Genomic DNA, 57,671 nt, shown 5'->3' with positions numbered 1-57,671 from the left:
CCACCGCATGATCCTCTGCAAAGACGACCCCGCCGTGTCGATCCTACAAGAGATGGGCGAGCCGCTCTACCTGTTGGACGTAAACCCCACGGCCGAGAACATCGCCCGGGTGATCTACGAGAAGACCAAGAGCGCCGGCTTCCCGATCGTCGAAGCCCGACTGTGGGAAACGCCGAAGTGCTTTGCGACCTATCGGGAGAGCTAGGTACCACCTCAACAAGGCACTCTCACCCTCCACACGTACAACTCGCCCCCGATCTTCCTGCTGCCGACTTGTAATGCATGGCGCGCGCTGTCGTTTTGGTCGGCGAGCGGGTTCGGTGGGCCGTTTTGCGTCTCTGCAATCACTCCAGCCAGGAGCAGTAGCCAATATCGCGGTCGTAGCGACGAATGGCCCAGATGTGCGGGGGCGTCGGTGTCTCCGTGGGGCCGCGACCACAAACTTTGCGGAAACGGGAACCATTTCGCAGGAGGATATCCAATGTGGGGTTGGAAGACTGCAGACCGAACCATCGAACCAAGCGTTAGCTTCGATGAAGCAAAGCAGATCGTACAGCAAGCGGGATTCGAGCTCGTGGTATCGAATCCCAGCCATGCCGTACTCAAGCGAGCGGGAACGGAGAGCGGCTGGACGCAGTTCGCACCCGAAGGCGAAAACTTGCCTCTAGAACTCGCCATCGCCCAGTCAGAACGCGGCCTGTTCGTACAACTTCGCTACGAGCATTTCGTCCTCTTCGACACCGGCGATCTAGACCGTGTTGCGGACGAGGTCGCAGCTGCGTTCCGACGCGCCGAGTAGGCCCCCGATTTGATTGCCACGTTGGGAGCGACGCAGAACAAGCGGTCTGGAGCATGGCGGCCACCATCACCGTTGTTGCATGCATCAAATCGCCTGGCCAGTAGGGCTGTGGCGTCGCTCGTGTGACTGTCGACAAGTTTTTATCTTGGCTTGATGCGCAATTGCGCACCATGCAGCTGGCTGTTACCACAAACAAGTTTTGCTGCAACACCATCGGCAAATTCTCCCGCGTTTACCCAAAGGCGGTCACCCTATCTGCGCTTACGCGCAACTTTGCTTGCAGGCTTTCCGCTGGTCGCCTCCGCCTCATGTTGGGTTGTGAACTAGACTTTCGATTAGCACGACAGAGTGGCAGTCATTGCCCGCTCTCAGGTGCTACCGCGATGGTGCGGTCTTTTCATTCATCTGGCATGGTAGTTGGCCGAGAACGGGAGACAGTGATGTACCTGATAGCTACGAAGTCGAGGCATTCCGCAAACTCACGTCGGGGTGCAATTACCATCCTGTCGGCGGTGCTCGCCATTGTTGTGGTGGGCATGGTCGCTTTCGCGGTCGACATCGGCTACATCCTATCGTCGCGTGAAGAGGTACAGCGCACTGCCGATGCCGCGGCACTGGCCGCTACCTGGGAGTTCGTCGACAAACTGAACGACAAATACGATTCGGCCGATTGCCAGGCCTTTGCCCGCACCGAGGCGAACGACTACTCGACGGCCAACAAAGTCGGGAACATCGGACCGGTTGTGGACACGAACGCGACCAACTCGCCAACGGGCGACATGGTGTTCGGATACATCAACGACTTCGAAGACCCGAATGCCCCCTTCGATACAACGGCCACCGACAGATTCAACGCCATTCGCGTCAAAGTGCGACGCGATTCAGGGCTGAATGGTGAGTTACCACTTTTCTTCGCCCGGATCTTCGGCGTCGACAGCCAGGCACTCCAGGCACAGGCCACCGCCGCTCTGATCCGCGATGTCAAAGGATTTGAGATTCCCAGCGACGGCACCAACGTCATGATCCTGCCCATCACACTGGATGTCGAAACATGGTGCGATTGGCTGGACGATTCGGTGTCCGCTGGTTGGGCGGACAATTGGACCTACATCAAGGAAACTCAGCGCGTGGTTGCCGGCGACGACGGATTTGTAGAGATCGACCTGTACCCACGCGGCATGACCAATGCCGGAAACCGTGGCATGGTCGATATCGGCAGTCCCAACAACAGCACCAGCGACATCGTCCGCCAGGTGCTGTATGGTGTCTCGCCGGAAGACTTAGCGTATCACGGTGACACTCTCGAACTCGATAGCTCAGGACATCTCGACCTGAGTGGCGACACCGGCATTAGCGCTGGCGTGGAAGACGCGCTCATCTCCATTATTGGCGAGCCCCGCGTCATTCCCATTTTCGAGTCGTGTGTCGGGCCAGGCGAGAACTGCGTCTACACAATCTGCGCCTGGCAGGGCATCCGCATCATGTCGGTTAACCTGGCTGGTCCGATGAGCAAGAAGCATGTCACCATCCAAGTCGGCCCCTGCTGGGGACACGGCACCATCCCTTCGACGACTGTCGGCACGAGTAAATACGTCTACTCACCGGTGATCCTGATCGAATGACAAAAAGGTCCGCGCTATCGAGGCGTTCGAGGCTCGTCACGCCATAGACCGGTCGCGGCGCCACATCGCCCTGCCCCGAGGCGGGAGAAATCGCACCCCCCCATTGAGGATGTAACCATGCCGAATACTGCCCATCACTTCACCAATTGGCGTCTGAACTTGCTGCTTGTGGCCGCTACGGCCGGAGGCTGTTTGATGGCGACTGCGACGCAGGCTGCCCCCGCGCCGAAGGAAGTGGTCATTGTCGAGATACGATTCGCCTTGACGCTGAACGACACCGACGTGATGAAGAGCTCGCCGCAGTTCTACACCTGTGTGCCGCTTGGGAACGACAAGTGTTTCGTCATTACCTGGAACTACTTTGACCAACCCAGTTTTTGCCCCGGCGGTGTGCAGTGTCAGGTGTGGGACAACGGCACGCTGCTCAGCGTGCAGGAGATCCCGGCCAGTGAATTGTACGTCAACGGCGATGTCATACGCTGGACGCAAAAGATATGGGTCAGCCAAGGCGATTGCTACATGTCGCTGAATGGTCTCAGCAGTAGTACATGGGGTTCCAGCCTGAGTACCGCTGAAACGCTCGTGTGCCCCAACACTGGCATGATCAATCTGAACAGTTTTAGTGTCGCCGAAGTTGTTAAGGAGTCAGGCATTCAGCATGGACACAATCGGGTCGTCTCGTTCACTGTAACAGACGTCCAAAGCAAGGACTCCGAAGACGACAAGAAACCCATCGTCGATTCCGCGACGCACATGATCTATCAGTCCCCGCTGTGATGCCGCGCTGGCAACGGACCGCTACTGAGACGGTAGCTGTCCCACCCAGCAAGGCTTCCCCGTGACTCACGCGCTAGGTTGTAGTGGCCAAGGACGTAGGCCGGAACGAGCGCTTCGCACTTCCGGCCTACGAGCCTTACAAAAAAGCACCACCGGCATGCAGCGGATGTGGTCGTGAATTCGCCGACCTGGTCCCACAAAACGACTTTTCGCTGGCAAGGCGAGGGCTATCGATGATGAGCTTGCAGGCGTGCGTCACTCAAGCCGCCTGCGAATTGGGGCCGTGCAGTTCGCTGCTATCGGCCAGCGTGCCATCTTGCCAGTGCCAGTAGGCAGTGTCTCCGCCGACCAGTTGTTGCAGGCCATCGCTCGCGTAGCAGCCAGCGTTCTTCTGCTGGTTGAAGTACCTCTCGTTGGCCGTGTTCTTGGCATCCGGCACGAACGACTCGTCGCGGGGATGCCACAGGTGGTAGCCCTTGGTTTCGGACAGGACGCTGCGGCACCGAATACCGGCCTTCTGCAAGCGACGCTGCAGATCGCAATCTTCCAGGCCCCACCCCAAATAGTTCAGGTCGAAGCCATTGACCAACTCGAAGTCGCTACGCCACAGGCTGAAATGATTCGACGTCATCCGCGGACGCATTGAGACGTTGAACATCGAGTACAACCGGTCGCGGAAGCTTTTCTTCCGCAGGTGCCATCGCTGGTTCGAAGTCAGGTTGGGCGGCTCCGCCCACCGCTGGATCACCTCGTCGGTGAGCCGGTCCGATTCGTGCGGATCCAGGCGGGCCGATTCGCCGCATAGCACCACGCCCTCTCGGCGCCGCGCCAGGTGGGTCACCAGAAAGTTGGGGGGCATCACGCAGTCGCCATCAATGAAAGCCAGGTAGGGAGCGCAGGAGTAGAGCACCGCCTCGTTGCGGGATCGGCCCGGCTGGAAGCCGCGGTGGGGGTGCGTGGTGAAGGTAGTGGTGAGACCGGTTTGCTTGGCGAACGACTCGACCACCGACCAGGTGTGATCGCATGATCCGTCGTCGGCCACGACTATTTCCACCAACCTCTGCAGGCCTGCTTGCATTGATAGCGACAGTAGCGAACGTCGCAGGTTATTGGGCCTCTCGAAGGAGGTCACAATGATCACAGTATCTGCTTCGCTGGACATGATGCAGCTCGCCTCTGGAACGGGAAAACTTGCCGAATCCTCGTAGAAAACGGCAAACGGTTCGGTTGTCCGAGCAGGCGATATTGACGCCCACAGTAGGGTTTGCGAGAGTCCGTCCCGCAAGGTTCTCCACCGCGCGCTGTCCGCCACGCGCCAATGGCAGGTGAGCTTTACCAACATTCCCAACGGATGTCCACACTGAGAGTCAAAATGGCCGTAAAATATCTCGTGGTCGGAGCCGGGCTCTTCGGCAGTGTCGCCGCGCGACAACTGGCCGAGCGTGGGCACTCGGTCCTGATGGTCGATCGCCGAGGGCACCTGGGGGGCAACTGCTACTCGGAGAAGGTGCAGGGCATCGACGTCCATCGTTACGGGCCACACATCTTTCACACCAACAATCTGCGGGTGTGGAAGTTCGTCAACCAGTTTGTCGAATTCAACAATTACCGCCATCGTGGCGTGGTGCAGTCGGGCGATCGGCTGTTTTCGTTCCCCATCAATCTCCAGACATTGCACGATCTGTGGGGAGTTCGCACACCGGCCGAAGCACAGCAGAAACTGGCCGCCCAGCGCGTGGTGTGTCCGGACCCTCAGAACCTGGAGGAATGGGCGCTCAGCCAGGTTGGGCCCGAGCTGTACGAAACCTTTATCCGCGGATACACCATGAAGCAGTGGGGACGCGACCCCCGCGAGCTATCGGCGGCCGTGCTGCGGCGCATTCCCATCCGCCTGACCTGGGACGATAGCTACTTCGACGACACCTACCAGGGAATTCCGGTTGGCGGCTACACGCGCATGTTCGAGAACATGCTCGATCACCCCCGCATCGAGCTGGAACTGGGCGTTGATTTCCTCGAACACCGCCAGGAACTGGAGTCCCAGGCTCCGCGAATTCTGTACAGCGGAATGATCGACCAGTTCTTCGACTTCCGCTTCGGCGCGCTGGAATATCGCTCGCTGCGATTCGAAACAGAGACGCTGGCTGGCGACTACCAGGGGGCGGCCATCGTCAACTCGGCCGACGCCCAGGTTCCCTACACCCGGATTGTCGAACACAAGCACTTCGCGCGGACCAAGAGCGATAGCACCGTCATTACGCGCGAGTACCCACTGGCCTACCGGCCCGGCGGGGAGGCCTTCTATCCGATCTCCACCGAGCGAAACGAGAAATTGCTCGAGCGTTACAAGACGCTCGCGGCCCACCAGGCTCCCCACGTGATGTTTGGAGGCCGATTAGGAGCTTATCGCTACTTCGACATGCACCAGGTCATCGCGCAGGCACTCAGCTGCGTCGATCGCGAACTCGGTCTGACTCGAAGGGCCGCCTGACGACATGCACTCCGCCGCGAAAAACCTGGTGATCGGCGTGGTGGGCGACAACTCGCAGCACCACACCTGGCTCGATGGCCGCTCGCCAGGAGCGTACGACGTCGCCCTGGTGTACTATGGCAACACTCCCGATACGTTGGCCGGTCAGGCGGAGTACTTTCTCGCCCGCCGGGGCTGCAAGTTTCCGCTGATTGCCGAGTTTATCGAATCGCACCGCGAGGCCGTGTCGCAGTACGACTACATCTGGTTGCCAGACGATGATATTGCGACGTCGCCTAAGGATCTTCAGCGGCTGTTCGAAATTGCCCGGCAATATCGACTAATGCTCGCCCAGCCGGCGATCCGCTCGGGCGACGTCACATTTCGGGCCTTGCAGCAGGCGGCGGAGTTTCGCCTGCGATACTCGCGCTACGTCGAAGTGATGTGCCCGCTCATGTCGCAGGCGGCCCTGCAAGCCACGCTGCCGACGTTCCACCAAACGGCCTCAGGCTGGGGCATCGACTGGGCCTGGACCCGGCTGGTCGATCGACGGCGAATCGCGGTAATCGACGCGGTGGGGGTCGACCATACTCGTCCCATCGGCTCGGGCGATGCCTACCGCCGCTTCGAAGCCATGGGGGTTCGTCCCGCCGACGAACTGCGGCAAATGCTCCGCGAGTACCGCTTGAACCACTGGCCCCACCGCCTGCATCGCCGGCAGATGAAGTACGGCACCGCCCGCACCCGGGCCATCGACCGGCACGGCAATCTCACAACAGCCGGCCCGCCATGGTGGAAAACTCTGGCACGCACCGCATAGTTCAAACTACCCTGATTACGCGGCCCGCGATCAAGCCATGCGTTTGGCAAGGCTGCGGTGCAGCTTGCGGGCAGGCTTCGAGAGTCGCCACGTAAGGTCGCGACCCATGTATCCCAAGTTCGATATGGTCGGAATTGGCTGCAACTGGGCAGCGGCCCGGTACTGCTCGAGCAGATCGGACGAAGTCCAGTCCAGGTAGGGACGCTGGGGCCAGAATGCAAAGTGGGCGAACAGCGCCTCGCTGCAAACCGTGTTGGGGCGGTTCAAGCGTTGGGGCAACTCCTGCGTGAGGAACGGCTCTTCGTCGATCTCGTCGTCGGGAAGCTCCGGTATCTGAGCCATCGTCTCGCCGAGCCAGCTAATCACATTGATCGAAAAACGTTGCCCCAGGCCGAGCGGAATCTCGACCTCCGTCCACCGCTGCTGCTGGCCCAAGGTCAGGTCCGACAGAAAAGCCTGATGGACCTTGCGGGCGGTGATGGGATTCTTCCAGCCAACTTCGTCGCTGCATTCGCTGTTCACCGTTTGCGTGACACTGGGAATCAACCCCGCGCGTTGATGGGCTGCGGTGCAAATGGAGTTGTTGACGATGTTGCCCAGCACTAACAGCGACTCGCGGTCGTCGATTCGTGCTTGCACGATGCGTTCCACAGCATCTGGTGCCATCCACACAATGTCGTCGTCGAATCGCACGTAAACGGTGTCGGGCTGGGCGAAGTCGCGAAAGAACTTCCAAATGTTGTCGCCGTGCGGCTTGCTGGCATCGAACGGCTTTTCGCACACGCGAAAGAAGTCGGGGTGCTGACGGCAAGTCTCGTGCACAAACGCAATATCTGCGGGCACATCGGTGTTGAGCCACCAATGGTGCTCCGCAATGAGCGGCCGCTGACGCAGCAGATGCGTCACCAACAGTTCCATGTACCGCCGCCGACCCGCCGGTGTGACGCTGACAACACGCATGACAACCACCCATGGTTTAAGAGCTAGCAACTTCCGCCTGGAATGAGGAGAACCGTAATGGCATATTGCCATTGTGGCAAGACCACTCGCCGGAGTGGACTCACAGCAAGACGAGTTGCCTGCCAGCTTGCGGCGTAGCGCGAACACCAGTTCCACGACTCGATCACGCCCCCCAGTCCAAGATCCTACGGTGCAGCCCGTGGGCCGCTGCGCGTGGGGATGACTTGCTTTACAGCGGGCAATTCGACGCTCAATCTCTGGACACAGGACTTCGAATACTGAATATTCAGTTCCGATCTACTCCTCTCTTTCGCTCCAATGTTCGCCAATCCCCAGCGAATAGGCTCTCATGACAGAATCCCCTTCCCCGCCTCAAGGCGCGTTGGCCCGTTGGAATGCGATTCCGCTCTACTTGCGAATCGTTATCGCCCTCGTGTTGGGAGTGGTTGCAGGATTATTACTGGGCGAGCGTGCACGGGTACTGGAGATACCCAGCCAAGTGATCCTGCAACTATTGGGCGCGCTGGCGCCGCCACTCATCCTGGTGGCCGTCACACACGTACTCATGACCAGCGAAGTTCGCGGCAAACAGGCCGCGCGGCTGTTCTTCCTGTTGATCCTCAATACGTGCGTCGCGATTGCCATCGGCCTGACCGTGGCCAACCTGATGAAGCCGGGCACATGGGTCGAGGTTCAACCCGAGCAGGTGGCGGAACTCGATCCCGACGCCGGACCTAACCCGCTGGCACTGCTGATCGACAAGGTACCCAAGAGCATCCTCGGACCGCTGGCCGGTAAGCAGAACATCATCGGCGTGATCCTCATCGCCGTGGCGTTTGGCGTCGCCATGCGGGGCGTGAAGTCGCGCGAAGTTGCCACCGTGCAAGACCTGGTCGAAGTTGCTTACGACACCCTGCTGGTGGTGCTGCACTGGATCATCCAACTGGTGCCGATCGGCGTGTTTGCCATCGTGGCCAAGGTGGTCGGTGTCGAGGGTTTCGGGCGTTTCTACGCCATGGGGGCGTTCGTGCTGGCCGTGTGCATCGCCCTGGCACTGCAGGCGGTGTGGTACATGGTGCGGATCAAGTACTTCTCGTGGGCCAGGCCGATGGATGTGCTCCGCGGTGTGCGCGACGCATTGGTCATGGCGTTCAGCACCGACAGCTCCACGGCCACCATGCCAGTGACCTACGCCTGCCTGACCGAGAAAGTCGGCGTACGCGAAGAGTCGGCCAGCATGGGCGCACTGGTCGGGGCCAATTTCAACAACGATGGCACCGCCCTGTACGAAGCCATGGCCGCACTGTTCGTAGCGCAACTGCTGGGGATGGACCTCGATATCACCCAGCAACTGATCATCGTGCTCACGTCCATCATCGCCAGCGTCGGCGCGGCCGGCATTCCCGAAGCGGGCATCGTCACTATGACCCTGGTGTTTACGGCCGTCGGCCTGCCCATCGAGCAGATTCCCATCCTGCTGACCGTCGACTGGTTCCTCGACCGCTGCCGCACCACGATCAACGTGCTGGGCGACGTGAACGTAAGCTGCATCCTGGACGGGCGAACGAAGCCCGAGGCGAATGAATCCGGCTAATCGTGTTCGGCTTTCTTTAGCTGCAGCAGTTCCATCACCTGCACCAGTTTCCCATTCTCGTAGTCGTAGGCCTCCTCTTTAACGATGCCTACGCCAGGCGAAACAAACAGCGTCATCAGCTTCTTCTTCGAATCGATCTCCTCGAAGCGGTACTCGAGGCAACGGTAAGTACCGGCAGGAACCTTCACCTCGGTATCGATGCTCACGACGGTTGCCCGTTCTTCTGCTACCCCTTCCGGACTCGCCATCGAAATGTAGGTTTCATTCAGCTTGGCGGGATACTTGATGAAGAGGCTGGGACGTACAGGGGCAATCGGCCGTTCCAGCCCTTCGTCCCAGGCGACGCCAACGTCTTCGACTCCCAGCTCGGCATTGCGTAGCCACAAGTTATAGGTCGCCTCCGGAGAGGCCGACGCCTTGCACGAGAACTGTCCGCTGCGAAAGTCGAAAACTCCCACAATGGTGTCGGTTTGTTGATAACTCGTCTTCTTATCAAGCTCTTCGTCGTTGGCGGTGACCCGATACACCCAGCGAGTGCCAATCTTAAGCGGATACACAGAAGCTTCCGCAGCGGGCGGATCCTGCGCCGCAGCCCATCCCATCATCGACAAGACCACCAAACATGCCAACCCAAGTTGGTAGTGCGTCATCTTCACGTCCCCTGGTGCTCCCCTAGTTTTCAGTTGCCCCTGCGGCGGTTCGGCACACAGTATAGCCGTTGCCGGCTCAGCGCACCAAACGCCTTCGACCTCGGCCAGCCGTGAAGAATCGGTGAAGTATGTATCATGGCGGGCCAGGTTGTAGTAGACTCTCGATTGAGCCGGGCGCCGCGGCCAGACGGTTGCTGCGTGACTTGCATCCATCGTTACTCTTCCCTGGAGGCCGTCGAGCATTATGATCACGCCATCCTTCCAGCGACTAGCTTCGTTGTTGCTAATCACTCCGCTGGTGCTTTGTCCCGCAGCGGCGTTGGCCGCGCCGGCCGCCGATCGCCTGGCTACGGACGAGCCCGTGGGCCACCAGCAGGATGGTCGGGTGGTCACGCCGGTTAACCAGGTGCTCACTCCGTACGGGCAGCAGTTGGACCTGCCAGGCCTGCGACCGCAGGCGGTAGCGCTCGCGCCAAGTGGACGCTTCCTGGTGACCGCGGGGAAGACAAACGAACTGCTGGTCATCGATCCCGACGAGGTGACCGTCCGCCAGCGTGTATCGCTTCCTGGCGTGCTGCCGGAAGATCGCTCGCAGCCGGAGTCGAAGCAAGCGGCGCCGCCCAAGGACACGCAGGGACAGCTCAGCTATACGGGCCTTGTGTTTTCGCCCGCCGGCGATCGCATTTACATGAGCGACGTGAACGGCTCGATCAAAGTGTTTCGCGTCGACGCGGACGACAAAGTTGAGCCCGCGTTTGCCTGGAAGCTACCGGCGGCCAAGGCGCCGCGTCGCAATGCAGAGATCCCCAGCGGACTGGCCGTGTCGAGCGACGGAGCGCGGCTCTATGTTTGCGGCAACCTCTCCAACCAACTGCTTGAGTTGGACACCCAATCGGGCGACGTGTTGCGAACCTTCGCCGTGGGCGTGGCGCCGTTCGACGTGGTGCTGGTGGGCGAGCAAGCTTACGTAAGCAACTGGGGCGGCCGCCGTCCTGAAGAAGGCGACCTGACCGGCCCAGCGGGACGTGGTACCGTTGTGCGTGTCGACCCCCAGCGGCACATCGCCAGCGAGGGCTCAGTTAGCGTGATCGATCTCGAGGCCGGCGAAGTGATCAGCGAGATCCTCACCGGCCTGCACGCCAGCGGCCTGGCGGCGTCCGCGGCGCATCCTTACCTGGTGTGCTGCAACGCGGCCAGCGACAACCTGAGCGTGATCGACACCCGCACCAACACCAAGGCACGAACCCTGTGGGCCAAGTCGACTCCGGCCGACCTGCTGGGTGCCGGACCTAACGCCGCGGCGTTCAACGCCAGCGGCAACCGACTGTACGTCGCCAACGGGTCGCAAAACGCCATTGCCGTGTTCGACTTCGATGCCGACGAGCTGGAAGAAACCACGCTGCTGGGCATGGTTCCCGTCGGTTGGTACCCGGGCGCATTGAGTATCGACGACGCCCGCGGCCGCGTCGTGGCGGCCAACATCAAGGGCGTCGCCAAAGAACCCAAGTCCTATGGCGGCGCAACTCCGGGCGCCAAGGGATTCAACACCCACCACTATTTCGGTTCGCTCTCCTCGTTCGAAGTCCCGTCCGACGACCAGTTGCCGGCGTTGTCGGAACGCGTATCGCGGAACCTGCGCGCGCCGCGCATCGCCGACGCACTGCTGCCCGCGCGGCCCGATCAGCCGCCCCGCGCCGTGCCCGAGCGAATCGGCGAGCCCAGCCTCATCAAGCACGTGGTGTACATCATCAAAGAGAATCGCACGTACGATCAGGTGCTCGGCTCACTCGGCCGTGGCAACGGCGATCCGTCGCTCTGCATCTTCGGGCCGAACGTAACGCCGAACCACCATAAAATGGCCAACGAGTTCGTGCTGCTCGACAACACCTACTGCTGCGGCATCCTGAGTGCCGATGGCCACCAGTGGAGCACCACCGCCTACTCGACCGACTACATGGAAAAAAGCTTCGCTGGCTTTCCGCGCAGCTATCCCGATGGCATGGGCGTGGACGAGGACGACGCGCTCGCCTACGCACCGTCCGGCTTCATCTGGGATGCGGCCTTGGAGCGTGGCGTTTCGATTCGCAACTATGGCGAGTTCATGGGACCATCGGTCCGCTGGCGCGACAAATCGAAGTCGGGCTCGCCCGGCTTCATGCCCTGTTACCTGGCGTGGAAGAACAAGACGGACGATGTCGTGTTTGGCTGCTGGCCCAGTGTGGAGTCGCTGCGGGCGATTTCGCCACTCGACTACGTGGGCTGGGACATGTCGGTACCCGATCAGTACCGCGCCGACTTCGTACTCCGCGAACTGGCCGAGTTCGAGAAGCGGGGCGAGTACCCTCAGTTGGTCATCATCTGCCTACCGAACGACCACACCAGCGGCACCTCACCAGGGTGCCCGACGCCCGCGGCCTGCATGGCTGACAACGACCTGGCGTTCGGCCGCATCGTGGAAGGGCTGAGTCATTCGCGGTTCTGGAACAACATGGCGGTGTTCGCCATCGAAGACGATCCGCAAGCCGGCTGGGACCACGTGAGCGGGTATCGCACCATTGCCTTCTGCGCCAGCCCCTACGCAAAGCGCGGCGCACACGTAAGCACGCAATACAATACGACCAGCGTACTGCGAACCATCGAGCAGATCCTCGGCCTGCCCCCGATGAACCAGTTCGACGCCAGCGCAACGCCGATGTTCGATTGTTTTGTCGACGAGCCCAATCTCACTCCCTATACGGCGGCCGGCGCACAGGTGGCCTTGGACCAAATGAACTCCGATCCGGCCGCCATCAACGATCCAGTGCTGCGGAAGGATGCGGTGGTCTCGGCGTCGCTGAACTTCCGCGAAGTGGATCGCGCCCCCGAAGACGTGCTGAATCGCATCTTGTGGCGGGCCATGCGTGGCAGCCAGGCACCTTATCCCGAGTGGGCCGTAACTGCGGATGCCGACGATGACGATGAGGAGGCTCTCGATGAGGACTTCGACAAGGACGATCTGGATTGATCCCTTGATTCACCTCGGAACTGCGCGGCGGCCGCGGCAAGTTGCTTCTGTCGCGGCACGCGGTGACAATAGGACCTGGTGATCAATCCACGAGGAGCATCGACACGCCTCGGTTTCCTGATTTCGAAAGCGGCCACCATGACCAACGAGCTATCGTTTGCCCTCCTGCTGGCACTCCTCTGCCCTGCCCTGACGATCGCGGCGGATGAAACCAAACCGCTGGAATCCTATCCCAAACAGCAAGTGCATCTGTTCCTGCTCGCCGGTCAGTCGAACATGGCCGGACGTGGCAAAGTGGGGCCCGAGGACAAGCGGATTCACCCCCGCGTGTTCGCCCTGTCAAAGCAAGGCGAGTGGGTGCCGGCGGTCGATCCGATCCACTACGACAAGCGGTCCGCGGGCGTTGGTCTGGGCAAATCCTTTGCCTTGGCGCTGGCCGAGCAGCGTGACGACATCGTCATCGGCTTGATCCCGGCCGCCTGCGGCGGCTCACCGATTTCGACCTGGGAACCTGGCGGTTACCACAATCAGACCAAGAGCCATCCCTACGACGACGCCATCGCCCGCACGCGGCGCGCCACTCGCGACGGCACCCTCCAAGGCATCCTTTGGCATCAGGGCGAGGGTGATAGCCACCCAGAGCGAGCCCCCGATTATGAAGAACGCTTGCGACAGCTCATCGGGCGTTTCCGTCAGGACCTGGATGCTCCGCAGCTTCCCTTCGTCATCGGCCAGCTTGGTCAGTTCCCCCAGAAACCGTGGAACGAGGCCAGGCAAACGGTCAATCAGGCCCACATCGCGATCGCCGAACAGGTGCCGCGGGTCGGCTTCGTGTCGTCCGACGGGCTGACTTGCCGGGCAGACAACACTCATTTCAATGCCGAGTCGCTGCGCAAGTTCGGTCGCCGCTACGCCGAAACGTACTTGCAGCTGGTGGAGAATGCCGCGCCAACGGCCACCGACGAACCCAACCGCTGAAGCTGTTCGAAGCGCCGGCGCTTCGAACACCTACGAACAAGCCCTCATCAGGCCGCTCTCGACAATCCCAAGGGTCATCTTTCCGGTCTCTGGAGATGGCTGACGATCGCCGGTCATACTCCCTCTACGACCAGACCGCGGTAGACTGCACCGCGGAGTCGATGCTGCGCTGCGGCCTGGTACGCCGGGCTGTCGTACCAGGCGCGTGCTTCCTCCAACGTTGGAAACTCGGCGATGACAACGCCCTCGACATCTGGCCCCTCTAGCGCCTCGTGACGACCATACGCGGCCAGCGGCTTGATCGGCTGGCCTTCCATCGCGGCAGGGGCTTTCTGCCAGTAGGTCTCCAGCTCTGATTGGTCGAGCGTTTTTTCACGAATGAACACGATGTAAGCTGACATGGTCGCTCCTATGTGGAATTTAACTACATCTCTAAAGTCGACGCCATCTATCGCAGGCCGCCGGACGCGAGGATTACCTCGCCCGTGAGCCAACCGGAATCATCGGATGCCAGGAAGGCAACCACTTTGGCGATATCCGCTGGCGTCCCGATGCGGCCGAGGGGTGTCATGGCGACAAGCTGCCGTTCGAACTCACTGCCGGTACCGTACAAGCCAGCCGACTTCGTCCCTTCACTCAGCGTTGCGCCCGGGTTGACGGAGTTGACTCGAATCTTGCGCGGGGCCAGTTCTTTGGCGAGCACCCGCGTTACGGCATCGAGTGCACTTTTACTGGCGGCGTAGAGCGAGTAGCCGGGCGGACACATCTGCGATGCACCAGAACCGATATTCACGATGCTGCCACCGCTGGAGCCAAAGTAGTCGAGCGATTCGCGGATAACAGTCAGCGGGGCGAGCACATTCGTGTCGAATTCTCGATGGAACTCCTGCTCGGTGATCTCCTCAATGTTCATCGCTTGGTAAACGCCCGCGTTGTTTACCACAATATCGAGCCTGCCGAAGGTTTCGGCGACGTCCGTAAATAGCCGGCGTACATCCTCCGATTTCGAAACGTCGCCCCGAATTGCCACGGCGCGACCATCGGCCTCCGTGATCTCTTTCACCACCGCGTCTGCACTGCTTCGGTCCGCCCGGTAGTTGACCACAACCGCCGCTCCCGCCGCAGCCATCTCCTTGGCAATCGCTGCTCCGATGCCCTTCGATGCACCAGTGACCAGGGCCACCCGATTTTCTAGTCGCAACATGATCTGCGTCCTCCTTACCAGTAAGAAATCGTCTCTCAATGGCATAGACGCGCCGCAGTGCACAGTGTGACAAGCCCGATGGCAAATTTCTCAATCTAATTTCAGAGTTGCGCGAACTTCCGGTAGCTCGAAGATTCGTCGCAGCCACCCGGCCTGCTCACGAGGCTCCAAGAATGGGTGATCGCGATAGATGGCCGCATAGGATTGATCGGCGACGTCGTCGATCTCGCGAATCGTGTCCGCCGCTGCATCTCGGATCCGCTGGACGTAAGGCGTGGCGAAAAGCAGGTGATGTGGGTCGACGTGCCCTGCGTCGATAAATCCCTTGGTCTTCTTCGGGCAGCGGCAAGGATTGCTCGGATTCACCAGCCCGCATTGGTGGTTCATGAACTGATACAGGTCGCGGCGGGCTCGGGCCAGACACTGGCGAAAGTTGTCGGCCGTCATATCTATGACTTCGCCGCCGACGGTGTCGCTCGCGCCGATGATCTCGCCGAGCGTGAAGATCAATCTCTGTCGTCGATCCAGGCAAAGCAGCATGCCTGTCGTGCAGGCGACCTTGGTTTCTTCCACCAGCAGTGGCACGTCTACCGGCACGCTCTTCGGATCGGGCAAATCCAGATCGGGAGTGCCATTGATGGCGTCCGCGTAGGCGGAAAAGGTGTACGGCGTTGCCTCAGCACCGCGGCGTTTCATGTTAAGCACGTGATTCGCCGTAATGCGGTAGAGCCAGGTACGGAACTTGCTATCGCCGCGAAACGTGCTGAGCCGGGTGACGACCTTAATCAGCACTTCCTGCGTTACCTCTTCGGCATCCTGTGGCTCGAAGACCATGCGAACGGCAATATTGTAGATCCATGCTTGATGCCGCAGAATCAGCTTTTCGAGGGATTCACGGTCGCCGCCATTCGCCTGGCGCACCAACTCAGCATCGTCAGAATCATCGTCTGTCGCTTCAGCGAAAGGATTTGGCATGGTCATCCCCGTGGGGCATTGGATCAGGTCATTCTACGCGAAGGCAGGCCTCGCCAACTGCTTGGACACCGTCCGGGAGGGACTGTGACAAAGTTGAGGCGATTTTTTTTGTGCCGAGTGGCTTGCAGTCTTGCCGTACTACTCCGCGGCGGGCGGAGATCCACCCCGGGAGGGGAGCATTATGGCTCATGGAGTTCGGCGTAACCGACGGCCGCGGACCAGCCCAGCCGCTAATTACTCGTTGCCGGACATCATTCGCGGCGTTCGGCACTTGCCGTCTTGCGACGTGCCAGGCCATAGAGCGTGAGCGCCAGGGCCAGCATCATGGTGACACCGCACACTTGCAGCGAGGCGGAAACGAACGGGTTCTGCGTGCCGTTCGGCGGGGGGAATTTTTCACTGATCGTCGGCATCAGCGGCGAAGAAGCGCCGGCAAAGCCAGCGATGACGCCCGCCGTGCCGTTGGTCCAGGTGCCGACTTGCAGCAGTACAAACCAGGCCCACAGCCCCACCCGGCCGAGTGCCAACTCCCGCACCAACAGCCCGAAGACCACCATCAGCACCCCGTTGGCGGTGAACTCGATATGAGCCATGACAATGCCACGAAACCAGCCGACGGCCGTGGGCGGGATGAACCCGATCGAGCAGCCGACGAAGATCTGCAGCACACCGAGAAACAGCGTCCAGCGACGGATACGTTCTTGCAGGAAATCAAGCTCACTTGCCATGGATAAGGTTCCTGAACCAAACGAGAAACATGATTGGCAACCCAGCACACTTTCGTGGTGAGAGAAGTATAACGTCTGCCGGCGCTGGGCGGATGGGGAGTTGCTGGAGAGGAGAGCATCTCCACCGGCAGATTAACCGCCGATGCCTGGGTCGGTCGAGTTCAGACAGCGGCGGCTACGGGGACTCTATCTCGCTGAAGCGAAGCTGCACCGCGGGGAGCGGGAGCACCTCGAATGGGGGCTCGTTGTGCCTCTGGTGAGGCCTGACCTATGCGTAGAGGTCGCCATCATCGACCTTACTCAGTGGATCTGGCATCGGCGATCGGGCGCGATGCCAGGCAGTCTATCCCTCCGCCGGGAGCAGGCCGCGCTAGTGAGTGGCTAACTCAGCGCGGCCCTTTCCGATCAATTTTGCCAACTCGACGCGATCCGGATTCAATAACGCTGCAATACGATCTGCATTTACTGCGGCGACAATAATGTGTCCGACTTCAGTACTTACGTCGTCGAAGATGCCCAGCGATTGCATGCGAACCGTTTGCCTTTCGTTGTCATCATTCGGGCTCACGTAGTGGACCGACACCGCCTTGTACCGGTGAATTAAGAACAAGTGCATCAAAGTCATTAGGCGCTTTCGGCGGAACTCGTTATCGTAGGTTTCCTGGTAGCGGAAGGAGAGGATGTCGTTTCCGGTTCGGTCCTTGATCGGAGCGAAGATAATCCCAGCTTTCTTGACCGCAAACTCATCGAGTACGTTTAGCGCCAGAAGTTCCGAGCCAGCCGCATGCGGCCGCAGTTCGGCGTATAGCGGGCCGAAGGCATCATAGTTTTCTCGCCACAGTTCGAGCCATTCATCCAACAGCCGTACGGGGACCTCTGTTTGAACAAGGTGTTGCACTTGGGTCGAACCCTTGCCCATCGCAGCGGTGGTCGCAGTGCGACCCGAGCATGCCATCAGGGCACCATCGAGACGAGGGCCGCCCACCAGTGTTTGCGGTGTCTTGTAGGGAGACTCGACCAGTCGTAGCTTTCTTTGCAAGCGAGCCAGCGATAGCATTCCGTCTTGCTTTAGCGCGGTCGCAAACTCCTCTGCGGCCATGCCGTCGACTTGATGTCCACCGTAGGTGATGAAATTGAACACGAAGCCGAGTTTTCCCAGTTCTTGCGGGAAGGTTCGCATCTGGTCATCGGTCATGCCGGTCGTGTCCCAGTTAAACGATGGCGAGAGATTATAAGCCAGCATCTGATCGGGGTACACCGCATGGATCGCGTCGGCGAATTGCTTGGCATCGTCCAAGTTAGCCGTTTTGGTTTCCATCCAAATCACATCGGCAAACGGCGCTACCGCCAGCGATTTGGCGATGGCGTACCCGATGCCCCCCAAGACGGGATAGAAGCCCTCGGGAGTGCGTCCTAGTTCGCAGTCCCACACGACGTTCAATCCCATACGTCGACTCCTGTCGCGGGCTTCGCGGTGACCAACGGTGCTCGACCAAGCCAGCCACTCGTCCACAGTAATGTCGAAGTTTTGCCCTTCGTCGATATGGAAGGCCATCGCGTCGGCCACAGCTTTTCCGAACGTCTTGAGACCTGCCTGCAATTCCCAAAGTTCTACAAACTTGTTGGATACGTCGCTGAGGATCGCATCGATCGGGAGCACCCGATCTTCCCTGTGAGCCTCGAGCAGCGCCGTGATCAGGTGGAAGATACCCATCCGCTGCAGCCAAGCATTCGCCACTTCGTAATCTCGGTCCGAGATCTGGTACAGCAGGTGCCCGTAGACCTCCACGTCACCAACTTCATAAAGTTGCTTAAGGATGGCGAGGTATGCCGACCGCCACTTGGGCACGTCAGTATTCGTTGCGCCCAAGATAAACGGCTGATCGCGTTCGTCGCCTCTTCCGTCCAGCAGCGTCGCTGCTTCGGCATCGGTCCGCGCGACGATGATACCGGGGACCCCCATGACGTCCAGCTGGAAGCGAGCGGCGTTGAGTCGCTTTATCTGCTCATCCACCGGCACCAGCACTTTGCCCCCTTGATGTCCACACTTTTTACACCCCGGCTTCTGGTCCTCGATGTGATAACCGGGGACGCCCACTTCGACAAAGCGGCGGACGAGGTTCCGCACGTGAGCATCGCCTCCGTGTCCGGTATCCGCATCGGCGATAATGAACGGCCGGTAATCGCATTTGGGTGCAAGAGCTCGTTGATCATCAGTCATCCGCGACCTGGCAAACTGCTGATTCTTGTCGGCAGTCAACAGGGCTCGGACGATGGGGGCAGCTTCGTCGGGCACCTGGCTCAGTGGATAGCTGGCCAGGTCGGCGCCCGGATCTTCTTCGATGGATCCCTTGGCCGACGTGGCCCACCCGCCAAGGTAGATGCCTTCGATACCGGCCCGCTTCATCACCACGGCTTGCCCGGGAGAATAGGGTCCAAAGGTCGTTATCGCTTGCCTCTCGCGATACAGTTGACGGAGACGCGCGTACATGCCTTCGGCTGCCTGCCTGGCGATAGCGTAGTCTTGGCAGATCGTACCTCGCTGTTCAGCGACCTGCCGCGGCCCATACAGACGAGTAGTCTGTTTGAATCGCGGGCTTTCCATCCACTGCTTGATTTCACGCACCTCATGATCGAACAACTCCACTTCGTCGGTCTTGGCGCTGTCAGCGGTATCCAGATTCTCTGTGATACGCGTCCCGTCCCGATTGAATCGGCGCAGATACCGGTGAATCCTATCTCGAGCCGTTTGCAGATCGTGATTGTTCAGATTGACGTTCAACAGATCGATGTACCAGGGCACCTTCGTCTCATGACGCACATAGGCATCGACAATCTCTCGCGCGATCGGCAGGGTCGTTGACTTGGAATTCGTATGCACGTCTTTATCACTGGCCTGGAGCAGTTTGTCGTACTCTTCCGCGAGCAGGCGTCGAAATGTCTCCATCGAAAAAACATCGCCCGCGTTGGCTCCCGTGGTCGCGTCGTCCTCGGTCAACTTGGCGCCCTTGTGGACCCATTCCCAGAGGATGCTGAGTCGGATCTCGCCCGTGGCCGCGTCTTCCATCAGGTAGAGCACGTCGTCGTTGCCAAAGAAGTCAGCCGGTTTGAGCGCCGCGGCCTGGAATCCCTGACCAAAGGCATTCCCATATTGCAGGCCGACACTCAGCAGGTCTCGCGCGCCCCGAATCGTGCGGGGCGCATCCTCTAATTGCATTAGGCCGTCTGCATCCGCCTGGGTGTAAGTTAGTCGGGGAAGGTCACGCCCCAGTTGATTGTCCTGCCCCGCCTTTTCCCAAACGGGTCGGACGATATGCACCATCTTCCAGTGGGCCACCCACTTGCCGCTGGCTCCTTCCCGCTGTTCTCGCTCTGCCCCAGCGACGGCTTTCGCCATACTATTGGCCACGCCTTCCGGGGAGCCTACGGGGATATTTGGTTCCATTCCTCCTTGCCAAAGCGCACAACGGCCCTTGATGTCTGGCGTGTTGACCGCGCGGCGCACACGGTCCTCGTAGGCGCGCATATACCCGTAGGTCATGGTGATCGCGTCGATGTTGGGATTAATGAAATCCTTCTTCCAGGCAAGTGCATCGGCGACACTGTTAATGTAGTCCCACCGGCCGGTGTTGTAGCCAACAAAATGCTCGCCCAGGGCAGCGCGGATTTCCATCAACTGGAAAGTGGCCTCTAGTTGTTCGACAAGCACGTAGACTTTGATCGTCCCCGGGGCGAGATCGAGGTGATCTTCCAGCGCGAGCAACATCTCGTTCCACAGAGCTGCTTCCTCGGCCGTTTGAATCTTCGGGAGATAGAGGACAATGGACGATCCGTCTCGTTGTAGTTGTTGATAGTTGTTCGCCACGTACAGCGTCAGGTCGACAATGGACGCGGAGAAAGGCCTCCCCTGTTGGTCACGAATGTGCCGATCGTCAAGATGAAGACCGCGGGCGCGGAAGATTTTCGTCGTGAAGTCCAGTTGTGCCTGCCAGTCCTGGATGATGTCGTGGCCGAGGAACTTCCGAGACCAGGCGTTCATATCGTCAGCCACCCGGCGTGCCACCCCCATGAAGACATCGTCCCTGTGGATGGCAAGTTTCAGGTTGCGCTGATTATCTAATGACATGCTGCCGATTTGCCCGAGGGCGTCCTCGCCATCGAACATCCAACCATCAGCGCCGGAAAGCAAGGCGTAGGCGACGTTTCGAATGCTGGATTCGATCGGTGCGTTCGGTTTGGCAGCGGGCCCGGTGCCCTGAATCCATTGCCGCTGGAGGTCGGCAGGAATCTCCGATCCCACAAAGTTACCTTCCCGCGCCTGTTGTACCTTGATCTCTGTGCGAGGAATGAAGGAGTCGGCGTCTAAAAAGCGAATGCACTCTTGCTCGCGAAAGCGGCGCAAACGACGCTCGATGCGCGCGGCCATCAACTGCTTTTGGTCGCCATTGAATCTGGCCATAGCCGTCAGTGCCGACAGAACCAGGGGGGTGTAGACATCGGAATAACTGGATTGCAGATCATCATGAATCAACAGTCCCTGGGAACTGGTTGTGGGAGCTTGCGGTGCCACGGAGCGTTCGGTGGAAGGAGTCATTGATCCATCTCCAAAAAGAGAAGCGAACGAAGGAGCAACACAAAAGTAGGGTAAGGAGCAAATCAGATGCCATGCCATCCGTTCCGGTTAGTAGCGACTTGCTGCGGATCCCTCGTGCGAACATCGCTCCTCGCCTGTGCGTATTTGCACAGCGGGAAGAACTGGCTTTTTGAGAATAGACCACGGTCGGTGACGCGGTCACGCCGCGCCCCGGTTTGCTACCACGCTGTCTGATGCGATTGCGGGGCAGAGCAACCTTGTTCCCGTGACGAGCGTATTCAGCGGCATCAAATATGCGGTCGGTTTGTCGATAAGCCGCCAGAAGGATGCGAACGATGAGCCCTTGTCGTGCCAGGCGTCCGTCTCGACGGGTGAGTGCGCACACCCACGTTATTCCATGGCGAGACCAGTCTTTCAGGACTACTTGTCGCAGCTTTGAAGTTGAGTGCGAGGCCAGTTCAGCGAGTACACTACAATCGAAGCGAGCAAGCCCCCATGCAACGCATTTCTGAACGAGATGTATCCGGCCGCCCGCTCTCTACCAGCCGGCTCGCCAACGAGGTAGCTCGGCTAATTCGCGATGGCTTTGCGCGATTCCACGACACGTTTCGCGGCATTACGCGCAAAGCGGCGCAGCGGTTCGCCCGCCGCGACTGGCGGGGGCTTCACCAGGATGCCAGACAGCGACTCGAGTTGCGCGACCAAACGCTCCAGCAGGTGCTGGAGAATGTGCAAGATAGGCTCGGCGATCGACTCCAATCACGAATCACGTGGGCCGGCATCAAGGCCGTCTATTCGGGTCTGATCCAGCCCCGCGATGACTGGGAACTGGCTGAGACCTTCTACAATTCGGTCACTCGCAGGGCGTTCCGCACGGTGGGGGTCGATCCGGAAATCGAGTTTGTCCACACCGATTTCGCCAAGCCCCCCACGCCTTCGCAAGAGAACGTCTATCGGTGTTACCGTGCCGCGTCTACGGAAGATCTGATCGGCAAGATGCTCGCCGATCGCCCCGACCTATTCCTCTCTCCGGATGCTATCAGAGAAGGCGCGGCTCTGGTCGCGTCGCGCGTTGCAAAGGACTTCAAAGAGCGAGGGATTGTCCTGAACGTATGCGAAACCCAAGTTGCCAAGGCCCTGTTTTACCGCGGCGAGCACGCCTACCTGATGGGCCGTGTGCCATATCAAGATGGCTGGCTTCCCTTGGTGCTCTGCCTCACGAACGACGACCGCGGACCGCACGTCGAAGCGGTATTGCTGGAGGAAAACGACGTGAGCCTGCTATTCAGCTTCACGCGATCCTACTTTCACGTTGAAGTGTTTCGACCATACGACGTGGTGCAGTTCATTCAGTCTCTGATCCCGCGCAAACGGGTCGCGGAGATCTATATCTCCCTGGGCTACAACAAGCATGGCAAAACAGAACTGTACCGCAACGCGCTCCGCCATTTGGCCCGCACCGACGACCTGTACCAGATCGCGGAGGGAAACCGGGGGATGGTTATGGTTGTGTTCACGCGGCCGACCTACCCGGTGGTGTTCAAGGTGATCCGCGACCACTTCGACTATCCGAAGGAGGCAACCCGGCAAGAAGTGATTGACCGTTACCACCTGATATTCCGCCACGACCGTGCCGGACGATTAGTCGACGCGCAGGAGTATGAGTATCTCGTGCTCCAAAGAGCCCGTTTTACCGAACAACTCTTGGAGGAGTTGACGCAGTGTGCGGCCCGCACCGTGATGGTGCAAGGGAAGGAAGTGATTGTCAAGCACTGCTTTGCAGAGCGGCGCGTCACCCCGCTGAACGTCTACCTCCAGCACGCCGACGAGCAGGCCGCTCGTACGGCGGTGCTTGATTATGGCCGCGCGATCAAGGATCTCGCACTCACCAATCTATTTCCGGGCGACCTGCTGCCCAAGAACTTCGGCGTGACTCGCAACGGGCGGGTGGTGTTCTACGACTACGATGAGGTGTGCTTGGTGGAGGAGTGTAACTTCCGCAAAATCCCCCACACTGGCTACTACGACGACGAGATTGCGGCAGAGCCATGGTTCGGCGTGGGGCCAAACGACATTTTCCCCGAAGAGTTCATCCATTTTCTTGGCCTGTCCCAGCCCCTGAGGGAGCTATTCGTCCAGCACCACGGAGACCTGCTCGAAGCTGACTTTTGGAATCACATCAAACATCAAATAGCCGAAGGGAGGCTATTTCACATTCCGCCTTATGCAGAGTCGAAGCGGCTCCAACGTCCAATCCGAGTCGGCTGAGACATCCTGAAAAGGCTGACAGCAGGTATTCTGCTCTAACTAGCGAGGACTTGCCATGCTCTCCATCATTCAACGACGGGAGCAAGTAGCCCAGGAGTTGAGCCAGCGCTGCCCGGAGATTCAGGCAGAGGTGGTGGTCGACCAACTGGACCAGGGCCTGGCCCAACTCGGAGACGCATTGATCGAGCGAATACACGTCGATCTGGAGAGGGAGACCGGCATGGATTCGATGCTGGCACCGCTCTCAGTCGATCAAGAGCGTAGGCAGGTGCGTAAGGCGCAGACTGAGGCCGACGCGTACGCTTGCGTTCTGATTGAAGAGGAAGGCATGCGAATGTCGTGCTTAAGGCAGCCCAATGATTGGCTCTTGGAATGGGCCTTTCGTTTGCGGTTTGGCGAACGTGCCGCATATATCCAGGAGCGGCGGAGGCCGCTCTACCACAGCTTGCGCTCGCGCGAACGCCGGGGGCGGTTTGCGTCGCTCGTGTATCACGCACTGCCCGAGTGCAAACGAGCACCAGCGGTACTATTCCGCTTGTACTCTCGCGCGGCGCGGATTGTAACGGTGCTAGCCTTTGGCGACCAAGATCGCGCCAATGCACTCCGCAGGGAACAGTGCGAGTTGTTGGCGGCAATCAACGATTGCCGTGAATGTAACGGGCGTCTGTTGCCGCCGGGCCAACATTGCGCAGCTTGTGGCAATCCCCTTTGGAACTACCGCTACCTCAGGTCCTACTAATCGAGCCGCGAGGCGCCTGCCAGGTCCCGCCTTGGATTGAATCAACCGGACCAGCCGACAGCAGGTACCTGGGCCTGTATCCTGTTGCTGGCGTGGATAGGGGCGCTGTGAATCACGCCTCCGTGCGCGAGCTTGAATCCCTATTGCCAGGTTCAGGCCTCACCGCCGGATGGGAGGAAACCGCTTCGACCAGGCGAGAATCTGTAAGCTGGTACGGCACGCCCTAAGAGTCGCTATCCTTCTGGGTGCCAATAGACATGATCTGTGTCCAGAACTGCTTCTGCAGATCCACCCATTTCTCGACGCCCATTGGCATCCCCAACTTCATCACTTCGGCAGGTTGCATTGCTTTGACGTTGGTGAGCATTTGCTCTTGCAGTTCCTTGAGCACGGCTTCTTGCATTGGTGCCACGTCTGGTAGCCCCATGAACCGCCGGGCCTCTTCAGGGGTACAGTCCACGTTGATTGTGATCTTCATTTACCGGCTCCTACCTATGGACGGCGTCGAATGGATGACAGTGAATCGTACCAGATCTTGCAGCACGCGCCCTGAGTCGTTCGTGAACAGCCGCGTGCAGCAATTGCGGGGTGGTGAACTGAGACCGGCACGTTGGTGCTAGTTGCCGCCTGGAATGTCATGCACCGACCGAGATCGCTGGTGATGTAAGGTCAGATTCAAGTCGCCGGTCCCTTACGTCGACGGACTACGAGTGTGACGTCCAAATGATAGCGGTACACCCAGCCCCTCAATCTGCTGCTGACGAGAAACGAAGCAGCACGGGCCTCTGGAATCCAGCGACAACCACCACGCAGTATTTCCAAGAGAATTCGGAGCGGCGGCGGGTGAACCACCCAACCACTGGAGGGGATTGGGGAGACCTGCCGAGCATTTTTCCGCATCAGCAACCCGGCCGCCGTTGTGCAAGTCGAGGTAGAGGTCCAACCTGCAGATCCGCAACTCTCCGCGGCACGCATCACCTCGGCAAACTCCGCCCGGCATCTGCAACGCGTCGGCCAGATACGGAGCGGCACTTTCGATCTGCCCTCGAAGTGCCAGCTGTAAGAACTTCGCTGTTGAAATCGCGTGGGGGTGTGATCCAATTGAAATGCGTGAAGCTGCGCGCACCCGGCGAGCGGGGGGTCGTGGAGGCCGTGGACAGGCCAGTGGTGGATGGATCAGTAAGTCGTCGGGGCCAACCGCGGGTGAAGGCGGGAAAGCCAGTGCTGGAGCCGGTCGAGAGTTTTGGGCCAGGGTTGGGGAACAACGGTGGGGAACAACTTCCTGGTTTTGTCGCACCCCGCGGTCGGCAAGGGCTATGAAACAAGGGGTTTCACCACCTGGGGGGGACCAAAACTCGGGGGGGTTTTGGGCCCATGGATGAAAATTGGGGGAGGTTGTGGAAAAACTCGGCGGGCGGCGGGACGGTGCTGGAAAAAGTGAAAACCGAGGGTCGGGCTGGGACCAGTGCTGGCTTGTCGTTTTGCGTGCTTTTCGCAGCCTTTGCACCGCCCTGCTCCGCTAGCAATGCCATCGCACCGCCAAACCCAATTTGACAGTTTTGCTGGTTGACTCTATCGATTAGGCCGATCTTTACGGTGAGGGCCCGCTGGTCGGCTGCGCACCTGTTGCGCGTTGGCCGATAGGTGGTTCACTACCCGAGACCGAGAAAGGACGCTCGATCGTGTCACGCATTGCCTCCGCTTCCGAATGGCTGTTACGCTCCCCACTGATCTGGGGTGGTATGGCGTCGATGTTCATGTATGCCTTGTTGAAGCAGGACATCATCCACAGCCCGCTGCTTGATCGTTATTTGATGGGGCACTGGATTGAAGTCGGCACAACCGTGCTGTTCTTCATCGCCATGGCGGCCATCGCGTTTCGAGCGTTGAGCCTGATTCCGCAAAACATGGTACTGGAGCGAACGCTGCTGGAACCGCCCACCGTGGGCGGCCAACCCACGAGCGACGCCCCGCGTCTGGCCGAACAACTGGACGACGTTCCGCCGCTGTTGCAGGAGACTTACCTGGTTCGCCGCCTTCGTGCGGCGCTCGAGTTCGTGCGCCGCAAGGACTCGGCCGAGACGCTCGACAAACAACTCCACCACCTGGAAGAAGTCGACCTGGATCGCATGTCGTCCGGCTACGCGTTGGTTCGCGTGGTGCTGTGGGCGGTGCCGAGCCTCGGCTTCTTGGGCACCGTGATCGGTATCGCCGCGGCGATTGGGCATCTGTCGTTCGACGCGGACAACATCGTCGAGTCGCTCAAGCAAGTGATTCCGCCACTAACTTCGGCGTTCGACACCACGACGCTGTCGCTCGCCCTGTCGATTCCCATCATGTTCAGCAAGTTCGTTGTCGAGCGAATGGAGCAAAACGTGCTGGAGAAGGTGGATGCCCGCACCGAGGAGGAACTGGTCGGCCGATTCTTCGAATACGGCTCGGCGAACGATCCACAGGTGGCCGCCGTACGGCGAATGGCCGAGCAGGTAGTCCGCACCGTCGAAGCGATGAGCACCCGCCAGGGACAGATCCTGCAGGACACCATCGAGGAGAGCCATCGCCACTGGGCCGACATTACTTCGGCCACGGGCAAGCTGCTGGACGAATCGCTGCAAGCCACGCTGCACGACAGCCTGGAACGCCACGCCCAGACGTTGACTTCGGCCACCGACCGCCAGGTGCAGGCACTCGAACACCTGCTGGGGCATCAACTGTCGGCAATGAACACCAACATCGAAAAGCAGATTGGCATGCTGAACGACGGCGTGCAGCGCAATGTGAACGCCATCGAGAACGGCGTCGTCAACCGGATGGGTCTGGTGGACGATGTGTTCGCCAAGCAGATTGGCGAGTTGGAGAACATGGTCAACAAGCAGGTCGAAGTGCTGAGCCTGGCCATCCAGTCGCAAGCCGACATGGTGCAGCAAGGCACCGGCGACCTGATCGGGCGACTGCGGGATGGCCTGGAACGGATGGCCGAACTGCTGGTCGAAGCCCTGCACAAGCATGGCGAAACGCTCACTCGCAGCGAGGAAGAGCTGGCACAGGAGAACCGCCGCCACCTTTCGGAAGTAGAAGCCGCGCTGGGCGAAGCCATGGTGCTGTCGGCCGATCGCCAGGAGAAGCTGGTGAGCCAGAGCGAGAGAATGCTGAAGGACATGCAGGCGGCCCTGGTCGACGCCGCCGGCGCGACGGTGGAACAACAACAGCAACTGGTCCGCCAGGGCGACATCCTGCTGAAGGTGGTCGACGCCACAGGGCAGGTGAAACAACTGGAAGAAACGCTGAACCAGAACCTGGCCACGCTGGGTCGGACGCACAACTTCGAAGAAACCTTGTTGAGCCTATCGGCCGCCATTCAATTGCTGAGCGCCCGCATGGGACGCGACGGCGTCAACCGTCCCCACGTGGAGTTCGACGGTCCCTCGACCGGCACCCCTGCTAGCCACGCCGCATGAGCCGCGCATCCCGTCGCGACAACTCGACAACTGCCTCGCTGTTCCCCTTTCTGGCCGTGCTATTGTGCACGATGGGGGTGCTGGTGGTGTTGCTGGTGGTGATGGCCAGCGTGCAACTCGACCAGGCCAAGAGAAAGCAGCTGGCCCAACAGCCAGTCGCTGCACCACCGGTGGATGAAGCGCTGCAGGCGAAGCTGCGGGCGGAGATGGCCCGGTTGGATGGCGTGGCGGAGCAGTTCAAGCAGCGCCGCGCCGAGATGACCGAGCAACTGCAAGAGGAGCAGCAACGGCTCGGCCTGGTGGAGGAGAACATCCGCCGACGTCAGGAGCAACTGGTAATGCTGCGGGCGGAAATCGACGAGTTGAATTCCCTCGACGAGGGCAACACCGACGATGTGCAGCAGGCCACCGAACGCCTCGCCCGCCAGCAAGAGCTGATCGCCGAGATGCAGCAGGAGATTGAAAGCCTGAAGCAAAAGGCGGAGCAGCGCGGCGACAACTACTACGCGATTGTTCCCTACGTGGGTCCCAACGGGGTGCGTCGGCAGCCGATCTTCATCGAATGCCGACGGGACTCGGTGGTGTTCCAACCCGAGAACATCGTACTCACGCCGGAAGACTTCAATGCGAGTGTTGCGGCGGGCGGTCCCTTGGTGTCAGCCATTCGCGCTGCGCATCAGTATTACAAGGCTCATGGGCTCACCAGCCAGCAAAAATCATATCCATTGGTGGTGGCTCGCCCCGACGCGGCAAGTACGCTGTACCTGACAACGGACATGCTGGCCAAGTTGAACATCGATCACGGATACGAGATCGTCGACGAGGACTGGCAAATCGATTACGGCACGGCCAACCCCGCCCTGGCGCAGGAGATGTCGCATGCCGTGATGAACGGGCGAATGCGGCTCGCCCAACGACGGGAAGAAGCACCCGCCAAGTTTGCTGCCAGTCAGGTGCGGTCGTTCAAACCGGGGCCAAACCTGCTCGACCAGGTCCGCAGTGGCAAGCTAGCGGGCACCGCGATGGGCACCAGTGTCACCTCGGACACGGCCACGCATGTGTCGTTCGGCAATCGCCCGCTGGATGCCCGCGAGATTGCGCGGCTGCTGGAAGCCTCTCAATCTCGGCCGATGGAATCGACCGACGCCAGCGCTTTGTCCCAGGGCGAAGGATTGCCCAACATGCGTGGCGAAGGCCCCCAACCGGACCGCTACGCCGAGATCGACCGCCAACAGGCGCTACAGCAATCGCAGATGTCCTCAGGTCAGCAGGGCCCTTCGCAGCAGTCTTCGGCGGCCATGGCCAACCAGTCGCAACCGAACGCTGCGATGAGCGAAGATGACCAGTCTCCGCAGGCGGCCGGCAGCGAGTTTTCCGTCGCATCCAATGGCACCAGCCAGCAGCCCACCGGTGCCACAGGCACGGCCGCCAACGGCAATTCGATGCAGGCAAATGCGAAGCCGGGCAACTCGGCCGGTGGCGGCGCGGGTGCGCCCGAGGAGGGACCCCCGGGCATGGCGATGGTCCGCACCATTCATGTAACCGTGTCGGGGCAACAGTTAGTGGTCCGTTCGGGACGTCGAACACGCGCCAGCACCGCGATTCCGCTGGACGTGGGTACCAAGCACGCTGCGCAGCGCTTCGTACGAGCGATTCAGGCCGAAGTGGCGGACTGGGGAATCGCAGGACAAGGCCTGTACTGGAAACCGGTGCTCGACATCGCCGTGGGCCCTGGTGGTGAAGAGGTCGCCAATTCACTAGCGACGTACCTCCGCCAAAGTGGTGTCGAGGTACGCGTGGCGCGGCTGCCCTAACCAAATGGAGATGGGACAAACACAATGGCTCGGCACCGTAGCGACTCGGACATGTCGGACAATGGCGTCATGGACTCGTTCCTCGACATCGTTGCCAATATCGTCGGCATCCTGATCCTGCTGGTAATTGTGGTGGGCATTCGCGCTGCCATGCAGCCCCATCTCGATGCCCAGGCGCCGGTAGCACAGCAAGCACCTGTTCTTACCGAAGCGTCAGTCACGGCTCGCGTGGAATCGCTGACCCATGAAAAACTATCACTCGCCAAACTTCACAACCAACTCGTTGGCATGGTGAACGAAGCCGACCAGCGCGACGCGGATCGGATCGGATTGGCCACGCACATTGCAGCGGTGGAAGAGGAACTCAAACACAAGAAGTCCTCTTTGGAAGGAGCCGAAAAAGAGCGTTTGAAGCTTCGCACGGCCATGGCCAAAGCAGACATGCAGTGGCAAAAACTGATGCTCGAGAAGGTGGCCATCGAATCGCAGGGAGCGAAAGCCAAGACACTGGTGCACACACCCACTCCCATGGTGAGGAGCGAAAGCGATAAACGGCTCTACCTGCGCGTGGAGCATGGTAAAGTCGCGCTGGTACCGTTGGAGGCCCTGACCCAGAAGTGGAAGGGCCGTTCGCCCGATTCACTGGTGCGCGATCTGAAACGCAACAACGGCATCGGCGAATTGGAACCGGTCGGCAACTACGTCCTGTACTACACGCACCTGCCTGTCGAGCCCCCCGCGGGACCGCGAGGGGTATACGCCCTGGCAGGGGAGATCCACCCCGTCGTCGATGGCCTGGGGGTCACCGTCGACGAAGCCCTCGCCCAGGGATCCGATCTGTCCAGAGCCCTGGAGGCGACGACGCCCCAGCAAACCGTCGTGCTGGTGTGGGCCTATCCGGACAGTACGGCCGAAGTACGCAAGCTGCAAAACGCGCTGCGTCGGCGCGGGTTCGCCGTCGACTTGCGACTGCTGGAAGTGGGCCACCACATCGCCTTCTCACCACAGGGACGCGGCACTGCCGCACAGTAACCATGTCGGTTGGGCGACAGCGTTTCGAATCCCACGACAATCAGCCCGCGCCGCGTCAAACTTCCGAAGGCGATTGGGTGACTGGCTGGGCCGGCACGTGGGGTTGGGCAGGAATCTTTGGCTGCGGTACCCCCTGCGATTGCGCCGTCGGCTGCGGAGCCGAATCCGTGGTCGACTCTGAGGTCGGCTCCAACAAGTCGGCAATACTGGTCTGCGAAAGTTCACCACGAACCAACCCCGCCAGCCGGTTCATGCTTTGCGACATCTGAGTCCGAGAATATTCCGAAAGGGACGGCAACGGCGGAATGCTCGGCACGATGGGCGTGTCGAACGCTTCGAAGACGTCCAACAGGCTGATCTCCTCGGCTGGCTTGGCAAGCACGTAGCCGCCTTCCACGCCGCGGATGGAGTTCAGCAGACCATTGTTCACGAGTGTACGAAGGATCTGTAGTAAGAATCGCTCGGGCATCTGGCCCTCGCGAGCCAACAGATTGCAGGGGATAGGAGACTTGGAGTCAGCAATAGCCAACTGCTGCAACGCCTGAACGGCGTACGCCATGGAACGAGATACCTTCATAACAGAGTCTCCCTTGCTCAAGTCGCTCCATCCGTCCGGACGAAGTTCGCCACATAGGCCGATACGCCAAGATGTGTCACTCACCTGCCGCCGCGGGACAAGATCGTCTGACCTCACAGGCAGCGACTAAATGACCATTCTTTGGTCGTGACAGCTTATGAAGCGGGGGACAAGTTCGGTCGTGAATCTGACCAAAATTAGCATGGTCATTGTACACATCTAAACGACGATCCCCAGTGGAATCCCGAATCCAACCTCCAAATATGTGGAAATCTCTATGACTTGTATTCCAAAAATCGGAATCGTAATGGGGCCTGCCGATTTTGAATACTCCGTTCTCATGGTCAACCAGATTCCGCATACGGGATGTTGCCCCATGATCTGAGCACCACCTCCGATCAGAGTTGCGCATAGCGCAACCCTGAGTGAGAACAAAGCAGTAAGAGCAGGCTGTCGGCGACGCGCGAAGCTAACTCGTTTGCGTCTTTGCGTCTTTATCCGGCATGAACAGCGAACGGTAGAAGACGATCGCTGCCCCGACTACCAGCAGTGTGTCGGCGATATTGAAGTTGGGCCAGCGGTACTCCGCACCCCATTGAAGCAGAATCCAATCACGAACCGCTTTGATCGATTCGCCATGAATCTGTTCGCCATGCAGGCCCAAGCGATCGTACAGATTTCCCAGAATGCCGGCCATCACACAGCCCAGAGCAAAGGTGAGCAAGGCGTCGGACGCCGCGCCGAAGCGAAACAACCAGATGGGTAGCGCCACGGCGGCCAGGATGCCAAAGGCCGCAAACACCCAGACATATCCCTGGCCCATGCCAAACAGGGCGCCTTCATTCAGGCTCAACTGGAAGCCGGCGTAGTCGGAGATCACCCACCAGATGTTGCCGTTGCGCAATTCCGCTTGCGAGAACATCCACCACTTGCTGACCAGATCGGCAACAAGCCCTAGAACGGCCGGCACCACAAACAGCGCAATGCGACTCTTGGGAACCGGTGCCGTGGCACTCTTCGTATGGCCACCAGCGTAGGGGTTGGCAGCTTTGCCCGCTTCGTTGGACATCCGCTGTCCCTCCCATGGTCGTAGCATTCGAGTCTTGCCCCTGACTGCTTGACTCTAAACGCTCGTCGGTGGCAATATTCAGCTTTTTTCTAGCTTCTCAGCACACTTAATGCAAACGGGCGTGTAGGGAATCGCGTTTAAACGAGTCTTGGGAATCACGCCATCGCATTCAACGCACTTGCCGAAGTTCCCCTCTTCCACTCTCGCCAGCGCCCCGTCGATTTGAGCCAACGTATCTTCTTCGGAGGCGACCAGGCTCAGGGTAAACTCTTGCTCGAAGTTCTCACTTCCCAACTCGGCCATGTGAATCGGCATGCTAGAAGATTCGCCTTCCAGACCGGAGTTTCGCAGGGCGGCGTCGGCCATGGCATTGACGTCGCCACGGAGGCGAGCGCGAAGGAGGAGGAGTTGATTCTTGTAGGCCTGCGTGTCGCTCTTCTTCATCTAGGGTCTCCAGAATCGGGGGCCGTCCGGCCAAAATGCCGTAAGGTAACAAAGGAGCACGAATCAAGGGTCGCTTCCCGCTATGGGGGGAGACTCGTCATTATAACCCGACTCACTTGACAGGTCTACGAATCGGTGGCGTATTGGAGTGCTGGCAGCCACGAGTTGCGGACCTGCCAGGAGTGCATTAAACTTCAGTAACTCGTTTGCCGATGGTGGGTTACGGCTCCTGGAGCTGTACTTTCTCACCCCTTGGCCGTGCCGGCGCGAACACCGCCCCACGGTGCCTGATCCGTGTTTCCAGTCCTTCGTCGTCGTCGGAGTTCGCGCCGTGTCGCCCCCCGTTGCCACCACTAAAGACATCGCCTTACAGCAGTGCATCATGCCTGGCTGTGGTGCCACGTACGACGTTGGCGAGGTTCGCACCAGTTGCGACGCTTGCGGTTCCCTGCTCGATATTACCTATCAGTGGAATAAGGTCGCCGTACCCAAGACGCTCAGCGAATTCGAAGCCAAGTGGACCCGTCGCAACGATCCGCTCTGCCGCAGCGGCGTATGGCGGTTTCACGAACTACTGCCGTTCGCTACGCCAGACAAGGTCGTTACCATCGGCGAAGGCCAAACCCCGCTGATGCCCAGCGACGGCGTGGCTAGCTTTGTCGGAATGAAGCCAGGGCAGTTGTTCCTGGAGTACGAAGGGATGAACCCTTCAGGCAGCTTCAAAGACAATGGCATGACGGCCGCCTTCACCCACGCACACACCATCGGCGCCAAACGCGCCGCCTGCGCTTCGACCGGCAACACCAGTGCATCGCTCGCCCTGTACTGCTGCGTCAGTAAACTGATGCAGGCTGTGATCTTCATCGGCTCGGGCAAGATCAGCTACGGCAAGCTCTCGCAGGCGCTCGATTACGGCGCGCTGACCATCCAGATCACTGGCGACTTCGACGACGCCATGCAGCGTGTCCGCGAAGTCAGCAGCCGCATGGGTATCTACCTGGTGAACAGCGTTAATCCATTCCGCCTGGAAGGTCAAAAGACCATCATGCTGCGGGTGCTCGAGAGCCTCAATTGGGAGGTGCCCGACTGGATCGTGGTGCCGGGCGGCAACTTGGGTAACAGCAGCGCGTTTGCCAAGGCCTTTCACGAACTGAAAGAGCTTGGCCTCATCGACCGCATTCCCCGCCTGGCGATCATCAATGCCAAGGGGGCCGACACGCTCTTCGAGTTGTATGAGAATCGTGGCCTACGATGGAACGCCGGCGTGCCCAACAGCGAAGTGGTCGACAATTACTACGCAGAACTCGATGCTGCCCACCGCCGGGCCGATACCATCGCCAGCGCCATCGAGATCAACCGTCCGGTGAATCTGTTCAAGTGCATCCGCGGACTGGAATGCATGGATGGCGTAGTACGCGAGGTGACCGACCAGCAGATTCTAGACGCCAAGGCACAGGTCGGCGCCAGCGGACTCGGCTGCGAACCGGCTAGCGCCGCGAGCGTGGCCGGAGCCAAACTACTGCGTGAAGAGGGTGTGATCGACGCCGGTGAGCGGGTGGTATGCATTCTTACGGGGCATCAACTCAAAGACCCCACCGCCACGGTGGCTTATCACACCAGCGACCAGAAGGAATTCGACCGCGTGCTCGGCAGCCGTGGCGTCAGCCGGGCAGCGTTTGCGAACCGCGCGGTACAGGTGGAAAACGACCTGGACGCCATCGTTCGGGCGATTCAACTCAACAGCTAGCAGCTTTCAACATGCCAATCGAAGTAGCCATCCACGGAGCGGGCGGACGCATGGGCCAGCGGCTCATCGCGCTCGGCACGGCAGCCCCCAACATCAAGATCGTCGCGGCCATCGAATCGGCCATGAACCCCAAGGCCCGCACCGACGCAGGTGTGCTGGCCGGCGTCGGAGAGATTGGCGTGCCCCTGAGCCCCGAGTGGCCCGACCGAGCAGGGGCCGTGATCGACTTCTCGCTGCCCGCCGCGACCGACAATCTCGTGGCCAACTGCCTGGAGCACAAGACACCTCTGGTGTTCGCCACCACCGGTCTGAGCGACAAACAGGAAGAACTGATTCGTACAGCCAGCGAGCAGATTCCCATCGTCAAGGCAGCCAGTATGAGCATGGCAGTCAACTTGACCATGAAGCTCACCGAGATCGCCAGTCGTGCCCTGAAGGATCATCCCTCGGGCGCCGATGTCGAGATCATCGAGCGGCACCATCGCTTCAAGGAAGACGCCCCCAGCGGCACCGCCCTGGCCTTTGGCAAGATCGTGGCCGACGCTATGGGGCAGTCACAGTCGCAGCACGGCCGCTCCGGCAAGACGGGTGCCCGGCCACACGACGAGATTGGCTACCACGCCATCCGTACCGGCGACAACCCTGGCGAGCACACCATCATTTTCGGCCTGCTGGGCGAAACGATCGAGCTGCGCGTGGCGGCCACCAATCGCGACTGCTACGCCCACGGTGCGTTCGCCGCGGCCGAGTGGCTGCAAGGCAAGCCACCAGGTCTCTACAACATGCAGGACGTGCTGGGGCTCAATAGTCTCTAGCACTGTCCGCTGCCGTGAAGTGAGTTTTAAATGGCCAAGTGCGACGAAGGCTATCTGTGCGAAGTCTGTGGCCAGGACGTCTCGTCGCTGGTCGACAGCGATCTGTACCTGCGGTACGTGATCGGCATGCTCGATCCTGAAGTGCTGCACACGCAGAAGGAACGCCACATCCGCTGCAATCCCACGCTGGCTCAGTTCATCGTGGACGAGAAGTTCGAACCCGTCGTAGCCGAAGGCGACTTTGACAAGCGGGCGCTCGATCCGCAGTTCGTCTACCTGCGAGAGCAGCTGGTGACCCGCGGCTGGCATCGATTGCGAGAGTTGGTGCAACAGGACCTGCCGATCATCGAATACCCGCTACCTGAAGTGGTCGAAAATATTCGCCACCGTTCCGGCTACGAACAGTAAGTGCTGCGGCAACGCCCTGATCTTGCGGCCAAGGTTCGATGCGGGCCATAATCGCCCACATGCAACACGAAGCCAATCCTCATGAACCATCGATCGTTGGCGACAAGCCAACTTCGGCCGAGCCGCCTACCATTTCGCATGCGGACCAGCCGCAACTGCTATCCGATCGCAGCTTTTGGGGCATGGCAGCCACTCAATTCCTGGGCGCGTTCAACGACAATCTGTTCAAGCAGCTCATCCTGCTGCTGGCCATCCCGGTGGCGGCAGCAAGTTTGGTGGCTGCGGTAAACGGGGCGGGTGGCGCCGGTGGCGCTGGCGCCGCCGTTGCCGAAGGAGTCGCCGGTGGCGCAGTGCCCAAGGGCAAACAGGATATCGCCACGGTGGTCTTTGCCGCCGCCTTCCTGTTGTTTTCCGGCGTGGCAGGCTGGCTAGCCGATCGCACCAGTAAGCGAACGCTGATCATTGCCTCGAAGGTGGCCGAGATTATGGTCATGCTGGCCGGCATGATCGGATTCTACCACTACAACCTGATTGGTTTTGAGGGCATGCTAGTCGTCCTGTTCTTCATGGGGCTGCAAAGCGCCTTCTTTGGTCCCCCCAAATATGGAATCTTGCCCGAAGCCATCCGCGCGTCCGACCTGCCGCGGGCCAACGGCATTTTTTTGATGTTCACGTTCATCGCCATCATCTTCGGCGTAGCGCTGGCAGGCTTCTTGAAGCAGGAACTGGGCCACGACCGCATTTGGATGGTCTCGGGCGTCTGCGTATTCATCGCCGTGCTGGGCACGCTCACGTCGCTGATGGTATGGCGAGTGCCAGCCGCGCAACCCGGCGCCAAGCTCCGCAGCCAGGATCTGTTCATCCCCGGCGAAATGTTTCGGCTCATTCGCAGCAACCGTCAGATACTGCTGGCACTCTTGGTGAGCAGCGTGTTCTGGATGCTGGGCGCCGTGGTGCAGGCGGGCGTTAACCTGGTGGGGCTGATGCAACTGGGCGTCGGCGACGCTTTGACCAGCCTGTTGGCCGCGATGATGGCGGTCGGAATCCCTGCCGGCTGCGTGCTGGGCGGAATCCTCTCCAAGGGACGCATCAACCCTCGTGTGGTAACCGCCGGCGCGTTCGGCATGTTTGTCTGCCTGGTATTGCTATCGCTTCCAGGTGGACCAACGGGACATTTACTGGGATTCTACGGTTCGATCCCAGTGCTGATCGCCCTGGGATTCTTCACCGGCATGTTCGTGGTGCCGATACAGGTATTGCTGCAAGTGCTGCCACCGCCGGACGACAAGGGACGCATGATTGCCACGATGAACCAGTGCAACTTTGCTGGCATCCTCATCGGAGGCATTTTGTTCGGCGTCGTCACAGCGGTGCTGGCCGCCAATGGTTGGCGTCAGAACCTGGTGTTCGGCGTGACCGCCGCCATCATGTTGCCTATCGCCCTGTTCTACCGCCCCGAAGAGCGGGCGCTCAGCGACGAGTAGTGGAGCGGAGCTAAATCGACCGGGGACTAAGCCTCGTCGCTCTCGACAACTGTCGCTTCGCCAAACTGCTCTTCCAGCACCTTGCGAGCTGGTTCGCTGTCGAAGCCTTTGTCCGTCACCGCAACCGTGACAATCTTCTGCTCGGCATCGGCCTGCACGTCCGCGACGCCCTCGATGTCCTTCACCAACTGGCAGGCGGTCGCTGCGCAATGCTCGCAGTGCAGCCCCGGAACATTAAATTCGATGGTCGGGTTGTTGTCTTCGTTAAACACCACGGCCACCGGCTGCACGGCTGCAGTATCAGCGGCGGCAGGAACGGCCGTCGACTCCGTTTCGGAGCAACCAGCCGAGGCGACTAGCGACATCAATCCAATGGCGAACATCATACGCATGGGAAGGGTTCCTCTTTCGGGGAGATTTTGCCGCCGAGGACTGCCGGCGGCGGAGGGCGTAACCGGCTGCTATTTTACGATTCCGAGGCTATCTCGACCAGTTCATCGCCACGGGGCAATTCGTCCGACATGTTACGAATGTCCTGGGTGATTTTCATCGAACAGTACTTTGGCCCGCACATGCTGCAGAACTGGGCACTTTTGAACGTGTCCTGCGGCAGCGTCTGGTCGTGATAGGCGCGGGCCGTTTCGGGGTCCAGGGCCAGGCGGAACTGCTCGTTCCAGTCGAACTCGAAACGTGCTTTACTCAAAGCGTCATCCCGATCGCGGGCGCCCGGCCGATGGCGAGCCACGTCCGCGGCATGAGCGGCAATCTTGTAAGCCACCATGCCTTGCTTGACGTCTTCCGGTTCGGGCAGCCCCAGGTGTTCCTTGGGCGTCACGTAGCACAACATGGCTGCGCCGTACCAACCGGCAAGCGCCGCACCGATGCCACTGGTGATGTGGTCGTATCCCGGAGCGATATCCGTGACCAACGGACCGAGCACGTAGAACGGCGCGCCGTCGCAAACTTCGATCTGACGATCGACGTTCATCTTGATCTGATCCATGGGCACGTGGCCGGGACCTTCGACCATGACTTGCGTGCCCCGCTCGCGGCCGCGCTTGGTGAGCTCGCCCAGCACGTCGAGTTCAGCAAACTGGGCATGATCGCTGGCGTCCGCCAGACTGCCCGGCCGCAGGCCGTCGCCGAGGCTCCAGGTTACGTCGTACTGCCGCATGATATCGCACAGATCGTCGAACGACTCGTACAACGGGTTCTGCTTGCGGTGCGCCATCATCCACTTGGCGATCAGCGAACCACCGCGGCTGACGATGCCGGTCACGCGGTTAGTCGTATACATCAGATGCTCCAGCAGCACGCCGCAATGCACGGTCATGTAGTCGACACCTTGCTTGGCTTGATGCTCAACCATGTCGAGGAAGTTCTGCGGCTTCATCTCCTCGATCTCACCGCCCAGTTCTTCCAACATCTGATAGATGGGCACCGTGCCAATCGGAACGGGCGAGGCCTCGATGATGGCTTTGCGAATGCGGTCGATGTCCTTGCCGGTTGAAAGATCCATCACCGTGTCGGCGCCGTGGTGTACCGCCAGGTGAAGTTTCTCCAGCTCGCCATCGATGTTGCTGGTCACGGCCGAGTTGCCGATGTTGGCGTTCACCTTGCACTTGGCCGCGATACCAATGGCCATGGGCTCGAGGCGACCAGCCAGGTGCACAGTGTTCGCCGGAATGACCATCCGCCCGGCCGCTACTTCACTGCGAACCAATTCGGGTTCGAGATTTTCGCGTTCGGCGACGAACTGCATTTCGGGAGTGATGTTTCCAGCGCGGGCTAGTTCGAGTTGGGTTATCGGTTGAGACATGATCATCGAGTTGCTGGAGAAACATGGCTCGGCAATGCGATGCCGTAACCATAGGGAGGATCGGGATTTGTATCATCCTACCGCCGCGAGACTTGATGTCAAAGATGGGGCACTCCGCCGGGCCCGTTGCTCTCGTCCGCCTGTTCGGGAACAATGCATCGTTTCGCAGACCCCTGCCGGGAGCGCTGACGCCTATGCCCGAACGTGTGATTGCCATCGGCGACATCCATGGCTGTGCCAACGCCCTGACAGCCATTCTCGGACTAATCGAGCCTGCGGCGGACGATACGCTGGTCGTGCTGGGCGATTGCATCGACCGTGGCCCCGCCAGCAGACGCGTTATCGAGCTGTTGCTCGAGCTGGACGGTCGCTGCAATCTGGTCCCCCTGTTCGGCAACCATGAAGAAATGCTGCTAGCTGCGGTCGATCGCCCGGGCACCGCCATCAGTTGGCTGTCCTGCGGTGGGAGCGACACGCTGGCCTCGTACGGTGCTGCGTCGGCCCAGAAGCTGCCGCGCGAACATCTGCTCTACATCCGAACTTGGAAAGACTACTACGAAACCGACACGCATTTTTTTGCACACGGCAGCTACAGCCCCCGGGTGCCGCTGGACCAGCAGGAGTGGGGCTACGAGCGTTGGCAATCGCTGCGCGACCTGCTTCCCGAGCCTCACCAGAGCGGCAAGACTGCTATCGTGGGGCACACCTCTCAGAAGGACGGAGAGGTGCTCGATATAGGACATCTGGTCTGCATCGATACCTATTGCTGCGGAGGCAAGTGGCTCACCGCATTGGACGTGTCCAGCAATTCAATCTGGCAAGTGGATGCCAGTGGCAGACCTCGTGGCGGCTAGGAGGCGTCCACGCCGAGGCGAATTCGCGGGAACCCGACCGAATAATCGGTACATGCAGTCCTTCCCACCCGTTTCGGCGCACAAATCTTTCGCCGGACTCTCCTGAAGTCGATATACTGGAAGATATTGCGGGGTGTGCCTTGCCCCTTAATGTGACACACCCACTGTGAGCTTGCCCCCTCTCGCTTTCTCCATGCCCTTGTCCAGACTCTTCGCGATCGCTGTGCTGACTGTGGGTTTCTGCGCGCTGGCTGTGAGTGCACAGGCTGAGTTGATGGCGACTGTTCGACTCGGCACGGGCGAGTTTCGTCTCACCAATATCGGCGTCAGCAACTACACCCTGGTCGCGTATTCCATCAGCCAGCCTGCCCCCGAACTGCAGGTCGATCAGTGGCTGCACGTGGCGGGACTCAGAGACACCTCGGGAGACGGTTCCGTCGACGGCACGGGAACCTGGGTCGTCATTCAGCCCGAAGAAGTGATGGGCGAACTGCCCGCGACTTCCGACGAGTTGATCGAGGGAGCCCTCACCGGCACAGGCGGCGTGCTGGGGCCGGGCGATTACCTGTATCTGGGAGCGATCTGGGACACCGACTCGTTGCGCAACCTTCAAGTCCTGGCGGCCAAGCAAGGCGATTCGCTTGCATCGATTGATATCAGCTACGTCCCTACAGGCGACTACAACGAGGACGGCCTGGTGGACGGCGACGACTACGCGCTATGGAAAGACTCCTTTGGCCAGTCGGGCACAGGGTTGTTGGCCGATGGCAATGCAGATGAGGAAGTGGACCTGGCCGACTACGTGGTGTGGCGCAACAATCTGGGGGCTGTCGCATTGGCTCCCCAATCGGCAATTCTCCCGATCGCCGCTTCGCTATCGATCCCCGAACCAGGTGCCGTGGTGTTGTCACTCGCCCTGTTGGCCGTGGGCCTAGGTGGATGGCGTCGCGCCGGGGGGTGATTATCACCGCAGGCAACAGCTGCCAGCAGATGTTACTCGGTCGGCGGAATCTGCACGCCGGGCCCCTCTTCCATCGCCGCACCCGAACCAGCGGCTGGACCGGCGAAACGGAGGTTCACCGTTTCACCAGCACCCTCGACTGCGGCGTAAAACTCATCGGGTGTGGTGACTCGCTGCTCTCCGACGTGGCTGACAAACATCCCACGTTTGATGCCTGCTTGATCGGCCACACTTCCGGGTTCGACCTCCACCACGACCACGCAACCATCGGGATCGACTCGCGATTGCATGGCGGCCTGCTCGATTTCGGAGGTAGGAAAGGCAGTGGAATAGTCTACCTTCAGCCCCCGCCAACTTCGCACCCCGCTGGTAAACAGCTTATCGCCGCGGACGTAGTACTTCGACAGCGTAACGGGCAGTTTCAAGTCTCGCCCATCGCGAATCAGCCGCACTGTCACCGGCTTATTGGGTGGCAGACTGCTGACGTTCAGTTGCAAATCGGAAACCGTTTGGATGGTCTCGCCATCCACTTCGATCAGTCGATCCTCCGGCCGAATGCCTGCCTTGGCGGCGGCGCTTCCTGGCACCACTCGGTCGACAACGGCACCAGCAGCCCCTGCCGGTAGAAGTTGCGGCGGCTGGAGCGTCAGCCCCAGCAGGCCGTACTCCACTTCGCGTCCCGCTTTCAAATCGTCCACAATGCGACGAAAGATCCTGGTCATTGGAATCGCGTAGCCAGCCGGCGATTCATGCCCAGGCAGCGTACCCGCGACGGTGGTAATGCCGACCAGTTTGCCCGACATATCGACTACGACTCCGCCGCCATTGCTCCAGTTGAGCCTGGCATCCAATTGCAGCAATGTCCCCAGGTGGTGCAAGGTCGTGGCGTAGGATCGTCCCCCCTCGTCCAGGGTGTTGTTAAGATTCGTGGTGGGTGTCGCCTGCTGGGCGATGTTGCTGACCATGCCCCAACTGGCCGTGGGCTCACCGCTGGCGATGATCGACTGCGGATTGCCCAGCGTCATCACAAAATGCCCCTTGGCCAGCGCGTCGGCATCGCCAAACTCGAGGGCCGGCAAACCCGAAGCGCTCACCTGCAACACGGCCAACCCGCTCCGCGGGTCGGCTGCTTTGATCGTGGCAGGCAGCTTACGGCCGTCGCTCAGTGTAACCAGATGCTGATCACCCCGCCGGACGTTCAAGTACTGGGTTAAGATTACGCCGTCCGCACCAATAACGACCCCAGTTCCCACGGGGTCGAATGGATCGCGGGGCGTACCGAGCAAGCCGCCGAAACGACTATCGAAGTCCAAGAACGGATCTCGGCGGCTGGCAGCATCGTTACTCGGCGCACGGCTGATCGCCACGACCGAAGGTTCCACTTGAGCGATCAGCTCAGCCAACGAATCCTGCAGATCGGCCAGTTGCTTCAACGCCGGCGGCAGATCCGCTGTCCCCTGCCCTATCGAAAGTGGCGCGCAAGCCACCGCGGTCCACACACACGCTACCGCTGGCAGCCAGGTTGCCCGTTGCAGTTTCAAATCGAGGTCCCAGTCTCTTGGTTGCTTCAGAGTTCTTCGTCGTCTGCCGGCTCGTCGTCGGCATTCGCTTGTCCATTGGGATGAGCCGACAACAGGTCGTCGAAACCGCCCGCGGCCAGGATCTTCTCCTTGATTTCCTCGGCCGTATCGGGGTTATCCTTCAAGAACATGCGGGCCTTTTCTTTACCCTGGCCCAATTGCATGTCGCCGTAGCGGAACCATGCCCCGGTACGGGCGACCACTTTTTGTTCCAGTCCCAGGTCGATGATATCGCCTTCGTAGCTAATACCATCTTTGTGCATCATGTCGAATTCTGCAACGCGGAAAGGCGGGGCGACCTTGTTCTTGACCACGCGGGTCCGCACTCGCTGGCCCACCACCTCTTCGCCGTCCTTCAATTGGCCCGTCTTGCGGACATCGATACGGCAGGACGAGTAAAACTTCAGCGCCCGACCACCTGGGGTGGTTTCGGGGCTGCCAAACATGACGCCGATCTTTTCGCGGATCTGGTTGATGAAGATCACCGACGTTCTGGACTTGGCGATGGCAGCGGTGAGCTTACGCATCGACTGGCTCATCAGCCGGGCCTGCAGGCCGACGTGAGAATCGCCAATCTCGCCATCGAGTTCCTTCTTGGGTACCAAGGCAGCCACCGAGTCGATCACGATTACGTCCACCGCGTTGCTCTTGATCAGCATTTCGGTGATGTGCATGGCCTCTTCGCCGTGGCCGGGCTGGCTGACCAGCAGCGTCTCGAGGTCGACCCCCAGTTTCCTGGCCCAACTGGGGTCCAGCGCGTGCTCGGCGTCGATAAACGCGGCAATGCCACCCGCCTTTTGGGCGCTAGCCACCACGTGCAGGGCCAGCGTGGTCTTACCGCTCGACTCGGGGCCGAACACCTCGATGATGCGGCCACGGGGAACCCCCTGCCCGCCCAGGGCGATGTCGAGCGACAGGCTACCGGTGGGAATACCCTCGATCCGGCGATCGGCATCGCTGCCCAGGGGCATGATGGCTCCATCGCCGAACTGCTTTTCGATGGCGGCCACCGTGTTCTTCAAGTCGGGGCTGTTCTCCAACATGTCCAATTTGGGGGGGCTTTTGGCTTTGCTTGCTGCCTTAGAGGCCTTCTTACTCTGCGATTTCTTGGCCATTTGCTTGTTCTGGGTTGCGGTGGCGACCATGTTTCAATTCCCTCTTTATTTATCACAGGTTAGGTAGCACGCAAGCGGGCGACCGGGAAGGAGGCATCAACGACCATCTGTACGCACAAACACTATATCGATGTTCACCACGCCGAGCAAGAAGATTTCTCGGAAGATTTCTCGCTCAAAATGCCCCGGGAGGTTGGTCGCACGGAGACCGGCTGGGTGGTAAACTAGGCAATCTTTGCAGGCATCCGTATCCTCAGGGGCAACCAGCATGCGATCCATGTACGCGTCGGTATTCTCGTTGGTTCTTGCTAGCTTGTGTCTGTGCCCCAGCGGTTGGGCGTCCGATGCCACGACGAAGCCCTCGCCACGCGACGACCGCTGGATGAAGCGGCATGAAGCGTTCAACGAGCAAGCGAAACAAAACCAGTGGGACCTGGTGTTCATCGGCGATTCGATCACCGATGGCTGGCGAAGCGGGGGTCGCGAAGTCTGGAAGGAATTCTACGGCAAACGAAACGCCGGCAACCTGGGCATCGGAGGCGATCAGACGCAGCACGTGGTCTTCCGACTCCAGAACGGCAACCTCGCCGGGCAGTCGCCCAAGTTGGCGGTCATCATGATTGGCACGAACAATTTGGGGCGCAATCGGTTTGGACCGGCAGATACCATCGAAGGAATCACGGCCGTCGTCGATTCGGTGCGAGAGGCGTGCCCCGAAACCAAGATTCTACTGCTGGGGGTATTTCCCCGCGCCCAAGCGGCCGACGATCCGTACCGCACAAAGATCGAAGAAGTGAATCAGGGCATCAGCAAACTTGCCGACTGGGAGACCGTTCACTATCTGGATATCGGCCATGTCTTCCTGGAAGAGGACAACACGCTGAGTAAGAAGATCATGCCCGACTTCTTGCACTTGTCGCCCGAGGGCTACCGCCGCTGGGCCGAAGCGATTGAATCGAAGGTCGCGGAGCTGATGGACGAAAAGGTGCCCGCACAGACGACGCTGTTCGATGGCAAGTCGCTGGAAGGTTGGACCAACGAAGAGGGTGACGCACCGCCCAAGGGGTGGGGCATCGTCGACGGTACGCTGGCCGTCACAGGCTGGGGCGAAGACGCCTTCACCACTCGAGACTTTGGCGACTTTGAGTTTGAAGCCGAGTGGCGGCTACCCCGCAAAGGCAATGGTGGCATCTTTTACCGCGTGGCCGACTATCGCTACATCTGGTTGGGCCCCGAGTATCAGTTGGCCGACGACCTGACGCGGGGCTACAAACCTTCGGCCGACCATTCCACTGCCGCGAACATCGATCTGTACGGCCCCGTGGCCTGCAAACCGGTGCGCCCCTGTGGCGAGTGGAACCACACCCGCATCGTGGTGCGTGAGAATCATGTGCAGCACTGGCTGAACGGGGACCTGGTGCTGGAGTATGATTTGCTGACCGACGATTGGCACGACCGCGTCAAGCAAAGCAAGTTCGCACGACTGCATCCCTATTTTGGTCAACCCGAGCGGGGTAAGTTCAAACTCGAAAACCACGTTGGCAGTAAAGTTCAGTACCGCGATATCACCGTGCGAGAGCTGTAACCGCCAGCTACCTGGAGTCCGTATGGAAACGCCTCCTCGCGCAAAACAACTCGACCTGGCGAAATATCGCACCGATGCACTAGTCGACCACCTGGTCGATCTCATCAGCGTACCCGGTGCCATACGCAAAGTGCTGTCCACGGCCATTGTGACGGGACTGCTTGCTTTGGTGGCATGTGGGCTACTTCGCGAGTACGCCGAACTCTCGCTGCTGCCATGGCTCGCAGTGAGTATTTACTCGCTGGTGGCGAGTGTGGCACTCGGCACCCTGCTTGGCCTGCTGCGAGTGGTCCGCGCGGCACTGGGAAACATTCAATCGCTGCTGGAACAAGCGTTGGAAATCACTGGCCGCGCGGCCAACGACTACCAGCAACTCGGATCCGGCGCGCTCACCTTACCCACTGGCGAAGAGCTGTTCGATCAGGTCCATTCGCGCGTGTTGATGCCCGCTGTGGAACGCGCGGTCAGCAAGACCTTCGGGCTGCTCGCCAGGCCGCTGTTGTGGGCGTATCGCCGCACGATTGGCTCGGCGGTGTCCCTGGTCATCAAGCGGGCATCGCGCAGTCCTCAGGTTGCGGAGCAACACAAGCGGATAGAACAATTGACGAGTTCGACTGTTGGCGAAGTTGCCGGATATGCGGACGCAGTGGATACCTTTACGATGGCTGCCACAAAAGTTGTCCAGCGAGTTGGCACGCGACTTCGCACGTTGGCAATGCTGCCCCTGTGGATCCTGTTCGCCGTGGCGGCCCTACTAGCCTGCGGTCCGGCGCTGTTGGCCTGGTGGCTCGCACAATAGGCCCCAATCGCCCTTTGTCACAATATGCAGTTGCGGGCTATAATTGGGGTGTCGCGGCGACACTGTCGTGGTGCCAGCTTGCTTGAACTACTTACCCTGAAGGTTTGCCGTGTCGCCAGATATTGATCCGATTCTCCGTGAGTGGGCCTTCCAACCCGAGGAAGTCACTGTACGGAGCATACGGGCCGACGATGGCACCGAACGAATTCAATTGCGGCTGGACCTAGGCATTTTGCAGATGCACGTCGATGGGCGGCCGGATGGGCAGCGGGTTAACGACTGCGAGTCGTGGCTCGATTACCACCGCCAGCAGCAAGAACAGCACGACCAGGCCAACCCCGACGCCGCCCGCTATCTATTGGAACCGGAAGACTGCGTCGAGCTCTTACGCGAAGGTGTCCAGTACTACCATCGCTATCTCAGCTTCTGGCACCTTGGCCGCTACGAATTGTGCGCTCGCGATACGTCGCGCAATCTGGCCCTGTTCCGCTTTGTCCGCAATCACGCTCGCAACGATCGCGACAAGTTGCAGTTTGACCAATGGCGCCCCTACGTGACGATGATGCACGCCCGCGCGGTGGCCACTCCCCTGGTAGATTTGGAGGAGTGGGAAGCCGCCATCAACGTGATCGATGCCGGCATTCGCGGCTTGGAAGAGTTTCTGGGCGACTACGGGCAGGAGAACCAGGCCGACCGACTGGGCGAGTTGCAGTACCTGCGCCGCTGGCGGAAGGACGTGGTGACCAAGAGTGGTGGCGGCGGCGAGGACGACGACGAGTCGCTCGACCCCGTCGAACAAGTCCGTAGCCAACTGGAAGAAGCCATCGCTGAGGAACGTTATGAAGAAGCAGCGGATCTCCGCGACCAGTTGCGTCGGCTGGAGGACCCTCAACCCCCTCAGCTGCCCTGAATGATGGGGTAGACAATCTGGAGTTATTTATCCCCAATCAGTCCAACTCCGGTAGCTGCGGATTTCCGCCTGTGGTAAGCTACTTCGCGCGACAGGGGCCGCTCGCATCTATTCAAGACGCAAGTCGAACGATCCATGATTCTGCACAAAACGAGCATTGCCGTCGTTTCGCTGGCCGACCAATTAGTCGCGAACATCCGCAGCTACGGAAGCTGTGTTGTCGCCTACTCCGGTGGTGTCGACAGCGCTGTGGTGTCAAAAGCCGCGCATCTGGCACTGGGCGAGCGCGCTGTGGCGGTTACTGGCATCGGCCCAGCCGTTCCGAAGCGCGAAGTCGACATCGCACGCCGCGTGGCCAAATCCATCGGCATCCAACATGTCGAGATTGCGACCGCGGAGATGGAAAACTCCGAGTACGTCAGCAACTCTCCCAATCGTTGCTTTCACTGCAAACAAGAATTGTATGGAGTGCTCCGAGGTTATGCCGAAGCGCATGGCATTGCCGCCATCGCCAACGGCACGATCACCGAGGACCTGAGCGACTACCGCCCCGGCCTGGCGGCGGCAGACAAAGCGGGTGTCCGCGCGCCGCTGGTGGAGTGCAAGCTCGACAAGGACGCCGTGCGGTCGCTTGCCCGTTATTGGGATCTCGAAGTGTGGGACAAACCCCCTTCGCCCTGCCTGGCCAGTCGCGTGGCGTACGGTCAGGAAGTGACGCCCGAGCGCCTGCGGATGATCGACCAGGCAGAGCAACGACTGCACAGTTTGGGCATCTGCGAATGCCGTGTCCGTTTTCACGATGGCGATCTGGCCCGCATCGAGGTGCCGCTGGAAGCGATCGAGACGCTGGCCGAACCCGCCATCCGCGCCTGGCTGCACGAGGAATTCCAGCACCTGGGCTTCCGTTACATCACCATCGATCTGGCCGGCTTCCGTTCTGGCAGCTTGAATGCCGGGCTGCCGGTAGTGCAGTAGCCGCCGCGGCTCATCTGGCCCAGTTCATCTAGCCCAGCTCACTCGGTCACGCCCGATTCGGGCATGATCGATCGCTGCGGCTTGAACAGACTCCGCATCAGTACGCAGGCCACGCCTCCGAGAAGTGGCAACAGTTGGATAGCCACCGTGTATATTCGTAGCACGAGTAAGCCAGCGTCGTCGGATCTATCCAGCAGCCGCGTCCAGTCGTCGAGTTCGAAGTCGAATAATAGCTGCAAATACACCCAGGTGGCGAGGAGCGACGGCAACATCCCGCAGGCCGCCGTACCGATCCAAAATGCCCGCCAACTGCGTCGCGAGTAGATCACACCGCCGGCGTAAACAGCGGGCATCAGGCCATTGGCTATGCCAAGCAACAGCACCGCCAAAAGGTGCGGCGCCCCAAAGGCGACGCCCGCGTAAACCGAAGCAAGTGTCATCGCGACCAGCATTCGTTGCAGTGAATAGCGCATGCGGGGAGGACCTCCATGTGGTGCCGACTGTGCTGCAGCCGAGTATATTCGCTTCGCATTCGCCCGGCGAGTCGACTTCCAAGTCCCGCGAATGCTTTGTTCAATCGCGGGTCAGGTCGTCCAGCAACTTGGTTGCATCCAGCTCCTGGCTGACCACTTCGAAGCTGGTCGAGATTTGAGAACGCACCGTTGGTATGACCACGACTTGGCCATTAACCACGATCGCCAGTTGCTGCCCCGTGGCCGGTGTAGTGACGGCCTTCAGCTTTTTGGCGCCGGCAGCATTCAAAGTCACGCGCAATCCTGGCGTGCCATTGGGCCCGTCGGCCAACGCAACGGTTTGCACGTCGCTGGACGAGATGACCGCTGGCGACTGCAGGTAAACTGGTGCTCCACTCGTGGGGTCCACCGCCGCGCGCGAATTGGGCGTCGACGTTGCCGAAATGGTCCAGACCTCCAGCGTGGCCCCGGGACTGAGCGGACGGGCGTCGTATCGGGGGTCGCACCCCCCGAGGCACACCAGCGACAGAAGCAGCCACCCGATACTCGAAAACTTGCCAGTAGCAATACGCTGCATGGTCTTGCCCTTTCCGGAGTCGGCTGATTTTACTGTGGATTCTTTGTTTTTCGCTGCAGTTCTTCGTTGTACCGCCGCGCGTATTGCCATGCACGGTCGATAAGCTGTCGATGATAGCCAGATTCGGCTGCGCCGGCGTTCCCATCGATCACCCAGAAGTTGCCCGATCCCTGGATCACCGGCCACTCCGCCTTGGAAATGCCCGGAAAGACAGGACCGCCGGACTCGCCTCGGCAGGCAACATAGCGAGCATCGCCGCGCGAGAGATGGGCCGCCACGTCGCGCGCTGGTTGCGACTCGTTCAACGAGCGGAGCACTCGGGCGAGTCGCCTTGCTTCCTCGCTCTCGTAAAGTCGGCCATGCAGCATTGCGGCCGCCTTCCAACAGCAAATGGCGACCGCCAACAGCGCGAACGCGATCAGAATTTCACGCATCGAGTAGGAGAGCTTCCGAGTCGACAAGTGGAGCCCCTTCTTGCTCATCGGTCTAAGTCTCGCACCTTCGGTGTACGACATGCGAACCCCGCACCGATCACCGCCAGCAGCGAGGATGGAGCGAAAGCAATGCCCACCCACCCAATCTTGACTTTGGGCGTCCCTGGCGGGAGTCTTCCCGCCACGGCGGGCTGCAACGAAAAACAAAGCAGCCAGACAACCACGCCATAGACAGCGATCTTGAACAATTGGTCCGGATCGCGAACACCAGCCAACCAGCTGCCAACAGCAGGCAACACGGCCATTGCTACTAGAGCTGGAGAAATCGAATCGAAAAAGATCGCCCCCCAGTACCCGACAGCTGCAGCCAGCGCGCAGCCAACCGAGGTGCCGAGCAACACCAACATCAATCGAGGGCCGTCAGACGGCGGGGTGCCCTGCGGCTCCGACCGAGTGCCCGACGATTGATAGGGGTTGGATTCATCCATGGCAGTGCCCACATCGGCGTTTGAGGAGTATTACTCAACGATGGTCGTCCGCGTTTTTCCTGCGGACCAAAGCTGTACTAAGCAGCCTGCCAGCACGACTAGCGTGACCAGAGTTGCTACCGCTACTGCCACTTTCAAACGAAACAACGCCTCCCCCAGTTCGCCCATGCCGAATGCCATCGCACCGAAGTCATTCGGCAGTTCTTCATCCGACCGCATTTTACATCGCCAAGTAGGTGTCTGCGACAGATTGATCCAGCCGCTGACGTCGTCGTCCAACATCAGATAGGTCTCCTTGTCCGCTACATCCCACTCGACCAGCAGCCGCGAATCGTCCTCCTGATCCGCAGCGACGTCGAAAGCATAAACTCTCGGATTCTTCCGTCGTTCGGCGACGATGGCCTGGTGACTCTGGATGAACTCCTGCACCTCCTGCTGCCCCTGAACACGGTCGACATGCCGCCAGAAGAGAACTACCGCCACAAATGTTACCGGCCAGACCCCGATGCACAGCATCAGCTTTAGAACCATGCCGCCTGCGGTTCTTTCGCTTCGATGACTCATGGCTCAGCGACTCCATGCAGGCAACATTGCTTTCGTTTGTAGTATACTCCTATTCGCAGCGACGTGTCCGGGCGTGGTACGCCCCTCGCGCCGGAACCAAATTGCATTTCAAGGGTTAGTACATTAGCTCCAGAATTGCCAGCACTCACAGAGAAACAGGATGGAACTCATGCGACGAACCACTACCTTACGTCTGGCAGGACTGCTGACGCTGGTCGCCATGACGGCGGCTGTCGCGCAGTCGCCACGCGAGCGACCGACGCGTCGGCACAACGTCACCCAATCCCGCGGCAAGATGAGCAAGGTACCGAGTCGCTCACAGCCGCCAGAAAAATCTGAGGTCCACATAAGCATCGAGGGCGAGCATCGGGTCATTCGCGCCAATGGCATGCCCGATCACCAGACGGGCCGATTCCCCAACGGCAGCAACCCCAACTCGCTACGGGCACAACGGTACGAGTTCCGCTTGCCCGCCGATCCAAAAGTCGCGGTGGACCTGACCCCGCTAGATCACCAGCCGTTTGGCATTGCGATTAATGGCGTGTTGTTCGATCCCGGCGCGGCGGAATTCTACCTTGGCCAGCGCGACAGCCAGTGGCAGTACGAACCGCTGTCAGGCGCCATTCGGCTGGGTATCGATATGAGCCATGCCCACGTGCAGCCCAATGGCGCGTATCACTATCACGGACTGCCGACAGCCTTGCTGGATCGTGTGAAGCTGAGCGACAAGGAGCACTCGCCGCTGGTGGGTTGGGCGGCCGATGGTTTTCCCATCTACGCAGTGTATGGATACCGCAAGGCGGACGACGCCAACTCGGAGATTGTCGCCCTCAAGTCGAGCTACCGCCTGAAGTCGGGCCGGCGGCCAGGCGGCATCGACCAACCGGGTGGCACTTACGATGGGACGTTCGTCGCCGATTACCGGTACGCCGCGGGCACGGGCAACCTCGACGGCTGTAACGGCCGGCAATGCGTGACGCCCGAGTTTCCCGAAGGCACCTACGCGTACTTTCTCACCGAAGACTGGCCGGTCATTCCCCGCGCCTTCCGCGGCACACCATCGCCGGACTTCGAGCGCCGCGAGCCTGCTGGCCGGAGACGACCACCGCGGTAAGGTGGATGGTCGATCGCTTTGCCCAGCCAACGAACGTCAGCGGCGAATGGAATTCAATAGCGCTCCCTGCACGACCGAGCGAGCCTGGTTGTTCCTGGCCCTGACCTGCCGCAGCAGATAAAGCGATACGGCCACTCCCAGCGCGCCACCGAAGATGGCAACCAACGTGGGGATTCGAAACGCCAGGTAGAACTCCAGCAGCGAGTCCTTTTCCTCTGGCGTGTGGGCGCCCCTTGTGTAGGGGGCTCGACTGTTTACAGCAGTTCGGTCGACTCGTTGGATGTTGGAGGCGATCCACACGCAACCCACCACTCCGACAATCGCCAATACGCCGCTGAATATCAGAATTTGCAGCAATCGACGTTCGCGGATGGAGTCGTTCGCGTCCGCACAGTTGGCCTGTCTGCTGTCCGCACTCGGTTTTGGTCGAGCAAACCACCAGGCTGCCGCTGCCAGCGGTCCGAACATCCAAACCAATACGGCAATCGACCACCCCAACTCGCCGTGTCTCCTGGCGTCACGCACCACCCACGCGCCGCACCAGCCGTAGCCCACCAAGACGGCTATCGCCAACATGATTCCGAGCAGAGCAAGAAGTGTTTCCATTTCGCCATCACCAGGTGGGTGAGTACAGCGCCCGCCACAACGATGGATCGAGTATAAACCCGATGGCCGGTTGAGCCAAACTACCCCTCGGAGTCCTTGCCCATTCCCCGGGCCACGTCCCTCTTGCCGTTCGCGGGGCAGCCGTGGAGTCATAGACCATCCACCCGGCGGACTCCCCCCGCTTTACCTCCGCTGGCAGATCGCCACCCCGGCGACTCCCAACAGCAGCACTAGCGCCGCGGAGGGTTCGGGCACGGCCAGCATGGCCTGGAACGAGCCCGGACCGTGGGCCGCTTCGTAATCGCTCTTGAACATCCGGAAGTCGTCATAGTCCGAGTCGCCATCGCGATCCAGGTCGCCATGCAGGAACTGCTGCGCCGGCGTCAGGTGGCTCAGATCGGTGTAAGCGTGGGCGGAGAAAAGACTCCAGTCCTCGATGTCGATCACGCCATCGCGGTTCAGGTCGCTGGTGACGCCAATCTCGTCGATCGAATCAATCGCAATCAGTCGTACGTTGTCGAAGAACGTTTCGAGCCCGGTGCTGCTCAGCCGAATCTCCAGCGGCAGGCCCAACAAGGGGTCGCCAGCGGCCACCTGGTAAATCTTGCTGGCTTCGGTCCACTGACCTTCCACCGGGTTCGATAGGGCCAGGCTCAACGGATCGAGTTCGACTCCGCCGGCGTAGAGGTCGATGTCGTAGTCCGGCAGATCGCGGCCGTTGCGGTGCCCTACGTCGACCTGCAGCAGGTAGTAGACGTCGGCCGCGAGCGACTCATCCAGTGTCTGGGCGATTTCCAGGTCGATGGCAAACGCGGCCTGCGTTCCATCGGGCACCGGCTCGTCGAAGTGCCAGGTGTCGGGCACGATGGTCCCACCGACCCAATCGCCCGCTTCGTGGGTGATGGTCCAACCATCGAAGCCGCGATGCACGTGCGCGTCGGGCACCCCGCCCAGGTCGGGCGACTCGAAGCTGGCGTTTTCGATCTCCACGTATCGACTATCGGCCGAGCGCAGCAGCGTGTCGCGCTGGCGAAAGTGCTGGTACATCTCAATCTCTTCGGCAATGTAAGGCGTGCCATCGCGGCGGTACAAATCGTGGAACCACAGCGGCGGTTCGGTGGTGTCGGTCTGCGGCGGCGAGCCCCACGCCCAGTGTGTCTGCTGGTCGCCATTCACCAGGCCCCAGTTGTAGCTGGCCACGCCCATCTCCTCGAGGTCGGGCAGGATGTCGGGTACCGTGCTACCAAAGGTGCGGGCCATCCACTCGGTGAGCACGACCGGGCGCCCCGCACTGAGTTGGCGGTTGATTTCCCGGATGGTGGCTTCAGGTCCCGCGTAAATGTGATACGAGACAACGTCCGACTCGGTCAGGGCCACACCGTCGGTTGCTCCTCCCCAGACGTCGAACGAAATTGGCTGCTGCGGATCAAGTTGGCGAGCCCAATCGGCCGTGGCTTGAATCAAGCGACTGACGCGGTTCGCCCCGTTGCCGAAGTTCGATGGTTCGTTGTAGGCGTTCCACATCAGCACCCGCGAATCGTCTGCATACTGGCCGACGATCGATTGTACGTACTGCTTGGTGCCTGCCCCGATAGCCGGGTCGAGGTGCGACAGTTCCCAGTTCTCGGGATGATCGAGCACCGGCCGTCCGCCCGTGCCGGTCCACTGCGAATTGTGCACCCCGGGGGTAGGGTCGGCCTGCACGCCCAGGTAGGGGTCTTTGTTGGTCGTGTGGTCGAAGAACGTGAAATTCACGTCGTCCCAGAAGATGAACGTCGGCCGAATGCCACGATCGTCGGCCGCGGACACAAACTGTTCGAGCCGATTCATGAAACCGTCGCGGTCGTCCTTCCACACTTCGTAGCTCAGCGTGACCCGCAACGTGTTCATGCCGGCCTGCTGGGCGCGATCGAGTTCGAACTCAATCTGGTTCAAGTCGAACGTGTTGGCGCCGGGCGTGCTCACGTCGGCCTGCCACATCTCGGTCGCGCTCACGGCGTAGCCCATCACGTAGTTGGCCCCGAACAGCGTCGGCTGGTCGTTGTACCACGACCACGCCTGTTCCGGGGTCCAGCGATCTCGTGCGGTGGCTTCGCTCGTCACGCTGGCGAGCATCATGGCCAGGCTGCCGATGGCAAGTACTAAAGCATAGAAACGGGAAGTGGTCATCGATCAATCACCAGGGGTGAGTGGGAGCGGTGACCTCGGGCAGAAGTGTCGCCTCGCTCGCGCCTGTTTGTGTTCCGGAGAAGCGGACCCATGCCGCTTTGCGTGCCTATCTCTAGCCTAGTTTCCAGGGCAATTGGGCACAAGCGAGCTGTCCATCCCGCCGGCTACTATCTTGAGCGATTCTGCACAGTCCCGCACGTATTAAAGGTGGCAACAACCACAGAGCACACGGAGACACGGAGTGAAACTCACCGTGAAAAAGAGATGGCACAAGAGACTACAAAGCCGCGATGGTTGGTCGCGCCAACCATTGGCCGCGGACCAACCTTGATGGGCGGGCACTGCAGTAAGAATGCGTCGTCCCGAAACAGCCCCGAAGGGGCGAAATACCGTAGCCCGGGGCAAGCGCCGGCGAGGAACGAGCCAAACGCCGCCCCGGGTTTGTGGAAATTAACCAACAAGCGGTCGAGGAGCAGACTCTCCACCTTCCGGAACGTGACCGAGACCGCAACGAGTCTGCGAATCGCCCTCGCAAGACGAGTCCTACTGGAGCCTCAAGTGTTCTGCTCAACAATACTCTCACCACTCAATGCATAGTATTCCCAAGCCTCTGGCCCCTCCCCATCCTCGGCCACCTTCAGAATGACTCCATTCTTGAATTCGATTGTGAGTGAAGGCTCCCCAACCACTCGGGCTACTTCCTGATCTATGAGTCCAACCAAAGCATCCGCAAATCCAGGCTCGCCTTGAAGAAAATTCGAGTACTCGGCAATAAGCTCAACTGGATTGTAGAAGCTAAAGCCTGCATCTTGGAAACAGAGCTGCAGATAGTGATGAATGAAGACAACCTGCGTCAATGGATCTTTTAGTAGGTCGGCTCTTAGCATTCTCTGCGCTGCTCCCATATGTCTTTACTGAATGCACACCCTTAGGCAGTTCCCCGTGTAGTATACAACTTCTCCCGATTCCACTCCAAACCTGCGTCTTCCGACTGGAATCCCCCGCCGCGGATCGTTCTAATAGAACTTCCCCCCTGCCCTGCTTGCCTGCGGGGCGACGTTCCTTCCGGATGATAGCCGTATGACTCATTCATCGATTCTGAATTCCCGTTCCAAGCTGCTGTTATTGCTCGCCTGCCTAGCGTTCGCACTGGCGGGACATTCAATAGCCGAGTCACCCGAGGGGATCACCTGGCCCGAGGGGCAGTTGTTGCCGCACTTCCAGACACCGGCCGACGCGCTGGATGCCATCGCCGTGCAATCGTTGACGCCCGACGAGCAACTCACCTTTGCGGCGCTCGCGGGGCACGTGAATCGCAAGCGGCCACGGATCTGGCTCATTCAGCGGCGGAGCGAAGAAGGCTGGGACACCTGGCTCGAAACCTGCAACTGGAAGCTCGGCGAGACATTCAACTATCGCAACAAATTCGACCTGGTGGCTCGCTACGCCGGCGAAGTGCGAGGCCTGGTGCTGTACGATCCGAGTAAGAACGCCCATCTGCGAAACATGGCCGCCACCGTGGCCGGACTGCGCAAGGCCCTGCCCGTTACCGAGAGCACCCTCGAGCGGTTGCGCGATCAGAAGATCGATCTGCCCGTGCTGGAGGATCTTTCGCAGTTGGAACTGCCAACCGCCATCGACGTGTACGAGCACTTGCACGAACACTACTGGCCAGAATGCGAGAAGCGTTTTCTGTTGAGCGCCCGCCCCGCAGGTCGCGGCGGCGATTACCATCATACTCGCGACCTGGCGGCCGCGTGTGGTGCGGCGGCCGTATGGCTCGATTGCCGCGAACCGGCCGAGCGGGAGCTGTTCGAGAAGTTTCTGGCCGACATGCCGGCGGGCGACGCGGTGATGCTGGGCTGGTACACCACTGAGCGATCGGGCGTGACCACGGCTACCAAGTACGGCATCGGCACCATGCCCGCCGACCACTTTATGAACGCCACGGTATTTGCCGGCGGCAACCACGATGTGCCCGTACCCGAGGTACCGCCGACTCCGCCACTCGAAAACAAACTGTACGTCTGCATGTTCTACAGCGACGGCGACAACATCCAATACGTGCAGCACGCCATGCGGCGGATCTGGGATCGCACTGCCGAGGTCCGCGGGCAGATGCCGCTCAGCTGGACTATCTCGCCCGGGCTGGTCGACATCGCGCCGGGCCTGCTGCGTTACTACCGCTCGACCGCCACGCCGAACGATTGCCTGGTCTGCGGCCCTTCGGGCATGGGGTACCTGATGCCGGTCAACACGCTGTGGGAAGAGGGCGCCCCCTTGGGCACCATGCTCGATTCCGAACCACGCATGACGGCCTACGCCAAATTGACCTCGCGTTACCTCCAGCGGTCGGGCCTGCGAGTAGTGACCGTCTGGGACAACCTCACCGAAATGCAGCGCCGCGTGTACGAGCATAACTGCCCGTCGCTGTTGGGGGTGACCGTGCAGAATTTCAAGGATGATCCCTCTGTGCGGTCAAGCGTGGTGAACGATCGCCTGAAGTTCGAACGGCTGGCCATCTGCTACTGTGGCTCGCAGGAGCATTTTCAACGTTCGCTCGAGCGACGCCTCGCTCGCCACGACGGCAGCCGTCCCGAGTTCGTGAGCTACCAGGCCAACGTCTGGGAGGAGTTGCAACCGGAGAAACTGGTGAAGCTGGCCGAGGAACTGAAAAGGCAGCACCCCCAGCTCGAATTCGTGCGGGCGGATCATTACTTTCAGTTGCAGGCCGAGGCGCGCGGTCAATAGCTTATCGAAACCCTCTTGTAAGGCGTAAACCATGGCCGAGATCTCCGTACCTCAAGTGGTGGACGAGGCCGACGAGATTACCAGCCGACCTACGGCGCAATCGCTGAGCGCGATTGAAGGTCTCGATGGCGATCTATTGATTCTCGGCGCCGGCGGAAAGCTCGGTCCTACGCTCGCGGTCTTGGCGCAGCGTTCGATCGATCAGTTGGGCACAGGCCAGCGAGTCTTCGCCGCAAGCCGGTTTTCTAACACCCAAGCACGCTCGGCACTCGACAAGTGGGGCGTCGAAACGATCGCCGGCGACCTGTTCGATAGAAATTTCCTGGACAGCCTGCCTGATTGCGCCAATGTGCTGTTTCTCGCGGGCATGAAGTTCGGCACCTCGGGGCAAGCCGCCACTACCTGGGCCGCAAATGTGTTCTTGCCGGGCCTGGTGTGCGAGCGGTTTCGCGTTAGCCGCCTGCTGTGCTTTTCGACCGGTAACATCTATGGACTGGTCGACCACCAGGCAGGCCACGGGTCAACCGAAACTAGTCCGCTCGATCCGGTGGGCGAGTACGCCAACAGTTGCCTGGGCCGCGAACGCATCTGCGAGTACTTCAGCCAGCAGTATGACACGCCCACGGTGATCATCCGTCTCAACTACGCGACCGAGTTTCGTTACGGGGTGCTGGTCGACATTGCTACCAAGGTGATGCAGGGCGAACCGGTCAACCTGACGATGGGGTACTTCAACGTGATTTGGCAGCCTGACGCCTGCGCGATGACACTTGCCAGCCTGTCCCATGCCAGCAGCCCACCGTGCATCTTGAACTTGACGGGCGGCGAGAAACTCTCGGTTCGCGAGGTGGCGACTCGATTCGGCGA

General features: G+C 60.2%; 51 protein-coding genes (2 of these 51 running past the window's edge). 27 read left to right on the top strand and 24 right to left on the bottom strand.

Annotated elements, in window-relative coordinates; genetic code table 11:
• From NG895_RS06680 to NG895_RS06665, 4 genes are all read left to right on the top strand, one after another.
• Positions 1–205 carry the 3' portion of a 6-pyruvoyl trahydropterin synthase family protein gene (locus NG895_RS06680; protein WP_252851690.1) on the top strand. Its footprint begins 200 nt before the window's first position, so the window shows 205 of its 405 coding nt (coding positions 201–405); its start codon lies off the left edge, out of view; the stop codon is at positions 203–205.
• Between the two features lie 276 nt (positions 206–481).
• The gene (locus NG895_RS06675; protein ID WP_252851689.1) at positions 482–799 is read left to right on the top strand and encodes a hypothetical protein; all 318 of its coding nucleotides are present in this window, start codon (positions 482–484) and stop codon (positions 797–799) included.
• A 170-nt stretch (positions 800–969) separates the two neighbouring features.
• Positions 970–2,421, top strand: a complete 1,452-nt coding sequence (locus NG895_RS06670; RefSeq protein ID WP_341871432.1) for a pilus assembly protein TadG-related protein — start codon at positions 970–972, stop codon at positions 2,419–2,421.
• A 117-nt stretch (positions 2,422–2,538) separates the two neighbouring features.
• The gene (locus tag NG895_RS06665) at positions 2,539–3,198 is read left to right on the top strand and encodes a hypothetical protein (protein ID WP_252851687.1); all 660 of its coding nucleotides are present in this window, start codon (positions 2,539–2,541) and stop codon (positions 3,196–3,198) included.
• A gap of 259 nt (positions 3,199–3,457) precedes the next feature.
• Here NG895_RS06665 and NG895_RS06660 read toward each other — a convergent pair whose 3' ends face one another.
• On the bottom strand, positions 3,458–4,360 hold the full coding sequence (locus NG895_RS06660; RefSeq protein WP_252851686.1) for a glycosyltransferase: 903 nt from the start codon (positions 4,358–4,360) through the stop codon (positions 3,458–3,460).
• Between the two features lie 210 nt (positions 4,361–4,570).
• Between NG895_RS06660 and glf the strand changes: the two genes are divergently transcribed.
• Positions 4,571–5,689, top strand: coding sequence for a UDP-galactopyranose mutase (gene glf / locus NG895_RS06655; protein WP_252851685.1), 1,119 nt, complete (start codon positions 4,571–4,573; stop codon positions 5,687–5,689).
• 4 nt (positions 5,690–5,693) lie between these two features.
• Entirely contained in the window at positions 5,694–6,488 is a 795-nt protein-coding gene (locus NG895_RS06650) for a DUF707 domain-containing protein (protein WP_252851684.1), read from the top strand.
• 30 nt (positions 6,489–6,518) lie between these two features.
• On the opposite strand, the gene NG895_RS06645 is transcribed toward NG895_RS06650, so the two are convergent.
• A complete protein-coding gene (locus tag NG895_RS06645; protein WP_252851683.1) occupies positions 6,519–7,448 on the bottom strand; it encodes a hypothetical protein in 930 nt (309 codons plus the stop codon).
• 349 nt (positions 7,449–7,797) lie between these two features.
• Between NG895_RS06645 and NG895_RS06640 the strand changes: the two genes are divergently transcribed.
• A complete protein-coding gene (locus NG895_RS06640; protein ID WP_252851682.1) occupies positions 7,798–9,042 on the top strand; it encodes a dicarboxylate/amino acid:cation symporter in 1,245 nt (414 codons plus the stop codon).
• Here the strand turns inward: NG895_RS06640 and NG895_RS06635 are convergent.
• A complete protein-coding gene (locus tag NG895_RS06635; RefSeq protein ID WP_252851681.1) occupies positions 9,039–9,905 on the bottom strand; it encodes a hypothetical protein in 867 nt (288 codons plus the stop codon). The genes NG895_RS06640 and NG895_RS06635 overlap by 4 nt on opposite strands.
• A gap of 31 nt (positions 9,906–9,936) precedes the next feature.
• Between NG895_RS06635 and NG895_RS06630 the strand changes: the two genes are divergently transcribed.
• Complete coding sequence (locus NG895_RS06630; RefSeq protein ID WP_252851680.1) at positions 9,937–12,696, top strand: alkaline phosphatase family protein; 2,760 nt, start codon at positions 9,937–9,939, stop codon at positions 12,694–12,696.
• Between the two features lie 138 nt (positions 12,697–12,834).
• Entirely contained in the window at positions 12,835–13,674 is an 840-nt protein-coding gene (locus NG895_RS06625) for a sialate O-acetylesterase (RefSeq protein ID WP_252851679.1), read from the top strand.
• 113 nt (positions 13,675–13,787) lie between these two features.
• On the opposite strand, the gene NG895_RS06620 is transcribed toward NG895_RS06625, so the two are convergent.
• The 5 genes from NG895_RS06620 to NG895_RS30475 all read right to left on the bottom strand — a co-directional run bounded on the left by NG895_RS06620 (position 13,788) and on the right by NG895_RS30475 (position 21,175).
• On the bottom strand, positions 13,788–14,075 hold the full coding sequence (locus tag NG895_RS06620; RefSeq protein ID WP_252851678.1) for a DUF1330 domain-containing protein: 288 nt from the start codon (positions 14,073–14,075) through the stop codon (positions 13,788–13,790).
• 47 nt (positions 14,076–14,122) lie between these two features.
• Positions 14,123–14,878, bottom strand: a complete 756-nt coding sequence (locus tag NG895_RS06615) for an SDR family NAD(P)-dependent oxidoreductase (protein WP_252851677.1) — start codon at positions 14,876–14,878, stop codon at positions 14,123–14,125.
• A 90-nt stretch (positions 14,879–14,968) separates the two neighbouring features.
• Positions 14,969–15,853 carry an RNA polymerase sigma factor gene (locus tag NG895_RS06610; RefSeq protein WP_252851676.1) on the bottom strand — a complete coding sequence of 295 codons (885 nt, stop codon included), beginning with the start codon at positions 15,851–15,853 and terminating at the stop codon, positions 14,969–14,971.
• Positions 15,854–16,104: 251 nt separating this feature from the next.
• Entirely contained in the window at positions 16,105–16,581 is a 477-nt protein-coding gene (locus tag NG895_RS06605) for a hypothetical protein (RefSeq protein WP_252851675.1), read from the bottom strand.
• Positions 16,582–16,951: 370 nt separating this feature from the next.
• Positions 16,952–21,175: an isocitrate lyase/phosphoenolpyruvate mutase family protein gene (locus NG895_RS30475; protein WP_279675992.1), complete on the bottom strand. Its 4,224-nt coding sequence runs from the start codon at positions 21,173–21,175 to the stop codon at positions 16,952–16,954.
• A gap of 495 nt (positions 21,176–21,670) precedes the next feature.
• Between NG895_RS30475 and aceK the strand changes: the two genes are divergently transcribed.
• Together aceK and NG895_RS06585 are read left to right on the top strand one after the other, a co-directional pair.
• A complete protein-coding gene (gene aceK / locus NG895_RS06590; protein WP_252851674.1) occupies positions 21,671–23,443 on the top strand; it encodes a bifunctional isocitrate dehydrogenase kinase/phosphatase in 1,773 nt (590 codons plus the stop codon).
• Positions 23,444–23,498: 55 nt separating this feature from the next.
• On the top strand, positions 23,499–24,182 hold the full coding sequence (locus NG895_RS06585; protein ID WP_252851673.1) for a hypothetical protein: 684 nt from the start codon (positions 23,499–23,501) through the stop codon (positions 24,180–24,182).
• A gap of 223 nt (positions 24,183–24,405) precedes the next feature.
• Here the strand turns inward: NG895_RS06585 and NG895_RS06580 are convergent, their stop codons facing one another.
• Positions 24,406–24,660: a DUF6489 family protein gene (locus NG895_RS06580; RefSeq protein WP_252851672.1), complete on the bottom strand. Its 255-nt coding sequence runs from the start codon at positions 24,658–24,660 to the stop codon at positions 24,406–24,408.
• Between the two features lie 1,204 nt (positions 24,661–25,864).
• On the opposite strand from NG895_RS06580, the gene NG895_RS06575 reads away from it, so the two are divergent.
• The 3 genes from NG895_RS06575 to NG895_RS06565 are packed head-to-tail and all read left to right on the top strand — an operon-like array spanning position 25,865 to position 30,486.
• Positions 25,865–27,640: a MotA/TolQ/ExbB proton channel family protein gene (locus NG895_RS06575; RefSeq protein WP_252851671.1), complete on the top strand. Its 1,776-nt coding sequence runs from the start codon at positions 25,865–25,867 to the stop codon at positions 27,638–27,640.
• Positions 27,637–29,454, top strand: a complete 1,818-nt coding sequence (locus NG895_RS06570; protein WP_252851670.1) for a hypothetical protein — start codon at positions 27,637–27,639, stop codon at positions 29,452–29,454. Before NG895_RS06575 ends, NG895_RS06570 begins: the two co-directional genes overlap by 4 nt.
• A gap of 24 nt (positions 29,455–29,478) precedes the next feature.
• Positions 29,479–30,486, top strand: a complete 1,008-nt coding sequence (locus tag NG895_RS06565) for a hypothetical protein (protein ID WP_252851669.1) — start codon at positions 29,479–29,481, stop codon at positions 30,484–30,486.
• Positions 30,487–30,541: 55 nt separating this feature from the next.
• Here NG895_RS06565 and NG895_RS06560 read toward each other — a convergent pair whose 3' ends face one another.
• The 3 genes from NG895_RS06560 to NG895_RS06550 form a co-directional block, all read right to left on the bottom strand.
• Complete coding sequence (locus tag NG895_RS06560) at positions 30,542–31,063, bottom strand: RrF2 family transcriptional regulator (RefSeq protein WP_252851668.1); 522 nt, start codon at positions 31,061–31,063, stop codon at positions 30,542–30,544.
• A 469-nt stretch (positions 31,064–31,532) separates the two neighbouring features.
• Positions 31,533–32,132, bottom strand: a complete 600-nt coding sequence (gene lspA, locus NG895_RS06555; protein ID WP_252851667.1) for a signal peptidase II — start codon at positions 32,130–32,132, stop codon at positions 31,533–31,535.
• 78 nt (positions 32,133–32,210) lie between these two features.
• Positions 32,211–32,576, bottom strand: a complete 366-nt coding sequence (locus NG895_RS06550; RefSeq protein WP_252851666.1) for a TraR/DksA family transcriptional regulator — start codon at positions 32,574–32,576, stop codon at positions 32,211–32,213.
• 331 nt (positions 32,577–32,907) lie between these two features.
• On the opposite strand from NG895_RS06550, the gene thrC reads away from it, so the two are divergent.
• The 4 genes from thrC to NG895_RS06530 are packed head-to-tail and all read left to right on the top strand — an operon-like array spanning position 32,908 to position 37,030.
• On the top strand, positions 32,908–34,323 hold the full coding sequence (gene thrC, locus NG895_RS06545) for a threonine synthase (RefSeq protein WP_252851665.1): 1,416 nt from the start codon (positions 32,908–32,910) through the stop codon (positions 34,321–34,323).
• 11 nt (positions 34,324–34,334) lie between these two features.
• Entirely contained in the window at positions 34,335–35,138 is an 804-nt protein-coding gene (gene dapB / locus NG895_RS06540) for a 4-hydroxy-tetrahydrodipicolinate reductase (RefSeq protein ID WP_252851664.1), read from the top strand.
• 30 nt (positions 35,139–35,168) lie between these two features.
• Positions 35,169–35,546: a hypothetical protein gene (locus NG895_RS06535; RefSeq protein ID WP_252851663.1), complete on the top strand. Its 378-nt coding sequence runs from the start codon at positions 35,169–35,171 to the stop codon at positions 35,544–35,546.
• A 59-nt stretch (positions 35,547–35,605) separates the two neighbouring features.
• On the top strand, positions 35,606–37,030 hold the full coding sequence (locus tag NG895_RS06530; RefSeq protein WP_252851662.1) for an MFS transporter: 1,425 nt from the start codon (positions 35,606–35,608) through the stop codon (positions 37,028–37,030).
• Between the two features lie 26 nt (positions 37,031–37,056).
• Here the strand turns inward: NG895_RS06530 and NG895_RS06525 are convergent, their stop codons facing one another.
• Together NG895_RS06525 and thiC are read right to left on the bottom strand one after the other, a co-directional pair.
• Complete coding sequence (locus NG895_RS06525) at positions 37,057–37,422, bottom strand: heavy-metal-associated domain-containing protein (RefSeq protein ID WP_252851661.1); 366 nt, start codon at positions 37,420–37,422, stop codon at positions 37,057–37,059.
• Positions 37,423–37,496: 74 nt separating this feature from the next.
• Positions 37,497–38,837: a phosphomethylpyrimidine synthase ThiC gene (gene thiC / locus NG895_RS06520; protein ID WP_341871433.1), complete on the bottom strand. Its 1,341-nt coding sequence runs from the start codon at positions 38,835–38,837 to the stop codon at positions 37,497–37,499.
• A 206-nt stretch (positions 38,838–39,043) separates the two neighbouring features.
• Between thiC and NG895_RS06515 the strand changes: the two genes are divergently transcribed.
• Both NG895_RS06515 and NG895_RS06510 read left to right on the top strand, forming a co-directional pair.
• Entirely contained in the window at positions 39,044–39,703 is a 660-nt protein-coding gene (locus NG895_RS06515; RefSeq protein WP_252851660.1) for a metallophosphoesterase family protein, read from the top strand.
• Between the two features lie 274 nt (positions 39,704–39,977).
• Positions 39,978–40,664, top strand: a complete 687-nt coding sequence (locus NG895_RS06510) for a hypothetical protein (RefSeq protein WP_252851659.1) — start codon at positions 39,978–39,980, stop codon at positions 40,662–40,664.
• Between the two features lie 32 nt (positions 40,665–40,696).
• On the opposite strand, the gene NG895_RS06505 is transcribed toward NG895_RS06510, so the two are convergent.
• Positions 40,697–42,205 carry a trypsin-like peptidase domain-containing protein gene (locus tag NG895_RS06505; protein WP_252851658.1) on the bottom strand — a complete coding sequence of 503 codons (1,509 nt, stop codon included), beginning with the start codon at positions 42,203–42,205 and terminating at the stop codon, positions 40,697–40,699.
• Between the two features lie 26 nt (positions 42,206–42,231).
• Positions 42,232–43,359, bottom strand: coding sequence for a recombinase RecA (gene recA, locus NG895_RS06500; RefSeq protein ID WP_279676003.1), 1,128 nt, complete (start codon positions 43,357–43,359; stop codon positions 42,232–42,234).
• A 268-nt stretch (positions 43,360–43,627) separates the two neighbouring features.
• Here recA and NG895_RS06495 point away from each other — a divergent pair, with 268 nt between their 5' ends.
• From NG895_RS06495 to larE, 4 genes are all read left to right on the top strand, one after another.
• Positions 43,628–44,944: a 3-keto-alpha-glucoside-1,2-lyase-like domain-containing protein gene (locus NG895_RS06495; protein WP_252851657.1), complete on the top strand. Its 1,317-nt coding sequence runs from the start codon at positions 43,628–43,630 to the stop codon at positions 44,942–44,944.
• Between the two features lie 22 nt (positions 44,945–44,966).
• Positions 44,967–45,743, top strand: a complete 777-nt coding sequence (locus tag NG895_RS06490; RefSeq protein ID WP_252851656.1) for a hypothetical protein — start codon at positions 44,967–44,969, stop codon at positions 45,741–45,743.
• A 109-nt stretch (positions 45,744–45,852) separates the two neighbouring features.
• The gene (locus NG895_RS30540) at positions 45,853–46,653 is read left to right on the top strand and encodes a UvrB/UvrC motif-containing protein (RefSeq protein WP_252851655.1); all 801 of its coding nucleotides are present in this window, start codon (positions 45,853–45,855) and stop codon (positions 46,651–46,653) included.
• Between the two features lie 135 nt (positions 46,654–46,788).
• The gene (gene larE / locus NG895_RS06480; protein WP_252851654.1) at positions 46,789–47,628 is read left to right on the top strand and encodes an ATP-dependent sacrificial sulfur transferase LarE; all 840 of its coding nucleotides are present in this window, start codon (positions 46,789–46,791) and stop codon (positions 47,626–47,628) included.
• Between the two features lie 38 nt (positions 47,629–47,666).
• Here the strand turns inward: larE and NG895_RS06475 are convergent, their stop codons facing one another.
• The 5 genes from NG895_RS06475 to NG895_RS06455 all read right to left on the bottom strand — a co-directional run bounded on the left by NG895_RS06475 (position 47,667) and on the right by NG895_RS06455 (position 50,164).
• Positions 47,667–48,101, bottom strand: coding sequence for a hypothetical protein (locus tag NG895_RS06475; protein WP_252851653.1), 435 nt, complete (start codon positions 48,099–48,101; stop codon positions 47,667–47,669).
• Positions 48,102–48,201: 100 nt separating this feature from the next.
• Positions 48,202–48,678 carry a SecDF P1 head subdomain-containing protein gene (locus tag NG895_RS06470; RefSeq protein ID WP_252851652.1) on the bottom strand — a complete coding sequence of 159 codons (477 nt, stop codon included), beginning with the start codon at positions 48,676–48,678 and terminating at the stop codon, positions 48,202–48,204.
• Between the two features lie 29 nt (positions 48,679–48,707).
• Positions 48,708–49,112, bottom strand: a complete 405-nt coding sequence (locus NG895_RS06465) for a hypothetical protein (RefSeq protein ID WP_252851651.1) — start codon at positions 49,110–49,112, stop codon at positions 48,708–48,710.
• A 44-nt stretch (positions 49,113–49,156) separates the two neighbouring features.
• Entirely contained in the window at positions 49,157–49,600 is a 444-nt protein-coding gene (locus NG895_RS06460; protein WP_252851650.1) for a hypothetical protein, read from the bottom strand.
• A 30-nt stretch (positions 49,601–49,630) separates the two neighbouring features.
• Positions 49,631–50,164 (bottom strand): hypothetical protein, encoded by a 534-nt coding sequence (locus NG895_RS06455; RefSeq protein ID WP_252851649.1) that lies wholly within the window; start codon positions 50,162–50,164, stop codon positions 49,631–49,633.
• A 169-nt stretch (positions 50,165–50,333) separates the two neighbouring features.
• Between NG895_RS06455 and NG895_RS06450 the strand changes: the two genes are divergently transcribed.
• Positions 50,334–51,278, top strand: coding sequence for a YHYH protein (locus NG895_RS06450; RefSeq protein WP_252851648.1), 945 nt, complete (start codon positions 50,334–50,336; stop codon positions 51,276–51,278).
• Positions 51,279–51,314: 36 nt separating this feature from the next.
• On the opposite strand, the gene NG895_RS06445 is transcribed toward NG895_RS06450, so the two are convergent.
• The 3 genes from NG895_RS06445 to NG895_RS06435 form a co-directional block, all read right to left on the bottom strand.
• A complete protein-coding gene (locus NG895_RS06445; protein WP_252851647.1) occupies positions 51,315–51,884 on the bottom strand; it encodes a hypothetical protein in 570 nt (189 codons plus the stop codon).
• A 183-nt stretch (positions 51,885–52,067) separates the two neighbouring features.
• Positions 52,068–54,053, bottom strand: a complete 1,986-nt coding sequence (locus NG895_RS06440) for a cellulase family glycosylhydrolase (RefSeq protein ID WP_252851646.1) — start codon at positions 54,051–54,053, stop codon at positions 52,068–52,070.
• A 554-nt stretch (positions 54,054–54,607) separates the two neighbouring features.
• The gene (locus NG895_RS06435; protein ID WP_252851645.1) at positions 54,608–54,940 is read right to left on the bottom strand and encodes a hypothetical protein; all 333 of its coding nucleotides are present in this window, start codon (positions 54,938–54,940) and stop codon (positions 54,608–54,610) included.
• 193 nt (positions 54,941–55,133) lie between these two features.
• Between NG895_RS06435 and NG895_RS06430 the strand changes: the two genes are divergently transcribed.
• Positions 55,134–56,804, top strand: a complete 1,671-nt coding sequence (locus tag NG895_RS06430; protein WP_252851644.1) for a GxGYxYP domain-containing protein — start codon at positions 55,134–55,136, stop codon at positions 56,802–56,804.
• 31 nt (positions 56,805–56,835) lie between these two features.
• A protein-coding gene (locus NG895_RS06425; protein WP_252851643.1) for an NAD-dependent epimerase/dehydratase family protein crosses the window boundary here: on the top strand, positions 56,836–57,671 show its 5' portion. The gene runs 202 nt beyond the window's last position; the window shows 836 of its 1,038 coding nt (coding positions 1–836); it begins with the start codon at positions 56,836–56,838; the stop codon falls past the right edge of the window.

Origin of the sequence: Aeoliella straminimaris (assembly GCF_024054565.1) — a bacterium.
Taxonomy (GTDB): domain Bacteria; phylum Planctomycetota; class Planctomycetia; order Pirellulales; family Lacipirellulaceae; genus Aeoliella; species Aeoliella straminimaris.
The sequence above is the reverse complement of the archived record's forward strand: the minus strand, read 5'-3'. Positions and strand labels throughout refer to the sequence as shown.

Excerpts from the sequence above, each read along its gene's own strand:
- NG895_RS06630 (WP_252851680.1), top strand. The coding sequence starts at position 9,937 with ATGATCACGCCATCCTTCCAGCGACTAGCTTCGTTGTTGCTAATCACT.
- NG895_RS06455 (WP_252851649.1), bottom strand. The coding sequence starts at position 50,164 with ATGAGTCATCGAAGCGAAAGAACCGCAGGCGGCATGGTTCTAAAGCTG.
- recA (WP_279676003.1), bottom strand. The coding sequence starts at position 43,359 with ATGGCCAAGAAATCGCAGAGTAAGAAGGCCTCTAAGGCAGCAAGCAAA.
- NG895_RS06530 (WP_252851662.1), top strand. The coding sequence starts at position 35,606 with ATGCAACACGAAGCCAATCCTCATGAACCATCGATCGTTGGCGACAAG.
- NG895_RS06440 (WP_252851646.1), bottom strand. The coding sequence starts at position 54,053 with ATGACCACTTCCCGTTTCTATGCTTTAGTACTTGCCATCGGCAGCCTG.
- NG895_RS06550 (WP_252851666.1), bottom strand. The coding sequence starts at position 32,576 with ATGAAGAAGAGCGACACGCAGGCCTACAAGAATCAACTCCTCCTCCTT.
- NG895_RS06670 (WP_341871432.1), top strand. The coding sequence starts at position 970 with ATGCAGCTGGCTGTTACCACAAACAAGTTTTGCTGCAACACCATCGGC.
- NG895_RS06625 (WP_252851679.1), top strand. The coding sequence starts at position 12,835 with ATGACCAACGAGCTATCGTTTGCCCTCCTGCTGGCACTCCTCTGCCCT.
- NG895_RS06640 (WP_252851682.1), top strand. The coding sequence starts at position 7,798 with ATGACAGAATCCCCTTCCCCGCCTCAAGGCGCGTTGGCCCGTTGGAAT.
- NG895_RS30475 (WP_279675992.1), bottom strand. The coding sequence starts at position 21,175 with ATGACTCCTTCCACCGAACGCTCCGTGGCACCGCAAGCTCCCACAACC.
- NG895_RS06615 (WP_252851677.1), bottom strand. The coding sequence starts at position 14,878 with ATGTTGCGACTAGAAAATCGGGTGGCCCTGGTCACTGGTGCATCGAAG.
- NG895_RS06620 (WP_252851678.1), bottom strand. The coding sequence starts at position 14,075 with ATGTCAGCTTACATCGTGTTCATTCGTGAAAAAACGCTCGACCAATCA.
- NG895_RS06450 (WP_252851648.1), top strand. The coding sequence starts at position 50,334 with ATGCGACGAACCACTACCTTACGTCTGGCAGGACTGCTGACGCTGGTC.
- NG895_RS06605 (WP_252851675.1), bottom strand. The coding sequence starts at position 16,581 with ATGGCAAGTGAGCTTGATTTCCTGCAAGAACGTATCCGTCGCTGGACG.
- NG895_RS06435 (WP_252851645.1), bottom strand. The coding sequence starts at position 54,940 with ATGCTAAGAGCCGACCTACTAAAAGATCCATTGACGCAGGTTGTCTTC.
- NG895_RS06570 (WP_252851670.1), top strand. The coding sequence starts at position 27,637 with ATGAGCCGCGCATCCCGTCGCGACAACTCGACAACTGCCTCGCTGTTC.
- NG895_RS06495 (WP_252851657.1), top strand. The coding sequence starts at position 43,628 with ATGCGATCCATGTACGCGTCGGTATTCTCGTTGGTTCTTGCTAGCTTG.
- NG895_RS06665 (WP_252851687.1), top strand. The coding sequence starts at position 2,539 with ATGCCGAATACTGCCCATCACTTCACCAATTGGCGTCTGAACTTGCTG.
- NG895_RS06465 (WP_252851651.1), bottom strand. The coding sequence starts at position 49,112 with ATGCGTGAAATTCTGATCGCGTTCGCGCTGTTGGCGGTCGCCATTTGC.
- NG895_RS06610 (WP_252851676.1), bottom strand. The coding sequence starts at position 15,853 with ATGCCAAATCCTTTCGCTGAAGCGACAGACGATGATTCTGACGATGCT.
- NG895_RS06565 (WP_252851669.1), top strand. The coding sequence starts at position 29,479 with ATGGCTCGGCACCGTAGCGACTCGGACATGTCGGACAATGGCGTCATG.
- larE (WP_252851654.1), top strand. The coding sequence starts at position 46,789 with ATGATTCTGCACAAAACGAGCATTGCCGTCGTTTCGCTGGCCGACCAA.
- aceK (WP_252851674.1), top strand. The coding sequence starts at position 21,671 with ATGCAACGCATTTCTGAACGAGATGTATCCGGCCGCCCGCTCTCTACC.
- NG895_RS06430 (WP_252851644.1), top strand. The coding sequence starts at position 55,134 with ATGACTCATTCATCGATTCTGAATTCCCGTTCCAAGCTGCTGTTATTG.
- glf (WP_252851685.1), top strand. The coding sequence starts at position 4,571 with ATGGCCGTAAAATATCTCGTGGTCGGAGCCGGGCTCTTCGGCAGTGTC.
- NG895_RS06650 (WP_252851684.1), top strand. The coding sequence starts at position 5,694 with ATGCACTCCGCCGCGAAAAACCTGGTGATCGGCGTGGTGGGCGACAAC.
- NG895_RS06490 (WP_252851656.1), top strand. The coding sequence starts at position 44,967 with ATGGAAACGCCTCCTCGCGCAAAACAACTCGACCTGGCGAAATATCGC.
- NG895_RS06475 (WP_252851653.1), bottom strand. The coding sequence starts at position 48,101 with ATGCGCTATTCACTGCAACGAATGCTGGTCGCGATGACACTTGCTTCG.
- NG895_RS06535 (WP_252851663.1), top strand. The coding sequence starts at position 35,169 with ATGGCCAAGTGCGACGAAGGCTATCTGTGCGAAGTCTGTGGCCAGGAC.
- NG895_RS06445 (WP_252851647.1), bottom strand. The coding sequence starts at position 51,884 with ATGGAAACACTTCTTGCTCTGCTCGGAATCATGTTGGCGATAGCCGTC.
- NG895_RS06470 (WP_252851652.1), bottom strand. The coding sequence starts at position 48,678 with ATGCAGCGTATTGCTACTGGCAAGTTTTCGAGTATCGGGTGGCTGCTT.
- NG895_RS06525 (WP_252851661.1), bottom strand. The coding sequence starts at position 37,422 with ATGCGTATGATGTTCGCCATTGGATTGATGTCGCTAGTCGCCTCGGCT.
- NG895_RS06460 (WP_252851650.1), bottom strand. The coding sequence starts at position 49,600 with ATGGATGAATCCAACCCCTATCAATCGTCGGGCACTCGGTCGGAGCCG.
- NG895_RS06560 (WP_252851668.1), bottom strand. The coding sequence starts at position 31,063 with ATGAAGGTATCTCGTTCCATGGCGTACGCCGTTCAGGCGTTGCAGCAG.
- NG895_RS06660 (WP_252851686.1), bottom strand. The coding sequence starts at position 4,360 with ATGTCCAGCGAAGCAGATACTGTGATCATTGTGACCTCCTTCGAGAGG.
- NG895_RS06515 (WP_252851660.1), top strand. The coding sequence starts at position 39,044 with ATGCCCGAACGTGTGATTGCCATCGGCGACATCCATGGCTGTGCCAAC.
- NG895_RS06635 (WP_252851681.1), bottom strand. The coding sequence starts at position 9,905 with ATGGATGCAAGTCACGCAGCAACCGTCTGGCCGCGGCGCCCGGCTCAA.
- NG895_RS06510 (WP_252851659.1), top strand. The coding sequence starts at position 39,978 with ATGGCGACTGTTCGACTCGGCACGGGCGAGTTTCGTCTCACCAATATC.
- NG895_RS06580 (WP_252851672.1), bottom strand. The coding sequence starts at position 24,660 with ATGAAGATCACAATCAACGTGGACTGTACCCCTGAAGAGGCCCGGCGG.
- NG895_RS06585 (WP_252851673.1), top strand. The coding sequence starts at position 23,499 with ATGCTCTCCATCATTCAACGACGGGAGCAAGTAGCCCAGGAGTTGAGC.
- NG895_RS06675 (WP_252851689.1), top strand. The coding sequence starts at position 482 with ATGTGGGGTTGGAAGACTGCAGACCGAACCATCGAACCAAGCGTTAGC.
- NG895_RS06645 (WP_252851683.1), bottom strand. The coding sequence starts at position 7,448 with ATGCGTGTTGTCAGCGTCACACCGGCGGGTCGGCGGCGGTACATGGAA.
- dapB (WP_252851664.1), top strand. The coding sequence starts at position 34,335 with ATGCCAATCGAAGTAGCCATCCACGGAGCGGGCGGACGCATGGGCCAG.
- lspA (WP_252851667.1), bottom strand. The coding sequence starts at position 32,132 with ATGTCCAACGAAGCGGGCAAAGCTGCCAACCCCTACGCTGGTGGCCAT.